40 protein-coding genes, 1 tRNA gene and 1 riboswitch (1 of these 42 running past the window's edge) are annotated in these 57,671 nt (G+C 56.0%); of the genes, 15 read left to right on the top strand and 26 right to left on the bottom strand.

Annotated elements, in window-relative coordinates:
* Positions 1-3,023, top strand: partial view of a pyruvate:ferredoxin (flavodoxin) oxidoreductase gene (gene nifJ / locus DCH402_RS02210; RefSeq protein WP_039999402.1) — the 3' portion only. 487 nt of this gene lie to the left of the window's left edge; the window shows 3,023 of its 3,510 coding nt (coding positions 488-3,510); its start codon lies off the left edge, out of view; the stop codon is at positions 3,021-3,023.
* Positions 3,024-3,452: 429 nt separating this feature from the next.
* On the top strand, positions 3,453-5,045 hold the full coding sequence (locus tag DCH402_RS02205) for a methyl-accepting chemotaxis protein (protein ID WP_039999400.1): 1,593 nt from the start codon (positions 3,453-3,455) through the stop codon (positions 5,043-5,045).
* 118 nt (positions 5,046-5,163) lie between these two features.
* Here the strand turns inward: DCH402_RS02205 and DCH402_RS02200 are convergent, their stop codons facing one another.
* The 7 genes from DCH402_RS02200 to DCH402_RS02175 all read right to left on the bottom strand — a co-directional run bounded on the left by DCH402_RS02200 (position 5,164) and on the right by DCH402_RS02175 (position 18,617).
* Entirely contained in the window at positions 5,164-6,672 is a 1,509-nt protein-coding gene (locus DCH402_RS02200) for a TolC family protein (protein WP_039999399.1), read from the bottom strand.
* A 57-nt stretch (positions 6,673-6,729) separates the two neighbouring features.
* Complete coding sequence (locus tag DCH402_RS02195; RefSeq protein WP_039999397.1) at positions 6,730-12,243, bottom strand: putative Ig domain-containing protein; 5,514 nt, start codon at positions 12,241-12,243, stop codon at positions 6,730-6,732.
* 134 nt (positions 12,244-12,377) lie between these two features.
* A complete protein-coding gene (locus DCH402_RS20965; RefSeq protein WP_071604656.1) occupies positions 12,378-13,196 on the bottom strand; it encodes a phage tail protein in 819 nt (272 codons plus the stop codon).
* 277 nt (positions 13,197-13,473) lie between these two features.
* On the bottom strand, positions 13,474-15,597 hold the full coding sequence (locus DCH402_RS02190; protein WP_039999395.1) for an HlyD family efflux transporter periplasmic adaptor subunit: 2,124 nt from the start codon (positions 15,595-15,597) through the stop codon (positions 13,474-13,476).
* The gene (locus DCH402_RS02185; protein WP_039999394.1) at positions 15,594-16,913 is read right to left on the bottom strand and encodes an efflux RND transporter periplasmic adaptor subunit; all 1,320 of its coding nucleotides are present in this window, start codon (positions 16,911-16,913) and stop codon (positions 15,594-15,596) included. The genes DCH402_RS02190 and DCH402_RS02185 overlap by 4 nt, the downstream gene beginning before the upstream one ends.
* A complete protein-coding gene (locus DCH402_RS02180; RefSeq protein ID WP_039999393.1) occupies positions 16,910-17,713 on the bottom strand; it encodes an efflux RND transporter periplasmic adaptor subunit in 804 nt (267 codons plus the stop codon). Before DCH402_RS02180 ends, DCH402_RS02185 begins: the two co-directional genes overlap by 4 nt.
* 304 nt (positions 17,714-18,017) lie before the next feature.
* Positions 18,018-18,617 (bottom strand): LysE family translocator, encoded by a 600-nt coding sequence (locus tag DCH402_RS02175; protein WP_039999391.1) that lies wholly within the window; start codon positions 18,615-18,617, stop codon positions 18,018-18,020.
* A gap of 154 nt (positions 18,618-18,771) precedes the next feature.
* On the opposite strand from DCH402_RS02175, the gene DCH402_RS02170 reads away from it, so the two are divergent.
* Positions 18,772-19,344 carry a helix-turn-helix domain-containing protein gene (locus tag DCH402_RS02170; protein ID WP_039999389.1) on the top strand — a complete coding sequence of 191 codons (573 nt, stop codon included), beginning with the start codon at positions 18,772-18,774 and terminating at the stop codon, positions 19,342-19,344.
* 57 nt (positions 19,345-19,401) lie between these two features.
* Here DCH402_RS02170 and DCH402_RS02165 read toward each other — a convergent pair whose 3' ends face one another.
* The 8 genes from DCH402_RS02165 to orn all read right to left on the bottom strand — a co-directional run bounded on the left by DCH402_RS02165 (position 19,402) and on the right by orn (position 25,654).
* Positions 19,402-20,112, bottom strand: a complete 711-nt coding sequence (locus tag DCH402_RS02165) for a thioesterase II family protein (protein WP_039999388.1) — start codon at positions 20,110-20,112, stop codon at positions 19,402-19,404.
* Positions 20,105-21,025, bottom strand: a complete 921-nt coding sequence (locus DCH402_RS02160) for a DMT family transporter (RefSeq protein ID WP_039999386.1) — start codon at positions 21,023-21,025, stop codon at positions 20,105-20,107. The genes DCH402_RS02165 and DCH402_RS02160 overlap by 8 nt, the downstream gene beginning before the upstream one ends.
* Positions 21,025-21,699 carry an alanyl-tRNA editing protein gene (locus tag DCH402_RS02155; protein WP_039999384.1) on the bottom strand — a complete coding sequence of 225 codons (675 nt, stop codon included), beginning with the start codon at positions 21,697-21,699 and terminating at the stop codon, positions 21,025-21,027. The genes DCH402_RS02160 and DCH402_RS02155 overlap by 1 nt, the downstream gene beginning before the upstream one ends.
* 13 nt (positions 21,700-21,712) lie before the next feature.
* Positions 21,713-22,660 (bottom strand): chlorinating enzyme, encoded by a 948-nt coding sequence (locus DCH402_RS02150; RefSeq protein WP_039999382.1) that lies wholly within the window; start codon positions 22,658-22,660, stop codon positions 21,713-21,715.
* A gap of 23 nt (positions 22,661-22,683) precedes the next feature.
* Positions 22,684-22,935 carry an acyl carrier protein gene (locus DCH402_RS02145; protein WP_039999381.1) on the bottom strand — a complete coding sequence of 84 codons (252 nt, stop codon included), beginning with the start codon at positions 22,933-22,935 and terminating at the stop codon, positions 22,684-22,686.
* A 3-nt stretch (positions 22,936-22,938) separates the two neighbouring features.
* Positions 22,939-24,474: an amino acid adenylation domain-containing protein gene (locus DCH402_RS02140; RefSeq protein WP_161624062.1), complete on the bottom strand. Its 1,536-nt coding sequence runs from the start codon at positions 24,472-24,474 to the stop codon at positions 22,939-22,941.
* 339 nt (positions 24,475-24,813) lie between these two features.
* Positions 24,814-24,889 (bottom strand) — tRNA-Gly (locus DCH402_RS02135).
* Positions 24,890-25,111: 222 nt separating this feature from the next.
* Positions 25,112-25,654, bottom strand: coding sequence for an oligoribonuclease (gene orn / locus DCH402_RS02130; protein WP_039999378.1), 543 nt, complete (start codon positions 25,652-25,654; stop codon positions 25,112-25,114).
* A gap of 147 nt (positions 25,655-25,801) precedes the next feature.
* Here orn and rsgA point away from each other — a divergent pair, with 147 nt between their 5' ends.
* From rsgA to mscM, 3 genes are all read left to right on the top strand, one after another.
* Positions 25,802-26,851: a small ribosomal subunit biogenesis GTPase RsgA gene (gene rsgA, locus DCH402_RS02125; protein WP_039999376.1), complete on the top strand. Its 1,050-nt coding sequence runs from the start codon at positions 25,802-25,804 to the stop codon at positions 26,849-26,851.
* 71 nt (positions 26,852-26,922) lie between these two features.
* Positions 26,923-27,837 (top strand): archaetidylserine decarboxylase, encoded by a 915-nt coding sequence (gene asd, locus DCH402_RS02120; protein WP_039999374.1) that lies wholly within the window; start codon positions 26,923-26,925, stop codon positions 27,835-27,837.
* 29 nt (positions 27,838-27,866) lie between these two features.
* Complete coding sequence (gene mscM / locus DCH402_RS02115) at positions 27,867-31,184, top strand: miniconductance mechanosensitive channel MscM (protein ID WP_039999373.1); 3,318 nt, start codon at positions 27,867-27,869, stop codon at positions 31,182-31,184.
* Between the two features lie 118 nt (positions 31,185-31,302).
* Here the strand turns inward: mscM and epmA are convergent, their stop codons facing one another.
* Positions 31,303-32,280, bottom strand: a complete 978-nt coding sequence (epmA, locus tag DCH402_RS02110; RefSeq protein ID WP_033576778.1) for an elongation factor P--(R)-beta-lysine ligase — start codon at positions 32,278-32,280, stop codon at positions 31,303-31,305.
* A gap of 408 nt (positions 32,281-32,688) precedes the next feature.
* Between epmA and frdA the strand changes: the two genes are divergently transcribed.
* The 5 genes from frdA (at position 32,689) to blc (ending at position 36,643) form a co-directional block, all read left to right on the top strand.
* Complete coding sequence (frdA, locus tag DCH402_RS02105; protein ID WP_039999371.1) at positions 32,689-34,485, top strand: fumarate reductase (quinol) flavoprotein subunit; 1,797 nt, start codon at positions 32,689-32,691, stop codon at positions 34,483-34,485.
* Positions 34,478-35,212 carry a succinate dehydrogenase/fumarate reductase iron-sulfur subunit gene (locus DCH402_RS02100; protein WP_039999369.1) on the top strand — a complete coding sequence of 245 codons (735 nt, stop codon included), beginning with the start codon at positions 34,478-34,480 and terminating at the stop codon, positions 35,210-35,212. Before frdA ends, DCH402_RS02100 begins: the two co-directional genes overlap by 8 nt.
* Before the next feature lie 12 nt (positions 35,213-35,224).
* Positions 35,225-35,620 (top strand): fumarate reductase subunit FrdC, encoded by a 396-nt coding sequence (gene frdC / locus DCH402_RS02095; protein WP_027710780.1) that lies wholly within the window; start codon positions 35,225-35,227, stop codon positions 35,618-35,620.
* A 14-nt stretch (positions 35,621-35,634) separates the two neighbouring features.
* Entirely contained in the window at positions 35,635-35,991 is a 357-nt protein-coding gene (gene frdD / locus DCH402_RS02090; RefSeq protein WP_012768152.1) for a fumarate reductase subunit FrdD, read from the top strand.
* A gap of 112 nt (positions 35,992-36,103) precedes the next feature.
* Entirely contained in the window at positions 36,104-36,643 is a 540-nt protein-coding gene (blc, locus tag DCH402_RS02085; RefSeq protein WP_039999366.1) for an outer membrane lipoprotein Blc, read from the top strand.
* Positions 36,644-36,784: 141 nt separating this feature from the next.
* Here blc and DCH402_RS02080 read toward each other — a convergent pair whose 3' ends face one another.
* Positions 36,785-37,138, bottom strand: a complete 354-nt coding sequence (locus DCH402_RS02080; RefSeq protein ID WP_039999364.1) for a DMT family protein — start codon at positions 37,136-37,138, stop codon at positions 36,785-36,787.
* A gap of 155 nt (positions 37,139-37,293) precedes the next feature.
* The gene (gene efp / locus DCH402_RS02075; protein ID WP_039999362.1) at positions 37,294-37,860 is read right to left on the bottom strand and encodes an elongation factor P; all 567 of its coding nucleotides are present in this window, start codon (positions 37,858-37,860) and stop codon (positions 37,294-37,296) included.
* A gap of 39 nt (positions 37,861-37,899) precedes the next feature.
* Here efp and epmB point away from each other — a divergent pair, with 39 nt between their 5' ends.
* Positions 37,900-38,943 carry an EF-P beta-lysylation protein EpmB gene (epmB, locus tag DCH402_RS02070; protein ID WP_039999360.1) on the top strand — a complete coding sequence of 348 codons (1,044 nt, stop codon included), beginning with the start codon at positions 37,900-37,902 and terminating at the stop codon, positions 38,941-38,943.
* Between the two features lie 51 nt (positions 38,944-38,994).
* Here epmB and DCH402_RS02065 read toward each other — a convergent pair whose 3' ends face one another.
* On the bottom strand, positions 38,995-39,339 hold the full coding sequence (locus DCH402_RS02065) for a DUF4156 domain-containing protein (protein ID WP_039999359.1): 345 nt from the start codon (positions 39,337-39,339) through the stop codon (positions 38,995-38,997).
* Positions 39,340-39,626: 287 nt separating this feature from the next.
* Positions 39,627-41,276: a glucose-6-phosphate isomerase gene (pgi, locus tag DCH402_RS02060; protein ID WP_039999357.1), complete on the bottom strand. Its 1,650-nt coding sequence runs from the start codon at positions 41,274-41,276 to the stop codon at positions 39,627-39,629.
* A 222-nt stretch (positions 41,277-41,498) separates the two neighbouring features.
* Positions 41,499-41,696: riboswitch (Lysine riboswitch) on the top strand.
* Positions 41,697-41,813: 117 nt separating this feature from the next.
* Here pgi and lysC point away from each other — a divergent pair.
* Entirely contained in the window at positions 41,814-43,178 is a 1,365-nt protein-coding gene (gene lysC, locus DCH402_RS02055; RefSeq protein WP_039999356.1) for a lysine-sensitive aspartokinase 3, read from the top strand.
* Between the two features lie 78 nt (positions 43,179-43,256).
* Here the strand turns inward: lysC and DCH402_RS02050 are convergent, their stop codons facing one another.
* Positions 43,257-44,903: a Na/Pi cotransporter family protein gene (locus DCH402_RS02050; protein WP_039999354.1), complete on the bottom strand. Its 1,647-nt coding sequence runs from the start codon at positions 44,901-44,903 to the stop codon at positions 43,257-43,259.
* A 318-nt stretch (positions 44,904-45,221) separates the two neighbouring features.
* Between DCH402_RS02050 and DCH402_RS02045 the strand changes: the two genes are divergently transcribed.
* The gene (locus DCH402_RS02045) at positions 45,222-46,661 is read left to right on the top strand and encodes a DASS family sodium-coupled anion symporter (RefSeq protein ID WP_039999353.1); all 1,440 of its coding nucleotides are present in this window, start codon (positions 45,222-45,224) and stop codon (positions 46,659-46,661) included.
* Positions 46,662-46,738: 77 nt separating this feature from the next.
* Here DCH402_RS02045 and metH read toward each other — a convergent pair whose 3' ends face one another.
* Entirely contained in the window at positions 46,739-50,422 is a 3,684-nt protein-coding gene (metH, locus tag DCH402_RS02040) for a methionine synthase (protein WP_039999351.1), read from the bottom strand.
* A gap of 164 nt (positions 50,423-50,586) precedes the next feature.
* Here metH and iclR point away from each other — a divergent pair, with 164 nt between their 5' ends.
* Complete coding sequence (iclR, locus tag DCH402_RS02035) at positions 50,587-51,417, top strand: glyoxylate bypass operon transcriptional repressor IclR (protein WP_039999349.1); 831 nt, start codon at positions 50,587-50,589, stop codon at positions 51,415-51,417.
* A 6-nt stretch (positions 51,418-51,423) separates the two neighbouring features.
* Here iclR and aceK read toward each other — a convergent pair whose 3' ends face one another.
* From aceK to metA, 4 genes are all read right to left on the bottom strand, one after another.
* On the bottom strand, positions 51,424-53,181 hold the full coding sequence (aceK, locus tag DCH402_RS02030; RefSeq protein ID WP_039999348.1) for a bifunctional isocitrate dehydrogenase kinase/phosphatase: 1,758 nt from the start codon (positions 53,179-53,181) through the stop codon (positions 51,424-51,426).
* Between the two features lie 78 nt (positions 53,182-53,259).
* Complete coding sequence (aceA, locus tag DCH402_RS02025) at positions 53,260-54,567, bottom strand: isocitrate lyase (RefSeq protein ID WP_039999347.1); 1,308 nt, start codon at positions 54,565-54,567, stop codon at positions 53,260-53,262.
* A gap of 23 nt (positions 54,568-54,590) precedes the next feature.
* A complete protein-coding gene (gene aceB / locus DCH402_RS02020) occupies positions 54,591-56,189 on the bottom strand; it encodes a malate synthase A (RefSeq protein WP_039999346.1) in 1,599 nt (532 codons plus the stop codon).
* Positions 56,190-56,492: 303 nt separating this feature from the next.
* On the bottom strand, positions 56,493-57,422 hold the full coding sequence (metA, locus tag DCH402_RS02015) for a homoserine O-acetyltransferase MetA (protein ID WP_039999345.1): 930 nt from the start codon (positions 57,420-57,422) through the stop codon (positions 56,493-56,495).
* Positions 57,423-57,671 lie beyond the last annotated feature (249 nt).

Here is a 57,671-nt window from a genome sequence, read left to right as displayed (position 1 = left end):
GCCGGGTGCCGTTCATCAACTTTTTCGACGGTTTTCGCACCTCCCACGAGATCCAGAAGATCGAACTGCTGGAATACGACGAACTGGCCACGCTGCTGGACCGGCAGGCGGTGGACCGTTTTCGCCGCCACGCCCTGCATCCCGACCACCCGGTGGCGCGCGGCACCGCGCAAAACCCGGATATCTACTTTCAGGAGCGGGAATCGGTTAACCGTTTCTATCAGGCGCTGCCGGAACTGGTGGAAGAGACGATGGCGCACATCAGCCGACTCACCGGCCGCGAATACCATCTGTTTAACTATTACGGCACGCCGGATGCCGAGCGCCTGATTATCGCGATGGGCTCGGTATGCGAAACCATCGCGGAAACCGTCGATTACCTCAACCAGCGCGGAGAAAAGGTCGGGCTACTGACCGTGCACCTGTACCGCCCGTTCTCGCTGACACATTTTTTCGCCGCCATTCCGCCCACGGTGCAGCGCATCGCCGTGCTGGACCGCACCAAGGAGCCGGGCGCGCAGGCTGAACCGCTGTATCTGGATGTCAAAAACGCCTTCTATAACCATGACGCCCGGCCGTTGATCGTCGGCGGCCGTTATGCGTTGGGTGGCAAGGACATCGCGCCGGTGCATATCGCCGCGGTGTTCGCTAACCTGCTGCATCCGATGCCGCAAGACGGCTTTACCGTCGGCATCGTGGACGACATTACCCACAGCTCGCTGCCGTTGCCGCTCGACGATATCGACACCGCGCCAGAAGGCACCACCGCCTGCAAGTTCTGGGGATTGGGCTCCGATGGCACGGTGGGCGCCAACAAAAGCGCCATTAAGATCATCGGCGACCAGACGCCGATGTACGCGCAAGCCTATTTCTCCTACGACTCGAAAAAATCCGGCGGCATTACCGTCTCGCACCTGCGTTTCGGCACCCGGCCGATTACCTCGCCATACCTGATTCGCAATGCCGATTTTATTGCCTGCTCGCAGCAATCCTACGTGGAAAAGTACGATTTGCTGGCAGGGCTGAAACCCGGCGGCACGTTTCTGTTGAACTGCACCTGGAGTCCGGCGGCGCTGGAAGAGGCGCTGCCGGTGGCGATGAAACGCTATCTGGCGCACAACCAGATCCGCTTCTACGTAGTCAACGCGGTGGATATCGCCCAACAGCTCGGGCTTGGCGGGCGCTTCAATATGATCATGCAAGCGGCGTTCTTCAAGCTGACCGGGATCATTCCCGTCGAGAACGCCGCCGACTACCTGAAAAGCGCCGTCGCCCTGTCCTACGGTAAGAAAGGCCAGAGCGTGGTGACGATGAATCAGGCCGCCATCGATCAGGGCATGTTAGCGCCGGTTCAGGTCACGATCCCGGCGCACTGGGCCGACCTGCCGGAACCGGCCGCCGCCGCCGCCGCGCTGCCCGACTTTATCCGCCGCATTCTGACGCCGATGAACCGGCAGGAAGGCGATAGCTTACCGGTCAGCGCCTTTGCCGGTATGGAAGACGGCACCTTTCCGCTCGGCACCGCGGCGTTTGAAAAACGCGGCATCGCCATCAGCGTGCCCGCCTGGCAACCGGAAGGCTGCACCCAATGCAACCAGTGCGCGTTCATCTGCCCGCACGCCGCCATCCGTCCGGCGTTGTTGACCGACGAGGAGCGCGCGCAGGCACCTGATGCTCTGCTCAGCAAACCGGCCACCGGTGCCAAAACCCTGCACTATCATCTGGCGGTATCGCCGCTGGATTGCTCCGGCTGCGGTAACTGTGTGGACATCTGCCCGTCGCGCGGTAAATCGCTGACCATGCAGCCGCTGACGTCGCAGCACCCCAAAATCGCGCTGTGGGAACAGGTGCTCGGCCTGCCGCCCAAGCCCAACCCGTTCAATAAAACCACCGTCAAGGGCAGCCAGTTCGAAACGCCGCTGCTGGAGTTCTCCGGCGCCTGCGCCGGGTGCGGCGAAACCCCGTACGCCCGGCTGGTAACTCAGTTGTTTGGCGACCGCATGTTGATCGCCAACGCCACCGGCTGCTCCTCCATCTGGGGTGCCAGCGCGCCGTCCATCCCCTATACCGCCAACCATCGCGGACACGGCCCCGCCTGGGCCAATTCGCTGTTTGAGGACAACGCCGAATTCGGGCTGGGGATGTTGCTTGGCGGCAACGCCATCCGCGAACAGCTGGCCGGCGACGCCGCTACGGCGCTGATGCAGCCGCTCAGCCCGGCACTGACCGACGCGCTCAATCTGTGGCTGGAATTGAAAGAGCGCGGCGACGGCACCCGCGAGCGGGCCGACCAGGTCATCGCCCTGCTTGAGCGTGAAAAAGGCGACGACCCGTTGCTCAATCGCCTCTATCAGAACCGGGATTACCTCGCCAAACGGTCGCAATGGATTTTCGGCGGCGACGGCTGGGCTTACGACATCGGCTTCGGCGGGCTGGACCACGTGTTGGCTTCCGGTGAGGACATTAACGTGCTGGTGTTCGACACCGAAGTGTATTCCAACACCGGCGGTCAGTCGTCCAAATCCACCCCGGCGGCAGCAATGGCGAAATTCGCCGCTGAAGGCAAGCGCACGCGCAAGAAAGACCTCGGCCTGATGGCGATGAGCTACGGCTACGTGTACGTGGCGCAGGTGGCGATGGGCGCGGACAAAGCGCAAACGCTGCGCGCCATCGCCGAAGCGGAAGCCCACCCCGGCCCGTCGCTGATCATCGCCTACGCCGCCTGCATCAACCACGGCCTGAAAGCCGGCATGGGGTGCAGCCAGCGGGAAACCCAAAAGGCGGTGGAGTCGGGATACTGGAATCTGTACCGCTTCAACCCGCAATTACAGGCGGCAGGCAAAAACCCGTTCACGCTGGACTCCGACGAACCGGAAGCCGACTTCCAGGACTTCCTGATGGGCGAAGTGCGCTACAGCGCGCTGCAACGCCAGTACCCGGAGCTGGCAAGCCAGCTTTTCGCCAAAACCGAGCAGGACGCCAGAGCACGCTTCGAGCACTATAAACGTCTGGCGAAAGGGTAACTGCGCCACAGCCGCCGGGAAAGCGCAGTAACCAGGAGCCGGTTAAACAGGGATGTTTTTCCCGGAGACGGGTGATAGTGTGCCTCCGGCGATTTTCCGCATCATGCCGCCATGCCTCTGCATAACCGAATGTTGGGCCGGTAGCAATACGGCGAGACAGAATGGAAAATCGACATGCGGTTTATGCCAAAGCAGACAAGAGTCGGAGACTCTCCGCACAGGGGAACGATCGTCCAATTGCGGAACACTGTCTGACCTACATCAACAACCCTTTGTTATAAAAGCATTAGTCTGTTAACCCTATCGGGCAGGTACGCCGCGTCTGATGAAAACACAGTCACTGCCTTACCGATATTGGTTTCATATCTGCAAGACAGCAGGCACCATAACGGCGGGCAGGGAAAATCTGGAGTTCAAAGGAGATAGGGGATGTTAGAAAAAATCAAAATAAAAAATGGGCTTTACTGTGTTATCGCTGTATTTGTGCTGCTATTGCTGGCTGTGTGTTCGTTCAGTCTGCATTCCTCGATACAAAGCAATCAGTCTATTCGCAAAGTGAATGGCATTGAGGGCGAGCAGCTCGTCCCCCTTTATTCCGCTTACTCGGAAATGCTGAACGCCAGGCTGGCCGGCATCAACGTGGCACTGGCCATTGAAGATAAAAAAGACGACGCCACGATTCAGGCGGGTCTGGAACGACTCGGCGGTTATATCGCTGCGGCCAACAACACGATGGCGGAACTGCGTCGCGTTCAGGCGCAGACGGCGCAAGGGCAGGCGCTGCGCAACGACATCGATGCGGTATTTAACGATTATATGAACAATGCCGTCGCGCCGATGCAGGCTTCACTGCGCGACCGAAACCTTGACCGCTTCTATACGACGCTGGTGCCGATTGCACTGGAAAAAGGCGCGGTTTTCCGCGAGAAGCTGGCGCGGTTCGTGACCTTAGCCGAAGGTATCGGGAATGAAGAGATCGCGCAGGCGGATAACTTCTATCAACATACCCTCACTATCCTGATCGCTACGCTTATCGTGGTGATTCTGCTCAGCCTGTTCACCCTGAGGTTCGTCCGCACCGTGGTACTGAGCCCGATGCAAAAAGTCAGAACCTATTTCGGCATGATGGAGCAAGGCGTCCTGACGCTGGATATTCCCCCCCAGCACAATACCGAGATGGGAGCGTTGATGCTGTCGCTCAAAGATATGCAGCAGGCATTCCGCAAAATCGTACTGGATGTGCGAGAGTCGGCCAGCTCCGTCGCCGCGGGTGCCGAGCAGATTTCCGCCGCCAACCGGGATTTCGCCGCCCGTACCGAAGCGCAAGCGTCCTCCGTCGAGCAAACGGCCGCCAGCATGGAGCAAATCACTGCGTCCGTGCAGGAAAACACCGCCAACACCAGTAAAGCCATGACGCTAACCAGCTCGGTGGCGACGCTGGCGGAAAAAAACTCCAGCAACTTTAGCCAGATGATCGAACGGATCCAGCATATCGCCGACAGCTCCAACAAGATCAACGATATTATCAGCATCATGGATGGCATCGCCTTCCAGACCAACATTCTGGCGCTGAATGCCGCGGTGGAAGCCGCTCGCGCCGGTGAGGCCGGTAAAGGCTTTGCCGTTGTCGCCGCCGAAGTGCGCAGCCTGGCGCAGCGTAGCGCCGGCTCGGCAAGAGAAATCAAAGAGTTGATCGAAAAAACCGCCGATGAAATCGCTCATGGCGAAAAAGTGGCGTCGCTCTCCACGCAGGATATGGCACAACTGATGGATGAGATTAAACGCGTGAATGAATTTATGGCGGATATCTCGATGGCGTCATCAGAACAAGCTAAAGGCATCGAGCAGGTTAATACGGCGATCACGCTGCTGGAACAATCGTCTCAGCAAAATGCGGCGTTGGTCGAAGAGTCCGCCTCCGCCAGCGCCTCATTGCATGAACAGGCAAGAAATCTGGACGACACCATGACCTTTTTCAACCTGAACGACAATCCCCCGGTGACCATCGCCGCGCTGCGTTGAGGTTTTCAGGCTGGAACCCCCCGTTACGCTGTTCATCCTGCCATTACCCGCACGCAGGATGAACACTCGCGGCTTCTCTGGTGCCTGCGCCACAGGCACCAGAAATAGCCTCAGAGCATCAGAATGATTGCAATGCGCTTATCTTACCTTGTTGCCAGTTCGCTTCCGACTGACGTAACGCCTGGCTGATATCCGCCAGACGGTCGGACGGCAGCGTTTTCGGCAATAAATCCAACCCGACGGTCGAGAGGATTTGGCCGTAGCTATTACGCAATTCCGCGTAAGCCAGATCCTGACGCAGATTGGCGTTCAGGGCATTCAGTTCCCCCTGAATCAGTTGCAATTCACCAATGCTGTTCGCCTGATAACGGTTTCTCAGTTGCTCGGCAATCTGGCCGTCAAGGTCGCGCAGCTCGGCACTGGTTTTATACTGACGCAGCGCCTCGTTGAAATTGGCCCGGGCGATATACAGCTGTGCCATGATCGCCAGCGACATCGCCTGACGTTGTACTTCCGATACGCTTTCATTCACTTGCGCGGTTTTATACGCCGTCGGCCCTGACAACAGGTTGAACAGGTTCCAGGTCACTTTGACGCCGACATCCGCCCAACTTTGATTCGCCATGAAGGAGTTGCTGTCGTAATGGCCGCCTGCGCTCACCTCCAGCCCCGGCAACATACGCAGCAATGACTTGCGGGTTTCCGCAGCGTGGATGCGTACCTGATAATCCTGTTCCTTCAGTTCCGGACGGCTGAGCAATGCCGTTTGCTCCAGCGTACCGAAATCGACGTTTAGCTGCGGCACCGCCATCTCGCGGCTGTCCGGCAGGGCCAGCGTATAGGGGGTATCCAACGGCAGGTTCATCAAGGTCGCCAGTTCGGTCTTCGCCAGCGATAGCGCCCGGCGCTGCTCTTCCAACTGGCGCACCGCATCAATCAACGCGCGGCGATAACTCAGCGCTTCGACTGGATCGCCCACCTGCTGTTTACTCATGTGTTCGCTGGCTTCACGCGCCTGATTCACCCGGTCAATCAGGCTATCAATCCGCCCCAGCAGACGCTCCGCCGCCACCGCCCGCCAGTACGCCGAGCGCACATCCTGAATGATGGTGTGGACGACCTTGCGCTTGCGTTCATCGGCTATCCAGCGCTGGTCGGCTTTTTGCTTAGCGCTGACATAGCTGACGCCGAAATCCAGCACGTTCCAGACCATCGTCAGGTCGGCAACGTCACGGTTTTGATCCAGCGAGGTAGAGGGCTCCAGTGATTGTCTGCCGGTTTGAATACTGCGGCTGCTGGACGCGCTGGTGTTGCTGCGCCCGACATAGCCTGCCGACATCGCCATCTGGGGCAGCATGTCATAGCGCGCCAGCTCCAGTTGCTGTTGCGACAACGCCTGCTCCATCACTTTAAGCCGGGCTTCCAGGTTGTATTTGAGTGCTCGCGCCATCGCATCGTACAGCGTAATCGGCGCCGTCACCGGCTCCTGCTGGCTGAACATGGCGACTTTATCTTGCTGAAGACGCTGCTCGCTTTGCTGTTTCGATATTGGCTGGCTGGTAACGGCACAACCACTCATTGCCACCACAATCAGGCTGAGACTGAACAGTTTCCGACCCTTTAACACGATTCCACTCCTGACCCTTGTTGTTATTGTCATAAACACCGTTCCCCGAGGCTCTGTTTACCCTTGTTGTCTATCGCGGGTGATCTGGCCGATATCATTCAACGCCTGCTCCATCGCCGCCAACCGCTGCTGTGTATCATCCCCAAGATGTTGTAGCTGCTGTTCCAGATCCGGGGCGAATTGCATCGCTCCCAGGCCGGTAGTTAACCGGCTGGTAGTTAACCGGCCGGTATTCGTATTCGCACCGTTAGCGTTGATGTCGCGCCAACTGCCGCCGGAGAACACCGCCATCGGCGACAAAGAAGGCAGAGTGATGCCCGAAAACAGCCCCGCCAGTGAAGAACTGCCGCCCAACGCACCGCCAGTGTTAAAGCTGGGGAATGACCCCAGCGAACTTTCAAACAGAGTGGCGCCGCCGGAAACGGCACCCTGTACAAAAGCGCCGGCTATCTGGCTGACCGGTGCGCCATTATTGACTTGTGGCGCACGTTGGGCAGCCTGAAAGATGGTTGACGCCGCCGTTGCGTTATCTGCGGTGGCGCCAGTATTCATCGCGCCAAGCGACGTAGATGAGAACAACGCCCCTAACGTCACCGGTGCCGCCGGCGCCACCGTCACAACCGGCACGGGCGTAGCCGTCGGCTGCACGCTCGTGCCGCCATTGATCCTGAATTCCGGATCGCCGCCGTCCACCGTACCGGCGGCCACGACCAACCCGAAGGTAGTACTGACCGACGCGTTGCCGCCGTCGGTCGCCGTCACCCGAATAGTCAGGTTGCCCACATCGCCGTTGCCCGGCGTGCCCGAGAAGGTGCGGGTTGACGGGTTGAAACTCAGCCAACCCGGCAGTGCCGAGCCATCCGACTGTGTCGCGCTCAGCGTCAGCGTGTCGCCGGTATCCGGATCGGTGAAAATGCCGCCCGGCACGGTCAGGCTAAAGTTACCGTTCTGCGCCACCGTCTGCGCAGCCAGTGAACCGGATACCACCGGCGCATCGTTGACGTTGGTGACGTTCAACCCGAAGGTAGTACTGACCGAGGCGTTGCTGCCGTCGGTCGCCGTCACCCGGATGGTCAGGTTACCCACATCGTTGCTGCCCGGCGTGCCCGAGAAGGTGCGGGTTGCCGGGTTAAAGCTCAGCCAGCCCGGCAGCGCCGAGCCATCCGACTGTGTCGCGCTCAGCGTCAGCGTGTCGCCGGTATCCGGATCGGTAAAGGTGCCGGCCGGTACGGTAAAACTGAAACCGCCGTTCTGTGCAATAGCCTGGTCCGCTACCGGTACGGAAACGACCGGCGGAAGATTACTGTTGTTGACTGTCAGCCCGAACGTGGTACTGACCGAGGCGTTGCTGCCGTCGGTCGCCGTCACCCGGATGGTCAGGTTGCCCACATCGCCGTTACCCGGTGTACCCGAGAAGGTGCGGGTTGACGGGTTAAAACTCAGCCAGCCCGGCAGCGCCGAGCCATCCGACTGTGTCGCGCTCAGCGTCAGCGTGTCGCCGGTATCCACATCGACAAAAGCACCGCCAGGCACGGTGAAACTGAACGCCGTATCTTTGGTGGCGCTTTGGGTACTGACCGAACTTCCCACAGTGGGCGCATCATTCACGCTGGTTACCACCAGCGACGCTTGTGCGCTGTTGGTCGAAAACGCACTGCTGCCGCCAGTAGTCGAGGTATCCGCCAGGCCCTTGCTGGCACCCGCCGTGGCGGTACCGCTGGTTTGATCCCAGGCTCTGAAACCCAGTGTTGCGGTTTCGCCATTGGCGCTGTCCGGCACATAGCGAACCTGTGCCGTCGAGCTCAGCAACAGTGCCGATGAGCCGGAGACCGTCCCGATAGAAAACCAGTTGGCCCCGCTGTCGGTGGAGTATTGCCAGCCGCCGTTCCCTGCCGTCGTGGTAATAGCGATGCCGCTGGATGCTCCGCTGTCGACATCGCCATAGCCCGCGTTGCTGAGCAACGACGATACCGTGGTGGCGGACGACGTCACGTCTTCTGTCGTCGATGTCAACGTTACGGTCGTGCCGTTTGACAAGGTAGGCGCATCGTTAACCGCGGTGACATTCAGCGTCATGGTGCCGGTATTAGCGGAGGAGGCGGTGCCGTCGCTGACCGTCCAGTTGAAGGTGGCATAACCCGCGCCGTTGGCATTCGCCGCCGGGCGGAAGGTCAGTTTGCCGATGTTGGCCGCGCTGACCACCGCCCCGTCGCCAAGCAACGTATCGCCGACGCCGCGCACACCGTCGCTGTTGGCGTCAATAAACAGCTCGCCCGCCGTCGGCGCGATGACGATGGTGATGGATTGCAGCGTATTGCCGCTGTCTACGTCACTGAAACCGAAATCCGCGGCGCTGAAGGTTTGGGCGCTATCCTCATTGAAGGTTTTGTTGACCGATGTATTGCTGATGACCGGCGCGTCGTTAACCGCCGTCACGTTGAGGGTCATCGTCCCCATATTTGCGGACGACGCCGTGCCGTCGTTGACCGTCCAGTTGAAGGTGGCATAACCCGCGCCGTTGGCATTCGCCGCCGGGCGGAAGGTCAGTTTGCCGATGTTGGCCGAACCGACCACCGCCCCGTCGCCAAGCAACGTATCGCCGACGCCGCGCACACCGTCGCTGTTGGCGTCAATAAACAGCTCGCCGGCGGTCGGCGCGGTGACGATGGTGATAGATTGCAGCGTGTCGCCGCTGTCCACATCGCTGAAACCGAAATCCGCGGCGCTGAAAGTCTGCGCACTATCCTCATTGAAGGTTTTGCTGACCGACGTGTTGCTGATGACCGGCGCATCATTGACCGGCGTGATGCTCAGTACCGCCTGATTGCTGCCGCTACTGTTGAGCGAGCCGTCGTTAAAGGTCCAGTTCAGGGTGGCGCTGGCCGGTGGATCGTCAGAACTGTTGGCATAGGTCAGGGATTGCAGCACGGCATCGACCATCGCCGAGGTGGCATTGCTGTTAAACGTCAGCGTCAGCGTACCGCCCGAATTGGTCGTGACGCTGCCCACGGCAGTACCGTTGTACGTGAAGTTTTGCCCTTGCGTCAGCGACCCCAACAGCCCGCTATTGCCGAAGGTATCGTTACTGCTGGCCCCACCATTGCGGGCGATGGTGATCGACGCGCCGTTATAGTTGCCCTGTCCGCTGTTAAGCGCGCCGAGTTCGGTATCGGCGACGGTGACATTATTATCCATCACCACCGCGCTGCCATTTTCGGTATAGGTCGCGCCGCCGTTAAGGTTGCTGAATACGGGGGCAGTGTTGGACGATGTGGTGACATCGACCTTGGTTGCACTGAGTATCTGGTTGTTGGCGCTGTCTTTTGCCACCACATACACGTCGTAGCTACTTGCACCGTTTAATCCCGTGACACTAAAGGAATAGGTATAGGGTGCGCTGCCGACGACATGGCTGCCGGAACCGACTGCCGTCGCCCCTGAGGCATTCTGCCCGGCGATAATCTGACTCACGCTGGGTGCTGAAGCCCCGTCAGCGACAATCACGTAATAAATCGTACCCGCTTCATCTATGCTGGCGGAAAGGTCAAAACCGCTCGCGCTGATGTTGGTCGCCGCAGGCGCTACGTCAAATGTCGGCCTGACATCATCACTTACCGTGACTGAAAAGACTTTTTGATAGGTGTCGGTACCGTCACTCACCTGTATCCGCACAGAATAGGTGCCGGCCGTCATCGTGGCGGCGTTATTCACTTTCAGCGTGTTGCCGGTAATCGAAAACAAACTGTTATCGGTGCTGCCGGTGCCGGATACCAGCGTATAGGTAAAGGAATTGGAATCGACATCCGTCGCACTGAGCGTGCCGACCGTGCCATTGCTGCCCAACGATTGCCCGATGCTACTTGACGTGAGCGAGATATCCGTTGGGGCATCATTGACGGCATGAACCGTCACCTGACTACTGAGACTGGGCGAAGTCGTGTTATTGGTACTGCCGTTATCGGTTAGCTGGCTGAGCGTCACCGTGCGCGAGGTGACGGAAGGGTTTTCACTGCTATTGCGGTAAGTCATACCCGACAATAACGTGTTCATACTGGCGTCACTCATAACCGCGCCAGATAAGGTCACCGTTGCCGTGCCGCCACTCTTGCTGACGCTGGCGGTGCCGTAACCACTGCCCAGAGAGAGGCTATTACCGTTGGTGAGTGCAACATCCACCCCGTTAATCGTCAGGTATTCCGTGCTGTCGGCCACATTGCTGACGGTAAAAACCACACCGCTAAACGTCTGCCCGCTGTCATTGGTAGAAGCCGTCACACCTGAAAACAGGCTAACGCCAGAGCCATTTTCCGTGTAGGTAGGATTGGTCGCGCTACCGGTAACCGTGGGCGCGGTATCCGTCGATACATTGACCGATGTGAACGTGAAGACTATTGTCCCATTAGTAAACCCGCCGTTCCCTACATCAATATGGATGGTTTTACCGGAAACGGTAGCGGTCACATCGTTGGTGTTTACCCCTGAACTGGAGGTCTTGTTAATACCGGTAAAATGGTCGAGACTGCCGCCCTGAAACACCAGGTCAAACCCTGTGTCCAGCGATGCGCCACTGCTATAAGTAATCGTAATCGTGTTATTCGTCGGGTCGATATCAATAGGATTGCCATTGTTATCAAATTCAACACTGCTACCTACCGACGTCGAGGGATAGTACTCCGTGTTCGGATCATTAAGCGCGGTCACCGTGACCGAGGTGCTATTCACCGACAACAGATTGGTATAACTGCTGATAACCAAATCCTGTACGCCAATCTCTCCGGTATGAAATTCTGTTACCCAATCACCACCGAGCGCCGATGCCCCTGTAGGATTGGTTGACGCCGCCACGTCTGCCGAGGTCAACTGCGCCAGCAGAGAAGCAAACTGTTGCCCGGACGCCTGCGCCACATCACAGCCATATAGCAGGAAATCACCATCGGCATTCAGAGCTGCACCGAGCGTCGCCAGATCATTGGCACGGGCAAGAGCGGTGGCGCTGTTTAGCGTCAGGGTACCGAGTTGTGCGGTTCCCTCACTGCCATGACTGAGTACATGAATGGCGTCGTAACCGCTGTGCGTTTGCGCCCATACGGCCATCTGCGTCAAACCATCTTTGCTGCCGTCCAGCAATACCACTTCCATCCCGGCCGGAACGTTGGCAGCCAGCGTCTGATAACCGGCCACCGAGGTATCGATAAACACCGCTTCTTTGTGTACGGTTGCTGCCGCAACATCACTGCTATCTGCAGCGGTACTCGTCGTTGAGTGATTGTCAGTTGAATTACCGTCAGTTGAGGTACTCTTGGCGGCTACACTCTGATTGGCATCCTGGCCTGCATGACTACTGTTATCAGACTGGGATGCCGTCTCAGTCGACGTCGTGTGGGTAGCCGTGCTGGCCGTTTGGGTCTCGGTAGTGTGTGTCTCTGTCGTCTGCTCGACTGTGGCTGCAATTGCGCCGTCAAACAGCATACGGGCTTCCAGTACATAACCGCAGACAAAAGGTTGTACAGCCGTTTCAGCGACAGCGGTTGGTTGGCTAGCCTGCTTTTTAAAAAATTGACGCCACAGCATAAAAAACTCCGATGTTTATCGGTAATTAACGACAGATACATTCAGCCTGATTAACCGGTTTATACGCACGTTTACCTTTACCGGCTCGAATAATCCGGCAAGGAAGCCAGGCAACCTTGCCAGATACATCAGACTCAATCTCTTGGTGGATAGAGCCCCAATACAGCAATACACGGCAACAAGGTCAGTGACTGCGGCCGAATATCCACAGGCGCTGCCGCAGGAAGATTAGGCTGCACGCTAACAGACCCGCCGGTCGGCACTTTAAACGTGAAAGCAGCGGTTCCCGCCGAACCCGACACGGTGGTGTCGACAGGGGCTGATGCCGTTACCGGACTCGGTTTCGTCTGTGAGAACAATCCGGTAAAACTGACGTTATAACTTGATAAGCCATTAATCGCTTTGGCCGTCAGGGCACCAAGATAGTTACTGGTTCCTGTCGGTACGGGGGTTGTCGTCGCCGTACCGCTGGCGGTCGTGACAAGCGGTAGTGAGGCTGCCACACTTAAGGTGCTCGGCTGTGCCGGAACCGTAACATCAACTGACGACCCACCGGGTGTAAAGGTGGCTGGATGGATATGCGGCGCAATCTGGTTGTTCGATAATGTCACGGAGGCCTTACCGGCTTTTGCCCCTATATTATTGGAGTCGGCGCTACCAGAACCTTGACCAAGAGGAAAACGGCCACGTAAGTCAGGCACGTTAAACGTTGTTTTGCCATCACCACCGTAGGTGGTGCTTAATAAGGAATAAAGCGCGCTATTTTGCTGAATAGTCAGTGCACGTCCATCCGCCGGAACAAAACCGGAAGGACAAAATTGCGCTGCGGTATAACAGACAGAGCCAATGTATTCTTCCGAACCACAGGCTGAAGCAATCTGAGGCCATAAAATACCTCCAACCATGGCTACAGTTATCGCTGTTTGGGTAAAAACCTTCTTAGCATGCATCATGGATATCTCTCCTCACCATCGTAAAAGTGTTATCTATGCGATTTATTGGATGATTATTGGTATGACCCCAAAAATACTGGAGAAATACATAGAATATGAAATAGTTTCAAATTGAAACAAAATATATTTTATCAATCACAATAAAAACATAGTTGAAGCAGGAGAGATTGTCCGCCGGCTGAATAAAATTATTTCCCGAACCATCACACAAACAACAATTCAGTAAAATTAATTATATGACGCGTTTTATCGTCATTAAAAAATCGCATTAGCCACATCAAAATCCGCTTTCCCGGATCCCGAGCGCGGCAATTCGACGCCATACCGCGCCAAGAATGGATTCCGTTTCGCCTTCCAGCATCACGCTGCCTCGTAACGGCTGTTGCGGCGGCGGGAACTGCCCCTGCTGAACCGCGAAACGCACACGGTACTGCGCCTGGACGGGCTGAGGGTTATGATCCCTGTCGCGACGCACGGCGATCGGGCCGTGGCGATCGGACGCCAGCATTTCCTGCTGTAACCAGGCGGTGCCGGTGGGCGCAATGTCTTTCAGTTGTACCGCCAGACGGGGATAAGCCGGATCATCGGCGATAAAAGCGCCCGTCATGCCCGCTTTTGCGCGCGTCAGGGAGTCTTCGGGCAAATACCCCTGCACTTTCCCGGCGCCTTGCTCAACAACGCGTAACAAGGGCATGTCGGTGGTCAGCCAGCGACCTTCCGTCATATCCCGCGCCATATCTCTCACCTGCCCCGCTTGCGGCGCGGTGAGAGACAACCGCTGGCGTTGCGCATCCAGCCCCCGATAGCGAGCCAACGATTCCGCCAGTTGACGGTCAAGTACCTGGGTTTCGCCGGCGGTTTCCTGACGCCCGGCTCCCCGCTGCCGTTGCTGTTGCAAAACGGCAATCTGCTGACGTTCGATATTGATGCGGTAGTCCAAATCGGACGATGTCAGCTCCAGCAGTTTCTCACCGGCTTGCACCTGCTGGCCGTCGGCGACGTATAACGCTTTTACCTGTGCAGGAATCGGCGCATACAGCGCACTGACGTTTTCCGCTTCCAGTACGGCGGGAATACGGATGCTGCCGCGCCAGGGAAACAGCAGCAACACCAGTACCGCCGCCAACATCAGCCCCGAACGCAACAGGCTGACGGGATGAGCAATTTTACGCATGGACCACCAGATACGGGCCTCCTTAACGATCGGCAACGCGATGAACCAGCCAATTTCCACCGACATCAGCACAATGCCGACCACCTTAATGAAAAAGTGATACACCATCAGCGCAATACCGAAAAACAGAAAAAAGCGCCATACCCATGAGGCATAACCCCATATCAACAGCTTGCGCCGCATCGGCGGCGACCAGGTCTGCGGTGCCGGATGACCATAACCAAACAACACCTCGCGCAGCCGCCATCGGCACAGGGCATACGCGCGTTCCTGCAGGTTTTCCACCCGCCAGAAATCGCTCAGTAAAAAGTACCCGTCAAAACGCATCAGAGGGTTGAGGTTAACCACCAGCGTCGTTATCCAGGTGGCGCTGGAGAGCATGAAGGCGGCGGTACGCACCGGGCCATCAGGCAACAGCGCCCAGGCCAGTAACGCAACGCAAGCCAGCATCAGTTCCGCCAGAATACCGCCGGCGCTTACCAATAACCGGGCGCGCTGATCCTTCAGTTTCCAGGCATCGCTGACATCGGTATAAAACAACGGGAACAGCACGATAAACGCCACGCCCATGGTCTGCACCCGGCAACCGGCACGCTTAGCCATAAAAGCATGCCCCAGTTCGTGGATAAATTTGGCGAAGACCAGTGCGATGCCGAAAGCCGCCATTCCTTGCAGGCTGAACAGGTGAGGAAACGAGTGGGTATAGCGCACCCAGTCACGGCTCACCAGAAAGCCCCCCAACAGCAGTATTAACGGTAACGCCAGCCGTAGGAATAGCAGGCCGTAACGTTGCAGCCAGGGCCAGCAACGGTTGAGCAATGGGTCCGGTCGCCATAGCGGAATGCGAAAAAACAGATACTGGTGTAGCAGGGTTTTCCACAGGCTGACACGCAATGCCGCCGCCTTGATGGCATACCCTTGTCGTTGCACCGGGTCGCTGGCGGCTATCAGATCGTGATTGCGCAGAAACCGCAATAACTGCTCCAACTCGCGGCCCTGCAACGGCAGACCCGGCTCACGGTTAGCCGCCTCCAGCACCGATTGCGGATGACGCAGCGACCAGTGGCGTAACAGGCGAATCGCCGAAGGCGTCAGCGTGAAATAGCGTCCGGTAACCGGGTCGGCCAGCAACCATTGCGGCGCACCGTCGAGGCCGGTCGCCGACTCCACCAGTTGCAGATCCGTTCTCAGTGCGGGCAAAAAATGCCCCGTTCCGCCATTGGTCATAATCCAACCGACTGACGTAACACGGCGAGCGGCCGTCGGAACAGATACACCGCCAGCGGCACGTATTCACCCGAGATTTTCGCCGTACCACGCAGCCCGATGCGCGGCGGTTCGCCGTTAAAACGGGCATCCAGCCGATAGGCCAGATTGCCCGCCGGGGTTTGTTCCGATTCATACGCAATACGATCCAGCAGCGCGCCATGCGGCGTTATCGGGTCGCTATCAAGAAACAAGGTGATCGGCGCATCCGGCTCCAGCCGAATCGCATCGCCGACATCCAGCTCGATACGCAGCGACACGGAAGCCGGATCAGCCAGATCCATCAGTCGTTCGCCGGTACGGACCGGTTTTCCGGTCCAGCGTTCGGCATCGGCAAACACCGCAATGCCATCCCGCTCCGCCCGAATCTCGGTACGGCTCAGCAAAGCGTTGGCATAATCGCGCTCGGCACGCTTCTGCGCCACCTGCGCGGCAAGAAAATCCAGCCTGGCCTTGGAATCGGCATCCTGAAAGGCACGTTGCGAGCTGGCGCGGTACTCCGCCTCCGCCACGTTCAACGACCTTTCAGCCACATCCGCCTGGGCTTTCAGCGTGGTATCGTCGATACGCACCAGCAGGTCTCCCTTGCGTACCCCCTGATTCGGCTGAACGGCAAACGCCTGAATCACGCCGTCCAACGGTGCCGCCACTACACGCCCGTTGAGCGGAATCACCTCGGCCGGCGCCAGCACCGACTGTCGCACCGGAATAAACAGGCACCCAACGACCACCAGCAGCGGGACAGCCAGTTTCCAGCGTCGGCGCGTGCGCCGCCAGACCGGTTGCGGCTCCAGCGCCAGCCAGGCATGGCTGAACGTATGCGCCAGTTGTTCCACCAGTAATTGCTCGGCGGGCTGCCAGGGCTGTTCACGGGCATACCAGATGCCGCCGAACAGACGTCCTTGCCTATCTTTCAACGGTGCCCACAGCACTTCAGGCGCCGATAACGCTAGCCAGTCATTGCGGCTTTGTTGATCCAGCCATGCCGCATCCACCACCGCGCACTGCTCATGCTGTTGAGCACGCTGCAACTGCACACAGGCCCGTTCGATAAACGCCACAAAAGGAGCATGGGGAGCCGGCTGGGTGACGCCGGTCACCGCCCGTACCGTCCCATTAATCACCAAGGCGGCATGACGGAAACCGAACAGCGTCTGGCTGTCGTTGACGATGCAATACGCCAGTGCTTCGGCGGTATCTGCCGAACGCGCCTGACGCTCAATGTCTAAAAAACGGGCGAAGATACGCTCGCCGGCAACAGGGGGCGTAGTACTCACGGTTTCTCCGGGAAATGGGCCGTACCGCTCATACCGGCCATCAGCGCGGCGTCTTTGGTTTCGATAACACCGGTCAGACCGAGGGTCTGGCTGCTTTCGTCGATACGCGCCCCCAGACGGGAAACACGGGCTTGTAACGGCGTGCCGGTTTCATCCGGCGTAAACGTGAAGACCAGACCGGACTTGAGTATGGTCAACCAACGGGATGGCACCAGTAGGTTAATTTCCAGATGGCGATTGTTGACGATATCCAGCACCGGCGCCCCTGGCGCTACGCTTTCATACGCTTGTGCACGCCGCCTGACCACCTGCCCGTCAAACGGCGCCGCAATACGGCAACGGTTAACCTGAATCTGATAGACCTGGCTTTCCGCCTGTGCCTGCGCCAGACGCGCGGCAGACAAAGACACGGCATGCTTACCCACCGATTTCAACTGCGCCAGTTGCTGATTCTGATCCAGCTCCGCCTGCGCTGCCCGCATCGCCGCCTGCGAAGCCGCTAACTGCGCCTGATAGATGCTGCAGTCAAAACGCGCCAACAGGTCACCTTTTTTGAACGACTCCCCTTCCCGGAACGGCATTTCTACGATACGCCCGGCCAGATCACTGGAAATCGTCGCCTGCTCCACCGCTACCAATATCCCACGCGCCTGATTGTCCGACGATGCCGTCAACTGACCAGGATGAGTCGGATTAATCAATAACGGGTCGTCAGCCTGCGCCTGTGCGTGATAAACCCAGACGCAAAACGTCAGCAGCCCCAGAGCCCGACAGAAAACGGAGTGATTGAAATTGTTCACACTAACCTGCCTTGATTGCGCGAAGGTGTGTGCAAAATCAGAAGGTATAAAGACCAACCATCTGAATTTCCACCGATTAACTATGCTTATTTTTGCAATTATAGTAGACCAGCAACGGCGGAAAGGCGATGTAAGTCCAGTACCCGATTGCGGAATTTGTGGTCATGGTCAGTGATAACAGCGCTCAGTGACAACAACGCCCAATGATGGCACATCAACCGGCAAGTGATTGAAGATGACACAGTGACGGGCTGGCACGGCAATAACGGTTCCCGTGCCGCGTTCAGACAACTCGCATGTTTCATTACAATATCATTGACGCCGATTGATAAAACATCGACGCGGCAAAAAGCGAGATGATGAGCGACGCACCGCGGTAGAACAGCATCGGTTTTACCCTACGCTGTGATGTATTGCTAAGACGCATCAGCGTGCCGAAATAGAGCCATATAAAAGAAACAGGGAATAAGGCTAATAACAAGCTCACCATCGCGTGAATATAGCTCGCCTGATAAATGAAGGCAGAGGGTGGAATAATAGAGTCGGCAAATAAAAATGCCTTAGGATTGAGCAATGTCGTGATAAACACCGTACCCGATGTTATAGTTCCATTTATTTGATGAAATGAGAACCGCCAGACTTTCACCGCCAGATAAATGACATAAAAAGCCGAAAGCAGTTTAATCACACCCAGCATTAAACCGCCGTACCGTACCAGATAGGTAAATAATAACCCCCATGCTGTTACCGCCAATAAGTATCCGGCCCACTCGGATAGAACAAGTCTGGCGCTTTTAATAACTCCTTGGGTATAACTGGCACAAAGAAGTAATGTGTTAGTCGGCCCGGGTATAATCAAAAATAATGCGATATACAAGATCACTTTCAGGTATTCATAACTCATACTGATATTCCTTCAATGAAGCGTCATCACCGCTGAGCGAGTATTATTCTGAGATCGGCATCGCAACCTAATTCGCCGTCTCAACAAAACCGTCACCTTTTTATCGGGATCTGCTAAACTGGGTTCCTTGTCTGATAACGTATTTGGTTTGTTGATGAACACCTCCCACCCCCACCATGAAGCAGAGACAACATCCATTAATATTGGAAATAAAATCAAACAATTAAGAATGACCAGAAATATCTCGCTTAATGATCTTTCCAGGTTATCAGGCGTGTCGAAAGCCGCATTATCCAAACTGGAATCGGGTAACTCAAACCCACGTGTCGATACCTTAGACGCCATTGCCGGTGCTTTACGTGTTCCTTTAAGCGACTTACTCGCAGTTAACACCAGCACCTATCCTTACATGGAAAGAAATACGCCTATGCAAGGAGAGTATTCCCAAAAGATGAAATTTCGCATCGGTTTGGGTAATATTTCAGAAATATGGCATTTGCAAATGAATCCTGGCGTTATTATCAATAGCCCTCCGCACGCATCGGGAACCCATGAGCATATTCTGGTGCATTCTGGTTCACTCACGCTTAAACTTGCCGATGACGAAAGCATCGTACTTAAGACCGGTGATTTTTATTGTTTCTCTGGCAGTATCTTTCACTCATATATCTGTACTGACCATGCCGTCAGTGCGACAGTCGTGATGTCCAATTCCATTCAGGTTTAATCAAACGGGGCACAGAAGCCCCGCTGTGCAATAGCACACCCATTCATTAATACATTATTATTCCATGTCGACATCTGAAATAAAGCGGAAAATAATGTCGCCGACATCTGACCCGGATTGAATAAAATGCCCACCCGGCACGCTCTCCATTCGGTATATACCGCTGGTACATTCGCACCAGCGGGCGGGAGCATCGGGCAGATACGGGTCATCTTCTCCATAGAGCAATAATACCGGCACGCCGTTCAGCGGCTCCGTATCTTCGGTACGAATAGAATTGGCAACAGCTAAATCGGCGGCCAGCACCTGAATAAACTGTTGGCGTAGTACATCATCCTGCGTTAACCAATCAGGCAGCTCTCCCAGTCGGGTTGCAAAATGCCAGATCGCTTGTTGTGACTCCGGGTTCAACTCCCGCCACGGGAAGCGTCTGCGGCAATGGATGGGATCGTTAGACATCACCACCAGTACGATGTCTCTTTCTGGTGTTATACGTCGACAATGCCCGGCCAGCAGATAGGCCATATAAGCCCCCAGACTATGCCCAACCAGAATAAGCCGGCCCTGCTCAGGGATACGCGCGGCAAAGTCGTCTACGATGGCGCTCACATCATACATCAGTGCTTCCTGTCGGCGTCGGCCACGCCCCGGCATCTCCATCAGCATGGTAGAAAAGGCAGAGGAAAAGCGCCGGGCTATCGTCTGCATCGATGAGGCGTTACCACCGGCATGATGAAACAATACCATGTGAGACGGGGGCTCATTCATAGCGCTTCCCCTCAAGCATACGCCCAGCCAATGCCGCCGAGACAATGATCGCTCCACCGATGCCCTGCCAAATGCCAATCACCTCGCCCATGAGCGTGACGGCAAAACCGGCGGCAAAAGCGGGTTCCATCGATAAAATGAGCCCAACCCGTGTCGGGCTGGTCAGTTTTGCCGCATAAAGTTGCATCAGAAAGGCAAATGCCGTCGCCAACAAGCTTAAAAAGAGAATATAGCCCCACACATCAAGGGGAATAGCCGGAATAGCCTGCATGGATGCCGGGTCGGAAACGCAAATAAATAGCAGGCCAAGCGCAGCAACCGTGAGCAACTCGACCAGTGTAATATTGATAAGCGAATAGGATTTACCCGCTGTCTGCTGGCCAAACATGAAGATTTGGAATCCGCGAATTAATGCCGCCAGCAGCACCAGCCAGTCGCCAAAATTAAAGCCTATGGGCCCGCTATGAGAAAAACTGATCAAACCGCCGCCGGCCAGTGAAAGAACACAGGTTACATAGATGAGTTTGCTCTGCCGCCGTTTGCCCAGAACACGCTCATAAAAAGGCACCAACACCACGGATAGCGCGATCAGAAAGCCGGCATTCGCCGCTGTTGTGTATTTCACGCCCAGGGTTTCGAGCGTCAAAATGGCATAGAGCAACGCACCGAAAATTACCCCATTCAGGACTTCGCCACGTGTAAAATCACGCAGGCGAATTCGGGTGCCCAGGAACATAAAGGGAACCGCCAACGCAAAACGCAACATCAGAAACAGAGGAACCGCCACGCCGGCATGGATGATCATCTGCATCAATGAATAACTCGCCCCCCACGACAAGGCGACGGTCAGTAATCCTAAATCCACCAGATACAGCCGTGAACGAGAAAGGTACAGCGTCGTCTCATTAGACATTAATCATTCCTCTGGGCCGAATGTTCTGCGTCATAGCTGATTCGCAGTTGATCTTTCTTAAATTTGGCTGATTTTATTGAAAAATTAATAATTTGACTGATGTCATTCACATGCGTCCCCGCACAGGGCATCGCTTCCGTATCGGGTATCAGGGAGTAGCGGTTCTCTCCTTCCCGCCATGTTTTGACCTCTCCCCCCGCAAGCAAACGTAAACTGATGCCCGCAGCTATATCCTGGAGCGGCAAACGATCCACCAATACCGCGCTGGACCCCATCGGAGAAAAGACAACTCGAGATTCTCCCGGGAAATGATGCCCGGACGTCGCCCGCCATCCATACCGGCGCATTTCCCAATTCAGCAAATGCCCGGCGGTATGCAATGCGGCATGTCGCATACGTTCCGGTGCCGACAACCGACACTGCAACCGCGTTTCCACGTCAAACTCGAGTGAAGATTGGGGATAGACGACCACCAAACCAGACTCATCTTTACGGATGCTAACGGGAATATCATTAATCCACCCGGTATCGGCGGGTTGCCCCCCGCCTTGTGGGTGAAAGATGTTCTCCCGCAGAGCCAGCCATGACCCATACGAGTCAGTGCCGGTAGCGATGACCTCGCTGGTAGCAGAAAAACAGTAGGTATCATCCAGATAGCGTTGAATTTGCATCATTTCAGGCTCCTGTTTACCGGCTTTCAGCCAGGGGTGTGAAAGGTTGACCAAGCAGATTGTTCGACGCGATACGGTTTCTCGCGTTGAGGCTCTGGCCGGAAACAATCACGCACCCAAACTTATCAAGCGGAATACTACCGCCGTATTCCTCCACAACGTCGGTATCGGGGTAGATATCGACGATGCTTGGCGCATAGCGCGTGGCGAATCCCATACGGAAATCTTTTTTAGACGAGTTGGGATAAGAGGCGTGCATCAGCGTGGACCAAAAGATCACACATTGACCGGCCTTCATGACCAATGGAAATGCTTTGCTTTCGTCTGGTTTCCAGTCTGGCTCTATCTGTAGTTCACGGTAGTCATACCCGAAGAATCCCCGTTTTTTCCCCTCTTTCGCCCGGCTGTTAATAATCTCGGTCTGATATGCCATTGCTTTCGTTTCGTCGTAGTTCATTTTGAGGTGCGTGCCGGGCATAATTTCAAGACAGCCATTTTCAATGGTGGCATCGGTAAATGCCGTCCAGACGGTCAGCGTCCCTTTGCCAAAGCGATCTTCTGTTTCGCCTGGCCATAGAATCTGAGGCTTACCGCTGGCATTCGCGAAGGTGTCGGCCTGATGCCAGTCAGTCCCTTCATCACCCGGATATTTCGGGAAAAACTCTGTACGCCAGCACAACACATCTTGACCCAGAATATCGGCAACCGGTGCAACGATACGTGGATTAGTTATGTGTTTACTCAGCAACTCGATATCCAGGTGACGGTCATAATTAGAAATGTTAGTGGCCGCGCCGTAGGAATCCGCCGGGTAAGCGGCATTGCTTCGATCCGGCAATTGTCGACGTACTTTATTCCAGATATCGCTCATTTCATCTGGTGAATAAATCGTTAACGGGCCTATATAACCATTGCGATGAAAGCTATCTAATTGTTCTTCTGTCAGGTGCAGTGCCTTACTCATTTTACACATCCTCTTTTAGAGAGTTATTTCGCTGAGAAGAAAACGTTTCTTAATGTTGTGTTGTATAACCGCTCCATGGATAGCGTCAGTCCAAACTCTTTTTTTACTTTTTCATTTAATGAAATGGCTATCATCGAATGGCCACCCGCATCAAGGAAATTATCATCAGGTTCAACTGGCTGCTCTAAAATATCCTCCAGCCACAGCAAATATTGCGCCAGCGCCTTTTCTTTATGGATATCTTCTTTCAGATTTAAAGTGTCATTGACAGTCATGGTTTACTCCATTGAATGCAGAATTAATTTCTTATCAATCTTTCCATTTACCGTTTTCGGCATGACATCGATTCGCCTGTAGCGCAGAGGGCGCATATATACCGGTAAAGCGAGCCGGGCCTGAGACTTCAACTTCTCTTTTATCTCCTCTTCATCCTGCGCCGATGAAGACGTGAAGAAACCGATCAGGTGATAACCATGTATATCCGTCTTTGCCGCCAGCACAGAGATATCGTCAATTTCTTCCAGCTGTGCCAGGACAGATTCGATCTCACCCGTTTCGATTCTGAACCCATTAATTTTCACCTGCTCATCACATCGCCCGAGATAGATGAGCTCCCCTTTGGGGTTGTGTTTTACGACATCGCCGGAACAGTAATACCTTTGGGATACGCCCTCTGTTTCCAGCCATATAAATTTATTGCCATTATCGTTTTCTGTATTCAGATAACCGATCGTCACCTGTGGACCGGATAAAAGAAGCTCTCCCCCGTTCTCAATCGAGAGCTCATTACCGAGTGGGCGAATCATGTAATGAAAATGAGGTAAAACCCAGCCGATGTTTGATTCCGGATTCATCAAGTCTGCCGCATTGACAATATGCCAGCTGGCATGAACCGTCGTCTCCGTAATACCATACATATTAACCAGTATGGGTGAATGTAATCCGAAGTGTTTGCTCCAAACTTTTAGTGTCTGGAAATTCAATCGCTCACCGCCAAAAATAATACAACGTAGCGATAGTTCCTCCGGTTGAAATTGACAAAGCTTTTCCGCATTCACTGAGAATGCAGTGGGTGTCTGATTAAGTAAGGTAATATTTTCTTCTTTAATAAGTTCGGCAAGGGCATGAGGAACTATTTTTATTTCTTCATCGGGTATCACCAATTTCCCGCCATACCCCAACACAGACCATATTTCCCATACTGAAAAGTCAAACGCGTAAGAGTGGTAGAGCAGCGTTGCATCTTGATTACTGAAATGAAATAAGCTCTCAGTAACGCAAAATAAAGCCGCCAGGTTGCCATGGGTAATCGGCACCCCCTTAGGTTTTCCTGTCGTACCCGAGGTGTAGATAATATAAGCCGTATTATCAAGCCGGGAGTGATCACCAAAGTCGGTTGAGGCCGCCGCCGATTTCAGCGTCTGTATCGATACGTGATCGATGCAATAAAGAGAAGACATGTCGCTATCGGAAATCGTCAAAACCGGTTTAGCGTCATCCACAATCAACCGATTTCTTTCCAGAGGCGCTTTTTTATCCAGAGGGACATAAGCCGCACCAGCATATTGTACGGCAAGCAACGCAGTGATCAGATCTACAGAAGGCGTCAATTCCACCGCCACGCGATGACCAGGTTCAACCCCCTGGTTTCGTAATGCGCCAGCAATAGAGAGAACCTTCGCCTTCAATACATGATAAGTCGTACTGGTTTCGCCATCTTTGACCGCAATACGTTCCGGGTATCTGTCCGCTACGTCTAAAAAGCATCCCAGCAACGTTTTTGACGGTATGGATGAGGGTGTATCAGTGTTCACATCATCCTCCATTTTGGACAAAATAAGCCACATCCGTTCTTTTAAAGACTATATATAGACATTAAAACGAACAAGCGTTTTGTATATTCTTATTTGGAATTAATTAATTATTTTTATGATTTATAATCATATCTCAGATTTACTGCAGTCTGGCCTGTCGCCAGAGCATTTCAGGAAGGAGTTGGCGCACCTATTACGTGGGACAAACAGCATGAAGCTATGTGAGAAAAGTGAGCAAAAATCGGCTGATGTTATTCGCTATAACGAACGGCAGAAACAAAAAAACCACCTTTCGGTGGTTTTCTGCATTGTGTAGACATTCGTCTGCACAATTGAATTTGGAGCGGGAAACGAGACTCGAACTCGCGACCCCGACCTTGGCAAGGTCGTGCTCTACCAACTGAGCTATTCCCGCAGAGGTGTGGCGTAACGTCGCATAAATTTGCTGTCGTTACGGGGAGCGGATTATACGAGAAACTTTCTCTCCCGCAACCCCTCTGACAAAAAATAGTGTTCAAGTGCCGACAAAATCAACAATACGCTGAAAATCCCCGCAACAGCGAGGGCCGGGGCACATTTTTACACTGTCATGCCAACGGCTCATACCCTCGTTACGGCTAACAGCGACAACCAACCGTTACAACTGAATAAAGTGTTCGCGGTAGTACGCCAGTTCCGCCACCGATTCACGGATATCATCCAGCGCCTGATGGGTATTACGCTTCTTAAAGCCCGTCAGCATTTCCGGTTTCCAGCGGCGCGCCAGTTCCTTGAGCGTACTGACGTCCAGATAACGATAGTGGAAGTAAGCCTCCAATTCCGGCATGTAGCGGAACAGGAAACGGCGATCCTGCCCGATGCTGTTGCCGCAAATCGGCGACTTGCCTGCCGGCACCCACTGTTGCAGAAAACGCAACGTTTCCAGCTCGGCGGCACGGTCGTCATAAGCGCTGGCTTTCACCCGCTCGACCAATCCGCTGGCGGTATGAGTACGGACATTCCATTCATCCATCAGCGCCAGTTGGCTATCTGACTGATGTACCGCCAACGTCGGGCCTTCCGCCAGAATGTTCAGGTTGGCATCGGTCACCAACGTTGCGATCTCGATGATACGATCCCGTTCAGGATCCAGCCCCGTCATTTCCAAATCGATCCAGATCAGGTTGTTTTCATTTACCATCGTCGCTATTCCCGTGTCGCCATTGCTATTGAAAGTTTCTCCACCGGCAGGCTGACAGGCCCGGCGGCGGTTAATTAAAATAAAATAGCGTGTATTATAGTCGCTTCCATCGCCACCGGCGATAAGCGTCGAACCAAGAGAGACTGCGTGAGTAAAAAGAAACTGTCAAAAGGTCAGCAACGGCGAGTCAGCGCCAACCATCAGCGCCGCCTGAAGCATGCCGACAGCAAGGTCGAGTGGGATGACAACCAGTTAGGCGAACCGCAGGAAGGCATCATTATCAGCCGTTTCGGCATGCATGCCGATGTGGAAGCGCCGGATGGCGAACTGCACCGCTGTAATCTTCGCCGTACCATCCCCTCGCTGGTCACCGGTGACCGGGTCGTCTGGCGCGCCGGTAATGAAACGCTGGCCGGCATCAGCGGTATTGTCGAAGCGGTACACCCACGTCAGTCGGTGTTGACCCGGCCGGATTACTATGACGGTATCAAACCGATCGCCGCTAACATCGACCAGATTGTGATTGTCTCCGCCATCTTGCCGGAGCTATCGCTCAATATTATCGACCGCTATCTGGTGGCCTGTGAAACGCTGGAAGTCGAGCCGCTGATCGTGCTCAACAAAACCGATCTGCTGGATGACGAAGGTCGGGCGTTCGTAGAAGAGGTGATGGATATTTATCGCAACCTGCACTATCGGGTGCTGATGGTATCCAGCCACACTCAGCAGGGCGTCGCCGAGCTGGAAGCCGCGCTTACCGGCCGCGTCAGTATCTTTGCCGGGCAGTCCGGCGTCGGTAAGTCGAGTTTGCTCAACGCGTTGCTCTATCCTGACGACGCCAAAATTCTGGTCAACGACGTGTCCGATGCGTCCGGACTCGGCCAGCACACCACCACCGCTGCACGTTTGTATCACTTCCCCCACGGCGGCGATGTCATCGATTCGCCGGGCGTGCGGGAATTCGGCCTGTGGCATCTGGAGCCGGAACAGGTAACGCGCGGTTTTGTCGAGTTCCGCGACTACCTGGGCAGTTGTAAATTCCGCGACTGTAAGCACGATACCGATCCCGGCTGCGCTATCCGCGCCGCACTGGAACGCGGGGAGATAGCCGCAGAGCGTTTCGACAATTACCACCGCATCCTTGAGAGCATGGCGCAGGTAAAAACGCGTAAATCCTTTTCAACTCCGGATAACTGACATTTATCGTATCCACCGCTACAATGCGCCCCTTTTTACGGCGTACCCTTAAAAAAACGACGAGGCTCACTGTGCTGGACAGAATCAAGATTGCTCTACAACATCTGCTCCCGAAGGTCTGGCTGACGCAACTGGCCGGCTGGGGAGCTGACCGCCAGGCCGGCATGCTCACCAAACTGGTGATTGACCTGTTTGCCCGCATCTATAAGGTCAACATGCAGGAAGCGCAGCAACCGAATACGGCGTCCTATCGTACTTTCAACGATTTCTTTGTACGCCCGCTGAAACCGGGAATTCGCCCGGTCGACCCGCTGGCGAACCGGCTGGTTTTCCCTGCCGACGGCGCTATTTCTCAGTTGGGCACCATTGACGATCTTCAGGTCTTGCAAGCCAAACAGCACAACTATTCGCTGGAAGCGCTGTTGGCCGGTAATGTCATTCTCGCTGACCTGTTTCGCGACGGCGTGTTCGTCACGACTTATCTCTCGCCGCGCGATTACCACCGCGTGCACATGCCGTGCGACGGTATTTTGCGCGATATGATCTATGTACCGGGCGACCTGTTTTCCGTTAACCCGCTGACCGCCGCCAACGTGCCGAACCTGTTCGCCCGTAACGAACGGGTGATTTGCCTGTTTGATACGCCATTCGGCCCGATGGTGCAGATTCTGGTCGGCGCTACCATCGTCGGCAGCATCGAAACCGTTTGGGCTGGCGTGGTTACGCCGCCGCGTGAAGGCATCATCAAACGCTGGGCCTACCCGATGGGAGGCGAAGGTGCCGTCATTCTGGAAAAAGGCGATGAAATGGGCCGTTTCAAACTCGGCTCTACGGTGATTAATCTGTTCGCGAAAGACCGTATACGGTTCATGCCCGGTTTGGCTAGCCAGAGCGTGACCCGCATGGGTGAAGCGATGGCCGAAGCGCTGGATGAAGACATTCAGACACGCATGAGCGCCAACGACGATACCGACACCACCCCCTGACCCCATCGCCACACCTGAGGAGGCCAGCCGTGCGTCTGATTCTGATTTTCCTGATGGGATGCCTGTTATCAACCACGTCGCCGGCCGCCCAGTTGCCTGACGAAACGCAACTGAAACAGGATCTCCAGCAAGCCGAAACCAACAAGAACGCCCCGGCGCAAGCCGACATCGTCAAAGAGCTGCAATCGGCGTTGCGGTTGCTGGATGAACGCCGGGAGACCCGCCAGCGGGCCGACCAGTATCAGCGGGCGATCGATGATTTCCCCAAACTGACCCGCTACCTGCGCCAGCAGTTGGAGGCGGAAGACGCGAAACCCGCCGCGCCGCCTAAAACCACCTCGGTTAACGACCTGGAACAGCAGATTGTCCAGATCAGCAGTCAGTTACTGGAGCAAACTCGCCAGTTACAACAAGAACAGGACCACCAGCGGGAAATCAGCGACTCGCTGGCCCAATTGCCGCAGCAACAAACTGAAGCCAACCGCGCGCTGAGCGACGTCGAACGGCGCATACAGGCATTGGGCAACCCCACGACACCACTCGCTCAGGCGCAACTGGCCGCCTTGCAGGCCGAAGCCGCGTTGCGCAAAAGCCGGCTGGAAGAGCTGGAACTGGCGCAGCTTTCCGCCAGTAACCGTCAGGAACTGTCGCGTCTGCAGGCGGATGTCTACAAAAAGCGACGTGACCGGCTGGATAATCAGCTCCAGTTGCTGCGCAGCACGCTGAACACCTTGCGTCAGCGCGAGGCGGAACAAGCACTGGAACGAACCGAGCAACTGGCGGAGCAGGAAGGTCAGCTACCTGCGGCGGTCGCCAGCTTGCTGCAAACCAACCGCGATCTTTCCATGGCGCTGAACCAACAGGCGCAGCGCATGGATCAAATAGCCGCCCGCCAGCGCCAGACCGCCGCCCAAACGCTACAGGTACGCCAGGCGTTGAGCACGCTGCGTGAACAAGCGCAGTGGCTCGGCTCCTCACCAGCGCTGGGTGAAACCCTGCGCGCGCAGGTAGCGCGACTGCCGGAAATGCCCAAGCCACAGCAGTTAGACGGCGACATGGCGCAGTTGCGCGCCCAACGCCTGCATTATGAAGACCAACTCAACAAACTGCCGGCAACCAGCGAGCCCGCCCGACAAGACAACGGCGCGCCATTGACCAGCGCCCAGCAAAAGATCGTCAACGATCAACTGCGAACCCAGCGTGATCTGCTCACGTCATTGATCTCCGGCTGTGATACCCAGATTCTGGAGCTGACCAAACTCAAGGTCGCCAGCAACCAACTCGAAGACGCGTTGATCGAGATCCGCGACGCGGCGCACCGCTACCTGTTCTGGGTAGCGGATGTCGATCCGATTGGTTTTGCTTACCCACTGAACCTGTTGCGCGATCTGTCGCGCCTGCTCTCGCTGGATACCCTCACCCAGCTCAGCGGCGCGATGCTGATGATGGCCACCAGCCAGGGTACCTTATTGCCGCTGTTAGGCGCGTTGCTGCTGGTTGGGCTGAGTATCAGCTCGCGCCGCCATTACCACGCCTTTCTTGAGCGCGCCAGCAGCCGGGTCGGTAAAGTGACGCTCGATTACTTCATGCTCACGCTGCGTACCGTGTTCTGGTCGGTGATGGTGGCCATGCCGTTGCCGGTGCTGTGGGCCGCCCTCGGCTACGGCCTGCAAAGTGCCTGGCCTTACCCGGTCGCCGTCGCGATCGGCGACAGCGTCACCGCCACGGTGCCGTTGATGTGGGTGGTGATGGTCTGCGCCGCCTTTTCGCATCGTCAGGGGCTGTTCATCGTACATTTTGGCTGGTCGCCGAAGCAGGTGGCGCGTGCTATGCGCTACTACCGCCTCTCCATCGGCTTTATCGTGCCGCTGGTGATGGCGTTGATCACTTTCGATAACCTCAACGAGCGGGAGTTTTCTAGTACGCTCGGGCGGCTATGTTTTATCTTGCTGTGTATGGCGCTCAGTCTGGTGACTACCAGCCTGAAACGTGCGGGTATTCCGCTGTATCTGGATAAAGAAGGATCCGGTGAAAACCCGGTGAACCGCGCGATGTGGAATCTGATGATCTGCATTCCGCTGATTGCCGCGCTGGCGTCCTGCCTGGGCTACCTCACTACCTCGCAGGCGTTGCTGGCACGATTGGAAACCTCGGTCGCCATCTGGTTCTTCCTGCTGGTGATTTACCACATCATCCGCCGTTGGATGCTGATACAACGCCGCCGCATCGCTTTTGACCGCGCCAGACAGCGCCGGGCGGATATGCTGGCGCAACGCGCACGCGGCGAGGAAGAGGCCAACCCGTCGTCACACGAAACCAACGGGGACGTGGTGGAAGAGCCGGTGGTGGATCTGGATGCCATCAGCGCCCGCTCGCTGAAACTGGTGCGATCGATCCTGACGTTGATCGCGCTGGTGTCGGTTATCGCCCTGTGGTCGGAAATCCATTCTGCGTTTGCGTTTATGGAAAACATCAGCCTGTGGGATGTCACCAGTACGGTGAAAGGCGTGGAGAGCGTGCAGCCGATTACCCTCGGCTCGGTACTGATCGCGCTGCTGGTGTTTGTCATCACCACGCAGTTGGTGCGAAACCTGCCCGCACTGCTGGAGCTGGCGGTGTTGCAGCATATTGAGCTGTCGCCCGGTACCGGCTACGCCATTATTACCATCAGCAAGTACCTGATGATGCTGGTGGGTGGGCTGATGGGGTTCTCGTTGATCGGTATCGAATGGTCGAAATTACAGTGGCTGGTGGCGGCGCTCGGCGTAGGGCTGGGGTTTGGCTTACAGGAGATCTTCGCCAACTTCATCTCCGGCCTGATCATTTTGTTCGAAAAACCGATCCGCATCGGCGATACCGTGACCATTCGCGATCTGACCGGCAGCGTGATGCGCATCAATACCCGCGCCACCACCATCTCCGACTGGGATCGCAAAGAGATCATCGTGCCCAACAAGGCTTTTATCACCGAACAGTTCATCAACTGGTCGCTGTCTGATTCGGTCACCCGTGTGGTACTGACTATTCCGGCGCCTGCCGACGCCAATTCACAAGAGGTCACCACGCTGTTGCTGGATGCGGTGAAACGCTGCTCGCTGGTGTTGGATAACCCGCCGCCGGAAGTGTTTTTGGTGGATCTGCGTCAGGGCATCCAGATTTTCGAACTGCGTATTTTCGCCGCCGAGATGGGTCACCGTATGCCGTTGCGCCACGAACTGCACCAGTTGATTCTGGAAAGCTACCGCGAACACAATCTGGTGATGCCGTTCCCGCCGTTCCAGGTGCGGATGGACTCGGTGCAGGTAGCCGGGCGCAACGCCGCCACCCGCACTACGGGTGGGTTGTAATGACACATAAGTTTTCATGATATTTAAACTGTTATTACGCTGAATAAAGAAAACCACGGCAAGCAATAGCTTCCGTGGTTTTCTGTCAACCTGAGTCATTAAGAATGAAAAAACGGCGTCAGGCGCGATCCACCGTAAACGCCATCACTTCGCCGATAGACTCGGCATTCAGCGCCAGCATCACCAGACGATCCACACCTACCGCTACGCCGGAACACGGCGGGATGCCGGCTTCCAATGCTGCCAGCAGGTTTTCGTCGATCGGTTGTACCGGCAAACCACGCGCGGCGCGCTTGCGGTTATCCTGTTCGAAACGCTGACGCTGCTCTTTGCCGTCGGTCAGTTCGCAAAAACCGTTGGCCAGCTCGACGCCTTTGTAATACACCTCGAATCGCTCCGCCACCCGGTGATCCTCGGTGCTGATTTCCGCCAGCGCCGCCTGCGTTGCCGGGAAATGATAGACGAACGCCGGCTTATCGCGACCGATTTGCGGCTCCACGCCAAACGCGAACAGCAACTGCAACAGCGTGTCGCGGTCCTCTTCCCGGTTCGCCACATCGCCTACGCCGATTTTTTCCGCCGCTTCACGTAATTGCGCTTTGTCCGCCGACAACGGGTCCACTTCCAGATGACGCTGGAACGCCTGCTGATAAGACAGCATTTCCGCGCCGTCGCACTCCAGCACCTGTTGCAGCAGGTCATCCATTTCGTTCATCAGGCGGTACATATCGTAGTGCGGGCGATACCACTCCAGCATGGTGAATTCAGGATTATGGTAACGGCCGGACTCTTCATTGCGAAAACTGCGGCACAGTTGGTAAATCGGCCCGCTGCCTGCCGCCAGCAGGCGTTTCATGTGATATTCCGGGCTGGTCATCAGGTACAGCGGCATACCATCGGCGACGCCGGGGCCGACAAAACGGGTCTGGAATGGAAACAGATGCACGTCCGTTACCGTCGCCTGACTCATGGCCGGCGTTTCCACCTCCAACACGCCGCGATCTGAGAAGAAACGCCGGATTTCTTTCATTATCGACGCTCGTTTCAACAGATTGGCGACAGGGGCGCTAGGCTGCCAACTGACCGTTTCGCTCATGATTTCCACTCCACACTCAAACTGGAGGAGCAGTCTACCCGCATCCTTCTGGCCAGACAAATTTATCCAGCGGGAGATTTTCTTCAATTTGATTTGTCGAGATTATTGAAGAAATAAAAGTGATAATTATGAATAAATCACCTTTCCCGTCACGTTTTCCGGAATATGTCCGTGCAGATATTAAAAAACAGCAAAATACTGGATCACATCAAATTTAAGGCATCTTCAAATCGCTATAATCATTCCCATACAAAAAAAGAGTGATTGACTCTCTCTTTATAGGTAGTTCAGATATTTTTTCACTCGATTTAATGTCCTGGAAATTAAAACGGAAAATAAGTGACGACGTTGGATTTCATATTATTTTCTTAATTTAATTTATTTAACTTAAGTAATTGGAGGCATGCAGTGCAAACCTTTAATGCCGATTTGGCCATTATCGGGGCCGGGGGAGCAGGTTTACGGGCCGCGATTGCTGCGGCACAAGCAAATCCCCAACTCAAGATTGCGCTGATTTCCAAAGTCTACCCGATGCGTAGCCACACCGTGGCCGCAGAAGGGGGATCGGCGGCGGTCACACAGGATCATGATAGCTTCGACTTCCACTTCCACGACACCGTGGCCGGTGGCGACTGGCTTTGTGAACAGGATGTGGTGGATCACTTCGTGCAGCAGTGCCCGCGGGAGATGACCCAGCTTGAGCAGTGGGGTTGCCCGTGGAGCCGTAAGCCGGATGGTTCAGTCAACGTGCGTCGTTTCGGCGGAATGAAGATCGAACGAACCTGGTTTGCTGCGGATAAGACCGGTTTCCACATGCTGCACACCCTGTTCCAGACTTCTCTGAAATACCCACAGATTCAGCGTTTCGACGAGCATTTCGTACTGGACATCCTGGTGGATGACGGGCATGCCCGTGGGGTCGTTGCTATCAACATGATGGAAGGGTCGCTGATTCAGATTCGTGCCAACGCTATCGTGATGGCAACAGGCGGCGCCGGGCGCGTCTATCGCTACAACACCAACGGCGGCATCGTCACCGGTGACGGCATGGGCATGGCCTTCCGCCACGGCGTACCGTTGCGCGACATGGAATTCGTCCAGTATCACCCCACCGGCCTGCCGGGCTCCGGTATCCTGATGACCGAAGGTTGCCGTGGCGAAGGCGGCATCATGGTCAACAAAGACGGCTACCGCTATCTGCAAGACTACGGCCTCGGGCCGGAAACGCCGCTGGGCGAGCCGAAAAACAAATACATGGAGCTGGGGCCGCGCGATAAAGTGTCGCAAGCTTTCTGGCACGAATGGCGCGCCGGGCGCACCGTATCCACCCCATTGGGCGACGTGGTCTACCTCGACCTGCGTCATCTGGGCGAGAAGAAACTCAAAGAACGTCTGCCGTTCATTTGCGAACTGGCGAAAGCTTACGTCGGCGTCGACCCGGTCAAAGAGCCGATTCCGATTCGCCCCACCGCGCACTACACCATGGGCGGCATCGAAACCGACCAGCAGTGTGAAACCCGTATTCAGGGCCTGTTCGCCGTCGGCGAATGTTCGTCCGTCGGTCTGCACGGCGCCAACCGTCTCGGCTCCAACTCGCTGGCAGAATTGGTGGTGTTCGGTCGCGTAGCCGGTGAAAAAGCCGTAGAACGTTCGCAGTCAGCAGCACCGGCCAACGCCAGCGCACTGGATGCGCAAGCGAAAGACGTGGAACAACGCCTGCACGCACTGATGAAGCAGGAAGGGACCGAAAGCTGGTCTAAAATCCGCGACGAAATGGGGCTGTCGATGGAAGAAGGCTGTGGTATCTACCGTACCACCGACCTGATGCAGAAAACCGTCGACAAACTGGCGGAGCTGAAAGAACGCTTCAAACGCGTGAAAATCACCGACCGCTCCAGCGTGTTCAACACCGATCTGCTCTATACCATCGAACTGGGTCACAGCCTGGACGTTGCCGAATGTATGGCGCACTCCGCCATCAACCGCAAAGAGTCGCGCGGCGCGCATCAGCGTCTGGATGAAGGCTGCACCGAGCGTGATGACGTCAATTTCCTGAAGCACACGCTGGCGTTCTATAACCCGGAAGGCGCACCTCGCCTGGAATACAGCGATGTGAAGATCACCAAGCTGCCGCCGGCGAAACGTGTTTATGGCGCCGAAGCGGAAGCTCAGGAGAAAAACAAGAAGGAGCAAGCGAATGGCTGATATGAAAACCCTGAAAATGGAAGTCATGCGCTATAACCCGGAGCAGGATAACGCCCCGCACGTCGAAACTTACGACGTGCCCTATACCCGCGAAACCTCGCTGCTGGATGCGCTCGGCTACATCAAGGACAACCTGGCGCCGGACCTGTCTTATCGCTGGTCCTGCCGTATGGCGATTTGCGGTTCCTGCGGCATGATGGTCAACAACGTACCGAAGCTGGCCTGTAAAACCTTCCTGCGCGACTACACCGGCGGCATGAAGATCGAAGCGCTGGGTAACTTCCCGATCGAACGCGATCTGGTAGTGGACATGACCCACTTCATCGAAAGTCTGGAAGCCATCAAGCCGTATATCATCGGCAACGGCCGCACGCCGGACCAAGGCCCGAACAAACAGACCCCGGCAGAGATGGCGAAATACCATCAGTTCTCCGGCTGCATCAACTGCGGGCTGTGCTACGCCGCCTGTCCGCAATTCGGCCTGAATCCGGAGTTCATCGGTCCCGCCGCGATTACGCTGGCGCACCGTTACAATCTGGACAATCGCGACCACGGCAAGAAAGAGCGTATGCCGCAACTGAACGGCGACAACGGCGTCTGGTCCTGTACCTTCGTGGGTTACTGCTCTGAAGTGTGTCCGAAGCACGTCGATCCGGCGGCCGCTATCCAGCAAAGCAAGGTGGAAAGCGCCAAAGACTTCATGATCGCCATGCTGAGACCACAATAAGGGAGGCAACAAATGATCACCAAACGTAAAGCGTATGTCCGCGGTATGACGCCCACCTGGTGGCAGAAGCTCGGTTTCTACCGTTTCTATATGCTGCGCGAAGGTACTGCGGTGCCTGCGGTCTGGTTCAGCATCGTGCTGCTGCATGGCGTATTTTCGCTTAAAGCCGGCCCGGAAGGCTGGAGCCATTTCGTCGGCTTCCTGCAAAACCCGCTGGTATTGCTGCTCAACATCGTCGCCTTGCTGGCAGCGGTGTTGCATACCAAAACCTGGTTCGATCTGGCGCCTAAAGCCACCATCATCATCGTGAAAGAGGAAAAGATGGGGCCTGAGCCGGTCGTTAAAGCACTGTGGGCGGCCACTGTGGTCATCACGCTGGCGGTGCTGGCCATCGCCTTGCTGTTCTGAACAGGAGGAATCTCGTGAATAATCAACAACCCAAACGCTCCGACGAACCACCGTTCTGGGGCCTGTTCGGCGCAGGCGGTATGTGGAGCGCAATGTTCGCGCCGGTTATCATCCTGCTGATCGGGGTTCTGCTGCCGCTCGGCATGTTTCCGCAAGCGCTGAGCTATGATCGTATCGCGGCGTTTAGTCATAGCCTGATTGGCCGTGCGTTTCTGCTGCTGATGATCGTGCTGCCGCTGTGGTGTGGCCTACACCGTATCCATCACGCCATGCATGACCTGAAAATCCATGTACCGGCCGGTAAATGGGTGTTTTACGGCCTGGCGGCGATCCTCTCGGTCGTCACTATCATTGGTGTAGTCACGCTGTAAAACAACGCTCATCCATGCTCTACGGCCCGCACTGTGCGGGCCTTTTTTATTGCATCTTCACGCTGCGCTTCCTACCTTTAAACCCAAGATAAACCAACACAGGAAGCTGTAAATGAAGCATTGGCGCGTATTGCTGACCTCATTGATTACCTTGTTCACGACGGCTTGCAGCACCACGCCGCCGCAAGGCGTGCAGGTGGTGGATAACTTCGAACCTGCCCGCTATATGGGAACCTGGTATGAAATCGCCCGGCTGGACAACCGCTTCGAGCGAGGTCTGGAGCAGGTCACCGCCACCTACCGCCCACGGGAGGATGGCGGCATCACCGTGGTGAACCGGGGTTTCGACCCGGTGAAACGCGTCTGGCGCGAAAGTACCGGCAAAGCTTATTTCACCGGCTCACCGCAACGCGCCGCACTGAAAGTGTCGTTCTTCGGGCCATTTTACGGCGGCTACAACGTGATTGCGCTGGACAGCGACTATCGTTACGCGTTGGTATGCGGGCCAAACCGCGATTATCTCTGGATTCTGTCCCGGACTCCTGAGCTTCCTGCGCTTGTCAGGCAGGCGTTATTGGCAGCGGCACAACGCAATGGTTTTCAGGCGGACAAATTAATCTGGATTAACACCAACGCGGGTGCAGGGAAATAATTCGCTGGGATCAACCTACAGAGAGAAATAAATAAAACACTGTTTTGATATTCTTATTTCCCGTCATGACAAGTCAGTCGGTCAGTGTATTTTCAGCCGGTTATTCTACCGGCTGTTTTTACGGGAAATCGTTATAGCAGGTCAGCCCATAATTTTGTCGCGGAACATAAAGAACACCGCGCCCAGCAGACACAAGCCGGCCCATATATAGTCCGTGCGGAAAGGTTCTTTGAGAATAATCATCGAGAAAGGAATAAACACCGACAGGCTGATCACTTCCTGCAAGATTTTCAGTTGCCCGGCTGAGGCGACCTGATAACCAATACGGTTAGCCGGCACTTGCAACAGGTATTCAAACAGCGCAATCCCCCAACTGACCAGCGCCGCCGCCATCCAGGTACGGCCACTGAAATAACGAAGATGCCCATACCAGGCAAAGGTCATAAATACATTGCTGAGAGTCAGCATGAATACCGTAATGATGAGTGGGGACATCGCTCTCTCCTTAACCAAGACGCGGCATTATTACGTCAGGCGGGAGAAAATACCATCAAGCTTCGCTCAGCATGTGTGAGAGAATTTTTCAGACGGGATGATAGCCGTGCGGCAACGCGTAAACCGCCCGACGGACAGTTTACGCGTCGGGAAGATTACTTCACGCGGGAGACGTATTCGCCGGAGCGGGTGTCAACCTTGATCACTTCGCCAATCTGCACGAACAACGGCACTTTCACCACCGCACCGGTAGACAGGGTGGCCGGCTTGCCGCCAGTACCCGCGGTATCGCCTTTCAGGCCCGGATCGGTTTCGGTGATTTCAGCTTCGATAAAGTTCGGCGGCTGAACAGCGATCGGACGACCGTCCCACAGGGTAACGATACATTCGGCGTTATCCTGCAGCCACTTGGCGGAATCACCCACCGTCTTCGCTTCAACCTGGTGCTGTTCAAAGGTTTCTGGGTGCATGAAATGGTAGAACTCGCCGTCGTTATACAGGTAGTTCATGTTGGTATCCATCACGTCAGCACCTTCAGCCGAATCGGTAGACTTGAAGGTTTTCTCAACGCGGGACCCCGTCAACAGACGACGCATTTTGACACGGGCGAATGCCTGGCCTTTACCCGGCTTAACAAACTCACTGGATTCGATAGCATAAGGCTCGCCCTCGAACATGATTTTAAGACCGGAACGGAAATCGTTGCTAAAATAAGTCGCCATAATGGCCCTCTACATTGATACTGGTACTTAGCCAAAAAAATGGCACACATTGTAACCCTAAATATACCCTCCCGAGAAGATTGGTTGCAGCAACTCGCCGATGTTATTACCGATCCTGATGAATTGCTGAGACTTCTGGCGCTGGATAACCACCCGCAACTGACCGCCGGACGCGAAGCGCGCAGATTGTTTCCATTGCGGGTGCCGCGAGCCTTTGCCGCCCGTATGCGCCCAGGCGATGCGCGGGATCCGTTGTTATTGCAGGTATTGACCGCACAGGACGAGTTCATCGCCACCCCCGGCTTTAGCTATGATCCGCTGGACGAGCAGCACAGCGTCGTACCTGGGTTACTGCATAAATACCACAATCGTGCCCTGTTGCTGGTGAAAGGCGGCTGTGCGGTTAATTGCCGTTACTGCTTCCGCCGCCATTTTCCCTATCAGGATAATCAGGGCAACAAAGCTAACTGGCGTCAGGCGCTGGATTATATCCGTCAGCATCCGCAGTTGGACGAAATCATCTTTTCCGGCGGCGACCCGTTGATGGCCAAAGATCACGAGCTGGCCTGGCTACTGACCGAACTGGAACAGATCCCTCATCTGAAGCGGTTGCGCATTCACACCCGCTTGCCGGTGGTGATCCCTGCGCGTATTACCGCTGAACTCTGCCAGCGGCTGGCGCAGTCGCCGCTACGGGTGGTGCTGGTCACCCACATCAACCACGCCAATGAAATCGATACGGAACTCGCCGACGGCATGGCGCGCCTGCGTCAGGCCGGGGTGACGTTACTCAACCAAAGCGTCTTGCTGCGTGGGGTCAACGATAACGCCAATACGCTGGCGGCGCTCAGCAATGCTTTGTTCGACGCCGGCATTCTGCCCTATTACCTGCATGTGCTGGATAAAGTACAAGGCGCTGCGCACTTTTTGGTGCCGGATGATGACGCTCGCACATTGGTCAGGGAATTGATGACGCAGGTATCGGGTTATCTGGTGCCAAGTCTGGCGCGGGAAATCGGCGGCGAGGCCAGCAAAACGCTGCTGGATATCGGTATGCGGCAATTACAGGAAAATCAGGACTGAGACGCCAACTGCGTCACCGGCGTTCGCCGGCAACGCTGATTGCCTTCGGCATCAGGGGCACTTATAAACCTGACCCTGCATTTTGCTGTCCAACGGCGCGAAACTGGACAGGAACGTCTGACTCGGCGTGTTCGCCCCATAAATCACGTTACCGCCCATCGCCGCCGCTTTATTGCGCAGATCGTTGGCGGCACCGCGCATTGAACTGCCTTCACTGTTGCCGCCGGACAACCAGTTGGATTGCGTACCGGTCACGCTACCCAATAACTGGCATTGTGCCGACGGTTTACTGTCGGTAAAACGCACTGCCTGACCAGCCGCACTGAGTTCGTTATTGGTGCTGCACCCTGCCAGTAACGTGACGGCAGCCAATCCCATCAGTATACGAGTCCGCATGTTTCTCTCCGTGATGATCAATACACCGGCCGAACCGGGCTAGCCCGACCCGACAACCGAAAACTTATGCTGAAACAATTCCATGTTACCACCATCAGCATGGCAGTCATTGTTCACGGAACAACTATTTCCGTCGTCATGACGGCGATCACGTCCGCCCACAAATCAACAGGCCCCAAAATCGGGGCCTGTCGTTATAGCAACGCGATGTAGTTATAACAACGCAATATAGTTATAACAACGCAATGTAGTTATAACAACGCGATAGCGTTATGACACGGTTGTTATTACGCGCGCCACTGTTTGAAGCGGTTGATAAGCCCATTGGTGGAGCTGTCATGGCTGCTAACCGCGCTGTCATCCTGCAATTCCGGCAGAATACGGTTAGCCAGCTGTTTGCCCAACTCCACGCCCCACTGGTCGAAGGTGAAGATGTTCAGAATGGCACCCTGAGTAAAGATCTTGTGCTCGTAAAGCGCGATCAACGCCCCCAGGCTGTACGGCGTGATTTCCCGCAGCAGGATGGAGTTGGTCGGGCGGTTGCCTTCGAATACTTTGAACGGCGCCACGTGCTCGACCTCTTTGGCTGATTTACCGGCCGCCGCGAACTCGGCTTCCACCACCTCGCGGGATTTACCGAACGCCAGCGCCTCGGTCTGCGCGAAGAAGTTCGACAGCAACTTGCTATGGTGGTCGCTCAGCGGGTTGTGGGTCATCGCTGGTGCAATGAAGTCGCACGGCACCAGCTTGGTCCCCTGATGGATCAGTTGATAGAACGCATGCTGGCCGTTGGTGCCCGGTTCGCCCCAGATGATCGGGCCGGTCTGGTAATCCACCGGATTGCCGTTGCGGTCAACGTACTTACCGTTGGATTCCATGTTGCCTTGCTGGAAGTAAGCCGCAAAGCGGTGCATGTACTGGTCGTACGGCAGAATCGCTTCAGTTTCCGCGCCAAAAAAGTTGTTGTACCAAATGCCGATCAGCGCCAGCAGCACCGGCAGGTTTTTCTCAGCCGGGGTGGTGGCGAAATGCTGGTCCATGGCGTGCGCACCGCTCAACAATTGCTCGAAATTATCGAAACCGACCGACAACACAATCGACAAGCCGATAGCTGACCACAGTGAGTAACGGCCGCCGACCCAGTCCCAAAATTCAAACATGTTGTCGGTGTCGATACCGAATTCGCCAACGGCTTTGGCATTGGTAGACAGCGCCGCAAAGTGTTTGGCGACATGTTTTTCATCACCGGCCGCTTTCAGGAACCAGTCACGCGCGCTGTGGGCGTTGGTCATGGTTTCCTGGGTGGTAAAGGTCTTGGAAGCGACCAGGAACAGCGTGGTTTCCGGGTTGACGCGCTTTAATATTTCAGCGATGTGGGTGCCGTCAACGTTGGACACGAAGTGCATGGTCAGATGGTTTTTATACGGACGCAGCGCTTCCGTCACCATGTACGGCCCCAGGTCGGACCCGCCGATACCGATGTTCACCACGTCGGTAATCGCCTTGCCGGTATAGCCTTTCCACTCGCCGCCAATCACGCGTTCGCTGAACTGCTTCATCTTTTGCAGCACCGCGTTCACGTCCGGCATCACATCTTTGCCGTCAACCACAATCGGCGTATTGCTGCGGTTGCGCAACGCGACATGCAACACGGCGCGATCTTCAGTGCGGTTAATCTTCTCGCCGGAAAACATCGACTGGATGGCAGCGGACAGATCGGTTTCACGCGCCAGCGCCTGCAGTTTTTCCAACGTCTCGGCAGTGATGCGGTTTTTGGAGTAATCCACCAGCATCAGATCGCCGAACGTGGCGGAAAAATGCGAGAAACGCTCGGGATCCTGCGCGAACAGGTCGCTGATCTGCACCTCTTTCATCGCAGCGAAATGCTGCTGCAATGCCTGCCAGGCGGCAGTCTGCGTCGGGTTGATATTTTTCATCACACTACTCTTTGGTTTGAGAACAAGTCGGTTTGAGAACAAGTCGGTTTGAGAATAAATCAGTCGCCGGGCGACGAATCCCGCCCGTTTTTTCCCGATTGTATCCCTTAACGCCGTGCTGGGAAGCCCTTTTCTTGCGAAATACCGCGCGCCGGTCCAATGTTGATTGACAGCCGCCGCGTTACCCGCTATTTGTAAAAGCCTACTTGCGCACGCGTTGCGCAAGCCAGAAGAGGAGCGCCGCCCAGGCAAGGTATCGGAGGAACCGTATCCGATGACGATACCGGAGGGGGAGCGGCGCCGAGGCAGACGTAACCTACGGTGTTTACGCTGTCGACTGCAGGGGCTGAATCCCCTGGGTTGTCACCCGCATCGCTCCGCAAGGCGGAACGATCAGCAAGGTGGAGCGCTTCTGGGTGTGCCGTAGCCAGTTCCTACGCCTGCCCCCCGTTTACCGCTCTTCCCTTGTGCCAAGGCTTAACGATGGAATGCTGTTGTCGATAACGACGATGACGCCCCTGACACGAGGTTTTTTGAATGTCTGCTAACACGAATAACTCACTGATTATCGCCAAATTCGGCGGCACCAGCGTCGCTGATTTCGACGCCATGAACCGCAGCGCCGACATCGTACTGTCGGATTCTCAGGTACGGGTGGTGGTGTTGTCCGCCTCCGCCGGCGTCACCAATCTGCTGGTCGCGCTGGCTGAAGGTTTGCCGCCGGAGGAACGTGCGGCGCAACTGGAAAAACTGCGCCAGATTCAATACGCCATCATCAATCGCCTCAACCAGCCTGCCGTTATCCGCGAGGAAATTGAACGTATGCTGGATAACGTAGCCCGCCTGTCGGAAGCCGCGTCGCTGGCTACCTCCAACGCGCTGACCGACGAGCTGGTCAGCCACGGCGAACTGATGTCCACCCTGCTGTTTGTGGAAATCCTGCGCGAGCGCAACGTCGCCGCGGAATGGTTCGATGTACGTAAAATCATGCGTACCAACGATCGTTTCGGCCGCGCCGAACCGGACTGCGACATGCTGGGCGAGCTGACCCGCAGCCAGCTGGTGCCACGTCTGGCGCAGGGCCTGGTCATTACCCAGGGCTTTATCGGCAGCGAAGCCAAAGGCCGTACCACCACGCTGGGCCGCGGCGGCAGCGACTACACCGCCGCGCTGCTGGGCGAAGCGCTGAACGTCGGCCGCATCGACATCTGGACCGATGTGCCCGGTATCTACACCACCGACCCGCGCGTGGTGCCGTCCGCCCACCGTATCGACCAGATTACCTTTGAAGAAGCCGCCGAAATGGCGACCTTCGGCGCCAAAGTGCTGCACCCAGCGACCCTGCTGCCGGCCGTACGCAGCGATATCCCGGTATTTGTCGGCTCCAGTAAAGACCCGGCGGCGGGCGGTACGCTGGTGTGCAACAACACCGAGAACCCGCCACTGTTCCGCGCGCTGGCACTGCGTCGCAAACAGACGCTGCTGACCCTGCACAGCCTCAACATGCTGCACGCGCGTGGTTTCCTGGCGGAAGTGTTCAGTATTCTGGCCCGCCACAACATCTCGGTGGATTTGATCACCACTTCCGAGGTTAACGTGGCGCTAACGCTGGATACCACCGGCTCCACCTCGACCGGCGACAGCCTGCTGTCCAGCGCGCTGCTGACCGAACTGTCTTCGCTGTGCCGGGTGGAAGTGGAAGAAAATATGTCGCTGGTGGCGCTGATCGGCAACAAGCTGTCGCAGGCCTGCGGCGTCGGCAAAGAGGTGTTCGGCGTGCTGGAGCCGTTCAACATTCGTCTTATCTGTTATGGCGCCAGCAGTCATAACCTGTGCTTCCTGGTGCCGTCCAGCGATGCGGAACAGGTCGTGCAGACGCTGCACCACAACCTGTTTGAATAAGCCTTAGGTTGCCGTAGCGACAAAAAAAACCGAATCCGTGCAGGGTTTCGGTTTTTTTAGCTTTGCCGTTATCAGGCGCTACGCCGACGCCGAGGACTCTTCCCGCCCTTCGTCCTCGTCTTCCGTCATCAGCAGCACGTTGTAAGCCACCGCGCAGAACAGCGAATTCAGCCGGTTCATATCCCCCAACAAACCAAGGTGTAGCGAGCTGGTTTCCAGGCTCTGGATGTTCTGCTGGTGCAATCGGTCAACATGTGCATGGGAATAACGACGGTTCAGAATACGGAAACGGTGTTTAGCGCGACGCAGGCGTCTGGCGCTGGTGACATCCGCCGAGAGGAACACCGACATCCCCAATCGCAGGTTGCTCATCAGTTGTTCGTACAAGGTGTTGAGTTCGTCCCGTCCGGCGGTCGAAAAACCGCGCAACCCGTCAGGCGCATGGGCATCCAGATCGCAGACCACCCGCTCAATAATATCACCGGCCTGTTCCAGATTGAGAGCCATTTCAATCACTTCCGCCCAACGCCGTGAATCCCGCTCATGCAATCCGGCTTTTTCTATCTGCGCCAGATAGAGCTTGATGGCGTTGTAGAGCACATCCACGTCGTCATCCAGTTTGCGGATTTCACGCGCCTGCGGGTTGTTGCCCTGCAGCGTATCCTGAAACATTTTCAGCATCTGTTCGATCACGTCGCCAATGCGCAGCGTTTCCCGCGCCGCGTTAGCCAGCGCCAGCGTCGGCGTATCCAACGCGCTGACATCCAAATGGCGAGGGCGCAACCGAGGGTCGAGCTCCGGCTCAACCCGCACCAGATTGCTGCACAACTCCGCCATCCGCTCGGCAAAGGGCAACAACAGCAGACAGCGCGCCAGGTTGTAAAACAGGTGGAAATAAATCACACGTTCCGCATCCGGCAAGGGCACCGTTTCTATCAAATCAGCCAGATAACCGATGGCCGGCAACACCGGCAGGCTGCCGATCAGTTTGAAGAACATGCTCCCCAGCGCTACCTGTCGCGCCGCCGGCCCCTGCGCACTGGCATTTGCCAGCGCCACAATGCCGCTGCCCAAATTCGCGCCGATCACCAGACACAGCGCCGCATCCAGCGAAATCACATGACTGGCCGTCAGCGTGGCGGTTAATAGCACCGCGGCCAGGCTGGAATAACTCACAATGGCGAATATCGCGCCAATCAGCGCATCCAGCATCACATCGCCGGTCAGCGAGGAAAACACCACCTTCACCCCGGCGGTCTGGGTGATCGGCGTTGCCGACTGCACAATCAGCTCCAGCGCCAGCAAAATCAATCCCAACCCGATGGCAACGCGCCCTAACTGCCCGGCGCGCGTCTGCTTACGGCTGAGGAAAAACACCACGCCAAGGAAAATCAGCAATGGCGACAGCCAACTGAGATCAAACGTCAGCACCCGCACCATCAATGCGGTGCCGACATCCGCCCCCAGAATAATCACCAACGCCGGCGCCAGCGCAATTAACCCTTGCGAGACAAAAGAGATAGCGAGCAGCGCGGTGGCGTTGCTGCTCTGCACCAGCGCAGTCACACCGATGCCGGCGAGAAAAGCCAGCGGCTTACGGCTCACGCTATCGCTGATGGTACGGCGCAAACGGGCGCCGTATACCCGCATAATCCCGGTACGAACAATATGCGTCCCCCAGACCAGCAGCGCGATGGCAGACAGCAAGTTCAACAGCGTCAACACAGAACCGGGCCTCCTTCAGTTAAAACCATTACGATAGTTAAAACCATTACGATAAAAAAATAGGCTTCCTGCCCCAAAACCAAGTGAACGCCCTAACTTGCGTCCGGCCTTGAGTCTGACATCTTACCGATATCTTATCTGTTCTTATGTGGATTGACGGGCGTAAATAAGCGTAAATTTTTTAAAATCACGGCCTAAATCAAGAACAGAGCGTATTTCCCGCACGCTGTGAATTTCCGGCGTTATGCTTCTTCCATCAGCCGCTTCGCCCGACACCGGCGACGGCATCCGCTTCAGACCTGAGCCAAGGAAATACGGATGAAGACTAAAACCGCATATGGCCTGAACTGGCTGGCACTGATCGTCATTGTGATTGTGGCTGCCTTCTTCTGGCAACTGACGCCCCCCAGCGGGCTGAAACCCGCCGCCTGGCATTCTGCCGTACTGTTTGTCGCCACGATTGTCAGCATTGTGGCGAATGTATTGCCGATCGGCGCCATCGGCATCATCAGTATTACCTTGTTCGCGCTGACTTACGCCGCCAGCGCCTCCATTCAAACCGCATTGAGCGACTTAAACAGTTCACTGATTTGGTTGATTGTGGTGGCGTTCATGATTGCCCGTGGTTTTATCAAAACCGGTCTGGGCCGTCGTATCGCCTTGCAGATGATCCGCCTGTTAGGCAAACGCACGCTTGGGCTGGCTTACGGCCTGGCGTTCGCCGACCTGGTGCTGTCGCCCGCTATGCCCAGCAACACCGCCCGTTGCGGCGGGGTAATTTATCCGATTGCCGACTCGCTGGCCCGCAGCTTCGATTCCAGACCGGATGACGCCTCCCGCAGCAAGATCGGTACTTTTCTGGTGACCTGTATCGGCAACGTTAACGATGTCACCGCCGCGCTGTTCATGACCGGTTATACCGGTAACTTGTTGGCGGTGAAACTGGCGGCCAACGCCGGCGTCACCATTACCTGGGGGAGTTGGTTTGTCGCGGCTATCGTTCCCTGCGTGATTTCTCTGTTGCTGGTGCCGCTGTGCGTCTATGTGCTGGCGAAACCGGAAATCCGCCATACGCCGGACGCGCCGAAACTGGCGGTCAGCGAACTGGAAAAAATGGGAAGCATGTCGCGCGGCGAGTGGCTGATGGCCGCCACGGTGGTGATTCTGCTGGTGCTGTGGATTTTCGGCGATCTGCTGGGCGTCGACGCGACTACCGCCTCTTTTGTCGGCCTCTCCTTCCTGCTGCTGACCGGTGTATTAAGCTGGGAAGACATTAAGAGCGAGAAAGGCGCGTGGGATACGCTGATTTGGTTCGCCGCGCTGCTGATGATGGCCAACCAGTTAAAAAAGCTGGGCTTCACCACCTGGTTCGGCGACCTGATCGGCAACAGCATCGGCCACCTGATGCAAGACACCAGTTGGGTGCTGGTGCTGCTGTTGCTCAACGCCGCCTACTTCTATACCCACTATTTCTTCGCCAGCGGCAACGCGCAAATCGCGGCGTTGTACGCGGTGTTCCTCGGCGTGGGCATTAACCTGCACATCCCGGCGGCACCGATGGCGCTGATGCTGGCGTTCACCAGCAGCCTGTACTGCTCGCTGACGCAGTACACCCACGCCCGCGGCCCGATTCTGTTCGGCGCCGGTTACGTGCCTACCGCCGTCTGGTGGCGCACCGGCTTTGTCATCAGCCTAATCAATCAGGCGATCTTCATGTCCGTTGGCTTGCTGTGGTGGAAAACCATCGGCCTTTATTGAGCCGATTGAGTATCAGAAAAACCAAACGATACAGGCCGGGGAAAACCGGCCTGTTTTTTGTTGTCGATCCGGCTTAATCAGTCTGCGTCATACCCCAGATTCGGCGCCAGCCAGCGCTCGATCTCCTCTATCGGCATCTGCTTGCGAACCGCGTAGTCTTCCACCTGGTCGCGCTGGATTTGCGCCACGGCGAAATACTTGCTGTCCGGGTGGCTGAAGTACCAGCCGGACACCGACGCACCCGGCCACATCGCGTAAGACTCGGTGAGTTTCATGCCGACGGTGTTGTCCACATCCAGCAGTTGCCAGATGGTCGCTTTCTCGGTGTGATCCGGGCAAGCCGGGTAGCCCGGTGCCGGGCGGATGCCCTGATAATTTTCGCGGATCAGTTCGTCGTTACCGAGGTTTTCATTCGGCGCATACCCCCAGTAGACCTTGCGCACCCGCTCGTGCAGGTACTCGGCGAATGCTTCCGCCAGCCGGTCCGCCAGCGCTTTGAGCATGATCTTGTTGTAGTCGTCGTGCTGCGCTTCCCATTGTGCCGCCAGTTCGTCCTCTTCCAGACCACCGGTGACCGCGAAAGCGCCGAGATAATCCGGCTTGCCGCTGGCTTTCGGCGCCACCACATCCGCCAGACAGTAGTTAGGGAAATCCGTCTTTTCGGTTTGCTGACGCAGGTGATGGCTGACGGTCAGTACCTCAGTGCGGCGCTCATCGGTATAGATTTCAACGTCATCGCCTACCCGGTTAGCCGGGAACAGCCCTACCACCCCGCGCGGGTTTAGCATACCGCTGGCAGACAGGGTATCCAACATGGCATTCGCATCGGCAAACAACCGTTTGGCCTCTTCGCCCACCACCTCGTCTTCCAGAATGTTGGGGTATTTGCCCGCCAACGACCAGGTCATAAAGAACGGCGTCCAGTCGATATAATTGCGCAAGGTCTCGATACTGGCGGTCACCGGTTGTACCCCAAGGCGATGTGCTACCGGCGGCGTATAGCTTTCCCAGTCGATCGGCATGGCGTTATCGCGCGCCACCTCCAGTGAGACCGGCGGTGTGCGCGGCTTTTTACGGCCGTGCTGGATGCGCACCGTTTCATACTCTTTGCGGATGCGCGCCACAAAGTCGTCGTGTTGCGTATCCGAGAGCAGCGCCGACACCACGCCCACCGAGCGCGACGCATTCTGCACGTATACCGTCGGGCCGCTGTAATTCTGCTCGATCTTCACCGCGGTGTGCGCCTTCGAGGTGGTGGCCCCGCCAATCAGCAGCGGCAACGTAAAGCCCTGGCGCTCCATCTCTTTGGCGACGTTGACCATTTCATCCAGCGACGGGGTAATCAACCCCGACAGGCCGACGATATCGACGTTTTCTTCACGCGCCGTCTTGAGGATCTTGTCGGTCGGCACCATCACGCCTAAATCGATAATTTCGTAGTTGTTGCATTGCAACACCACGCCGACGATGTTCTTACCGATGTCATGCACGTCACCCTTCACCGTCGCCAGCAAAATCTTACCGGCGCTGGAGCTCTGCTCTTTGCTGGCCTGAATAAACGGTTCCAAGTACGCCACCGCCTGTTTCATGACTCGCGCCGACTTCACCACCTGCGGCAGGAACATCTTACCGGCACCAAACAGGTCGCCGACCACGTTCATGCCGTCCATCAACGGCCCTTCGATCACTTCGATGGGACGTGCTGACTGGGCTCGCGCCTCTTCGGTATCCTGCTCGATAAATTCGGTAATGCCTTTAACCAGCGCGTATTCCAGCCGTTTTCTCACCGGCCAGCCGCGCCATTCCGCCGCGCCTTTGTTGCCGTCGTCGTCGGATTTACTGCCCCGGTATTTCTCGGCAATCTCCAGCAACCGTTCGGTGCCGTCGTCGCGCCGGTTGAGAATCACGTCTTCCACCGCGTCACGCAACTCGGCGGGCAGATCATCGTAGATGGCCAACTGACCGGCGTTGACGATACCCATGTCCATGCCGTTGCGAATAGCGTAATACAGGAACACCGCGTGAATCGCTTCGCGCACCGGCTCGTTGCCGCGAAACGAGAACGACACGTTAGACACGCCGCCGGAAATCAGCGCGTGCGGCAACTGGGCTTTGATATCGGCGCACGCCTCGATAAAGTCCACCGCATAATTGTTGTGTTCTTCAATGCCGGTAGCGACGGCAAAAATGTTCGGGTCGAAAATGATATCTTCCGGCGGGAAACCGACCTCTTCGGTCAGGATGTGGTAAGCACGGCGGCAAATTTCAATTTTGCGCGCGCGGGTATCCGCCTGCCCCACTTCGTCAAACGCCATCACCACCACAGCGGCACCGTAACGGCGCACCAGCCGGGCGTGATGGACAAAGGCGTCTACGCCTTCTTTCATCGAAATCGAGTTAACGATGCCTTTGCCCTGAATGCACTTCAGCCCGGCCTCCACCACGTCCCACTTGGAGGAGTCGATCATGATCGGCACGCGGGCGATATCCGGCTCGCCGGCGATAAGATTCAGGAAACGCACCATCGCCGCTTCGGCGTTGAGCATGCCCTCGTCCATGTTGATGTCGATGATTTGTGCGCCGCTTTCCACCTGCTGACGCGCCACGTCCAGCGCTTCGTTGTACTTTTCTTCTTTAATCAGGCGTTTGAATTTAGCGGAACCGGTAACGTTGGTACGCTCGCCAACGTTGACGAATAGCGTGTCGTCACCGATATTCAGCGGTTCCAGCCCGGACAAGCGGCAGGCCACCGGCAACGTCGGCAAGGCACGCGGCGCGACACCCTCAACGGCTTTGACCATCGCGGCGATGTGTTCAGGCGTGGTGCCGCAGCATCCGCCGATAATATTCAGGAAACCGGATTGCGCCCATTCGCCGATCTGACGCGCCATTTCGTCCGCATCCAGATCGTATTCGCCGAAAGCATTCGGCAAGCCGGCGTTGGGGTGAGCGGTGACGTAGCATTCGGCAATGCGCGACAGCTCCGCCACATACTGGCGCAGTTCGTCCGGCCCCAACGCGCAGTTAAGCCCGAACGACAGCGGCCGGGCATGGCGCAGCGAATTGTAAAACGCTTCGGTCGTCTGCCCGGACAGGGTACGGCCGGAAGCATCGGTAATGGTGCCGGAGATCATCACCGGCAGCGTGACGCCCAGCGCCTCGAATTCGGTTTCTACCGCAAAAATGGCGGCTTTAGCGTTCAGGGTGTCAAAAATGGTTTCGATCAGGATGATGTCAACGCCGCCTTCAACCAGCGCGCGGGTCGATTCACGGTACGCGTCCACCAGTTGGTCGAAACTGACATTACGGTACGCCGGGTCGTTCACGTCAGGCGAGATAGACGCGGTGCGGTTAGTCGGCCCCAGCACCCCGGCGACATAGCGCGGGCGCTCCGGCGTACGTGCCGTCCACTCGTCAGCGCAGGCGCGCGCCAGCCGGGCGGCGACGGTATTGATTTCCGCCGACAGCGCCTCCATCTCGTAGTCGGCCATGGCGATGCGGGTGGCGTTGAAGGTGTTGGTTTCCAGAATATCCGCGCCCGCCGCCAGATAATCGTGATGAATGGCGGTGATCACCTCCGGCTTACTCAGCACCAGCAAGTCGTTATTGCCTTTCAGGTCGCAGTGCCAGTCGGCAAAGCGCTCGCCGCGGTAATCCTCTTCCTGCAGACGGTAACTCTGGATCATGGTCCCCATGCCGCCGTCCAGGATCATAATGCGCTGCGCCAGTTGCTGTTGTAATGCCTGTAAACGATTTGCCATCATCTTATTCTCGTTATCACCCTCGTCTGTGCGAATTCTTATCCTAGCACAAGAGTACGTTGCGCCAGCGCAGCTCACGGTTGATAAAACAGCCTGATAAGACGGTTGCATTCTGCGCTAAAAAAACGAAAATCGATTCCATGATATGAAAAAGGAAACCGATGATGACGCCCCCCGAACCCGCCAAACGTGGTAAAAAACCTCGCGCTGCCGCCGCCAGCCCTGCGCAACCGGCCGGACAGGTGCAGTCGCTGACCCGCGGGCTGACCTTGCTGGAATACATCGCTAAAGCCAACGGCAGCATCGCGCTGACCGACCTGGCCCAGCAGGCGGGTTTGCCCAACTCCACCACTCACCGGCTGTTGACCACCATGCAACAACAAGGCTTTGTACGTCAGGTCGGTGATTTGGGATTATGGACCATCGGCACCCATGCGTTTATTGTCGGCAGCAGCTTTCTGCAAAGCCGCAATCTGCTCAGCCTGGTACACCCGATGCTGCGCCAGTTGATGGAGAGTTCCGGTGAAACGGTGAATCTGGCCGTGCTGGACCAAACCGACTATCAGGCCATCATCATCGATCAGGTGCAGTGTACCGCGCTGATGCGCATGTCCGCGCCGATCGGCGGCAAACTGCCGATGCACGCATCCGGCGCCGGCAAAGCGTTCCTCGCCATGCTGCCGGACGAGAAAGTCACCCAGTTGTTGCACCGCAAAGGGCTGCACAGCTACACCCCACAGACCTTGAATGCCCAAACGCTGAAAGAAAATCTGACGGCGATTCGCCGTCAGGGTTACGCGCTGGACGATGAGGAGCACGCACTAGGCTTGCGTTGTGTCGCCGCCTGCATTCTGGACGAGCACCACGAAGCGTTTGCCGCCATCTCCATCTCCGGGCCGATATCCCGCATCACCGATAATCGCATCACCGAACTGGGGGCGCTGGTGATTAAGGCGGCGAAAGAGATCACCTACCAGTACGGCGGCGCGCGCTAAGCGGCGTCATGACGTCAGCGCATCGGCTGGCGTCACCGGGTCGGCATAACGCAAACTAAAGCGTTTTCTGCGCCGATAAGCGTAGACATCCTCGATATGACCGCTGCGGATCCGTTGCTGCAACGCCCGCCAATATTCAGCCCGAAACAGGTCGGCGTGCAGTTCTTCGAACAACGGCAGCAAACGGCGATCGCTACACAGAAACCGGCGGAACTCCTCGGGAAAGACATCATTCGGCCCGACGCTGTACCAGGGTTCCGCCGCCAGTTCATCCGCCGGATCGCGCGGCGGCGGAATATCGCGAAAATTCACCTCGGTCATGTAGCAGATTTCGTCGTAGTCATAAAACACCACCCGGCCGTGGCGGGTAACGCCGAAGTTTTTGAACAGCATATCGCCGGGAAAGATATTGGCTGCCGCCAGTTGCCGGATAGCGTTGCCGTACTCCTCAATGACGTCGCGCAGCGCCTGCCCGCTGGCCTGCTCCAGATAGAGATTCAGCGGTGTCATGCGCCGTTCCATGTACAGATGGCGTATCACCAGCCGATCGCCAAGGTCTTCCAGTTTGTCCGGCACTTCCCGCCACAGCTCCGCCAGCAGTTCCGGACTGATGCGTGCTTTCTCCAGCACGAAATTTTCATACTCCTGGGTATCCGCCATACGTCCGACACGGTCATGCTCTTTCACCAACCGATAGCACTCCCGCACCCGCACCTCGCTGACTTCTTTTTGCGGCGCAAACCGATCCTTGATCACTTTGAATACCCGATCGAAGGTCGGTAGCGTGAACACCAGCATCACCATCCCTTTCACGCCCGGTGCGATAATAAACGGCTCCTGCGTACTGGCGATGAAATCGAGGTACTCCCGGTAGTACTCGGTCTTGCTATGCTTCTGACAACCGATCGCCAGATACAGCTCGGCGGTGGTTTTACCCGGCAAAATCTCACGCAGCCAGGCCACCAACGCCGACGGCAACGGGGCGTAAACCATAAAGTAGGAACGGGCGAAACCAAATACGATGCTGGCATCCGCGTGGCGCGTCAGGCAGGTGTCGATAAACAACGCGCCGCGCTCGTTGTGGTGAATCGGCAGCAAAAACGGGAACACGCCGCCCGGTAAACGCAGCTTGCCCACCAGCCAGGCCGCTTTGTTGCGGTAAAACAGTTCGTTGGCGACCTGCAGCGAGGCGTTGGCTAACGATGCCATCGGGAAGATTTCCCGCAAAGACCTCACGATATAATCGATGTCCCGCGCCAAATCTTCCCATGGCAACCGCAGCGGCAAGGCGGTCAGCACCGCTTCCAACATCGCTGGCCAGCCGTTGTCGGGCTGGTAGGTGCGCGCCAGCGGACGCGGAATTTCCTGAAAGCGCTGCGCCGGTTGCGAACTGAACACGAACAGTTTATCCGGCGTCAGTTCCCGGTGATGAAACAGCCGGCAATACACCGAATTAAAAAAGCTTTCCGCGATTTCGAAGCGCGGATAATCCGGCAACAGCGCGGTATAAATCTGTTTGACCCGCGCGACAAACGCCGCATCGTAGCACTGCCGGTCGGTAATGCAGCCCAGTTGCTCCACCACCAGCCCGACATGATGGTCGTAAAGCTGGATACGCTGCTTCATCGCCTGCTGCACCGCATGCCAGTCCGCCTGTTCGAAACGCTGCTGCGCGCCGGCCGTCACTTCCAGAAACCGGCCATACTGCGCATCGAACCCTTGCAGAATGGTCTGTGCCACCAGTTTTTCCCGTCCCCGACTCATCCAACGCTCCTCTCAGGCCATCGACATGACGACACGCGGCCAGCACCAGGCTGGCCGCGATAGTGCGGATACCCCGCGTCAGAACTGTTGTTCTTCAGTCGATCCGGTCAACGCGGTCACAGACGACGCGCCTCCCTGAATCAGGGTGGTTACCTTGTCGAAATAGCCGGTGCCCACTTCCTGCTGATGAGAGGAGAAGGTGTAGCCTTGCCCAATAGCCGCAAACTCCGGCTGTTGCACTTTCTCCACATAGTGCTTCATGCCTTCGCCCTGCGCATAGGCATGTGCCAGGTCGAACATGTTGAACCACATGCTGTGGATCCCCGCCAACGTGATGAACTGGTATTTGTAACCCATTGCCGACAGTTCATCCTGAAAACGAGCGATGGTGTGATCATCCAGATTCTTCTTCCAGTTGAACGACGGCGAACAGTTATAGGCCAGCAATTTACCGGGGAAACGGGCGTGAATCGCCTCGGCGAAACGTCGTGCCAGCGCCAGATCCGGCGTTGAGGTTTCACACCACACCAGGTCGGCGTAAGGGGCGTAGGCCAGCCCGCGACTGATCGCTTGCTCCACCCCGGCGCGAGTGCGATAAAACCCCTCCACCGTACGTTCACCGGTAACAAAGTCCCGATCGTAATCATCACAATCCGAGGTCAGTAAATCGGCTGCATCGGCGTCGGTACGCGCCACCAGCAACGTCGGCACGCCCAGCACGTCCGCCGCCAGCCGGGCCGCCACCAGTTTCTGCACCGCTTCCTGCGTCGGCACCAGCACTTTGCCGCCCATATGCCCGCATTTCTTCACCGACGCCAGTTGATCTTCAAAGTGGACGGCGGCGGCACCCGCCTCAATCATCGATTTCATCAACTCGAACGCATTCAACACCCCGCCAAAACCGGCTTCAGCATCCGCGACGATCGGCAAAAAATAGTCGGTATAACGCGGGTCATCCTGCCCGATGCCGTTAGCCCACTGGATTTGATCCGCACGTCGGAAGGTATTGTTGATACGCTGCACCACCGCCGGCACCGAGTTAGACGGATAGAGCGACTGGTCCGGGTACATGCTGGCGGCCAGGTTGGCGTCCGCCGCCACCTGCCAGCCGGACAAATACACCGCCTCCAGCCCGGCTTTCGCCTGCTGCAACGCCTGCCCGCCGGTGAGTGCGCCAAGGCAGTTGACATAACCTTTGCGCGACTTACCATTCAACAGCTTCCACAGCTTTTCCGCCCCCAGTTGTGCCAGTGTGCAGGCAGGGTTCACCGACCCGCGCAGATTGACTACGTCCTCAGCGCGATACGGGCGGGTGATGCCTTCCCAGCGCGGGGTTGTCCACTCTTGTTCCAGTTGCTCGATTTGTTGGGTACGAGAGGTGCTCATAGCGATTCCTTTTTTAAACAGGATTAATCAAGTAAGTCGTAACCGGGTAAGGTGAGAAAATCGATTAACGCGTCCTGCGTGGTGATGCGTTCCATCAATCGGGCGGCCTCCTCAAAACGACCGCCGTCGAAGCGGGTATCGCCCAGTTCACCGCGGATAACTTGCATCTCTTCGGCCAGCATCTGGCGGAACAGCGCTTTGGTCACCACGCGGCCATCGCTGAGGGTTTTGCCATGGTGGATCCACTGCCAGATTGAGGTACGGGAGATTTCCGCGGTGGCGGCGTCTTCCATCAACCCGTAAATCGGTACGCAGCCATTGCCGGAAATCCAGGCTTCGATGTATTGCACCGCCACGCGGATATTGGCGCGCATACCGGCTTCGGTACGTTCTCCCGGACAAGGTGCCAGCAGTTCGTCGGCGGTCACCGGCGCATCGTCTTCGCGCAACACATCCAGTTGATTGGAACGCCCGCCCAGCAGGCGATCGAACACCGGCATCACCGTATCAGCCAGGCCGGGATGGGCGATCCAGGTGCCGTCATGACCATTGCGAGCCTCCAGTTCCTTGTCCTGCCTGACTTTCTCCTGCACCCAGGCGTTGCGTTCCACCTCTTTGCTGGGAATGAAGGCGGCCATTCCGCCCATCGCCAACGCGCCGCGTCGGTGACAGGTTTTGATCAGCAAACGCGAATAAGCGCTCAGGAACGGCTTGTCCATGGTTACCGACTGCCGGTCTGGCAATACCCGATCCGGATGATTTTTCAACGTTTTGATATAACTGAAGATGTAATCCCAACGCCCACAGTTCAGCCCGACGATGTGGTCGCGCAGGTGGTACAGGATCTCGTCCATCTGGAACACAGCCGGCAGGGTTTCAATCAGCACGGTGGCTTTGATGGTGCCGCGCGTCAGGCCAAAGTGATCTTCGGTATAACTGAACACGTCACTCCACCAGGCGGCCTCCTGCCAGGATTGGGTTTTCGGCAAATAAAAATAAGGGCCGCTGCCTTTTGCCAACAATAGGCGGTAGTTGTGGAAAAAATAGAGCGCGAAATCAAACAGACTGCCGGGGATGGGCTCATCATTCCACAGCACGTGTTTTTCCGGCAGGTGCAAGCCGCGCACCCGGCAAATCAACACCGCCGGGTTGGGTTTGAGCTGATAAATCTTTCCCGCCTCACGGGTATAGGTAATGGTGCCGCGCACGGCATCCCGCAAGTTAATTTGCCCTTCAATCACCTTTGACCAACTGGGCGCCAGCGAGTCTTCAAAGTCCGCCATAAAGACTTTGACATTGGCATTCAAGGCATTAATCACCATTTTGCGTTCCACCGGGCCGGTAATCTCTACCCGGCGATCCAACAGGTCAGATGGAATACCTCGAATTTTCCAGTCTGAATTTTTTATGGAATCCATTTCCGAAATAAAACTCGGTAACTCACCGCTATCGATCCGGCCTTGTACCTCCTGACGCTCCGCCAGCAAGTGATTGCGTTGCGATGTAAAGCGGCTAACCAGCGCCGTAAGGAAATTCACCGCATCCGCCGTCAGAATCTGCTGTTCTGCATCACCCAATGTATGGGTGAATACCAGTTCCCTGCTTATCGTCTGTTGTGTCATGTCGTCGTTCCTTTTTTGCCCCGCTACCTTCGTCTCATCGACTGCTCAATCTGTGAACTTAATCCGAGCGTTTTTCAGCCAACAGCACTAAGCCTAATCCAACAAAATTAAAAATCAAAAACAATTTCCATTTTTAATTTAAATTAAAAACAACCATATGATTAGTTTGAAATTAAAGTTATTTGAAATAGAGAAATGCATTCCATGCATTAGCAAAGGTCAGAATGGGAGATGTCGCCGCAATAGCAACAGGAAAAAGAAAAGGCGCCGTGAGGCGCCTGACGGGAGAGAATGGAGCGGAAATCAATCCAACGTCGGATTCATATGACGCAAATCGAATGGCGTGATCTGGTAAACGTAATAATTCAGCCAGTTGGCAAACAGCAAATGCCCGTGACTACGCCAGGTCGCTCTCGGCGTTTTCTGGGGGTCATCATCCGGGAAGTAATTTACCGGGATCACCGGATTAAGGCCGGCATCGCAATCGCGAAAGTACTCGCCAGACAACGTCAGCACATCATACTCGGGGTGCCCAGTCACGAATGCCAGGCGCTTATCCTTGCTGGCAAACAAATAAGCACCCGCTGCCTCAGATTCCACCAGAATATCCAGATCGGTGTATTGCCGGATGACATCGGAAGGGAAATCCGCATAGCGCGAATGCGGAGCCAGAAACGTTTCATCAAAACCACGCGTCAGCAAAGCATGGGGTTGCAGCGTATGGTGTGAATACACACCGGACAACTTCATGTCACGAGTCAGCTTGGGAATACCGTACAACACATTTAACGCGGCCTGGACCGCCCAACACACAAACAGAGTGGAAGTGACGTGCTCTTTAGCCCAGTTGACGACTCGTTCAATCTGCGGCCAGTACACCACATCGCAAAAATCGACCAATCCCAATGGCGCACCGGTGACGATCAGCCCGTCAAAATTTTCATGCTCAATATCTTCAAAGTCACAATAGAAGTTGTCGAGATGCTCAGTCGGCGTGTTCTTCGACTCTCTGCTATCAATCCGCAACAGTTGAATATCTATCTGTAGGGGGGAATTCGACAGCAACCGCAAGAACTGGTTTTCCGTTTCGATCTTCTTTGGCATCAGGTTAAGCACCAGCACCTTCAACGGACGAATTTCCTGTGTTTTCGCTCGGGAAGACGTCATCACAAAGACGTTTTCATTGCGCAAGAAACTGACAGCTGGTAACTCATCAGGAACCCGGATTGGCATAACCTTACACCTCACTGCATACGTTTATACGTTTATACGTTTAGCCTTCTAGGCTGCTGAAGATAGCGACTTTCTGCAGTAATGTCGAGTACATAACCCTCTGGTTGAAAATCTTTCATAAGAAATTAGATTTGTATATCCATCTTTAGCATAACAATGACATCACAAAAATAAATTATTGATTTAAATAAATTTATTGCCAGGCATGGCGACAAGGGGGGAAACAAATAAACGAAGGAAAAACGAGTA

Origin of the sequence: Dickeya chrysanthemi NCPPB 402 (assembly GCF_000406105.1) — a bacterium.
Classification (GTDB): domain Bacteria; phylum Pseudomonadota; class Gammaproteobacteria; order Enterobacterales; family Enterobacteriaceae; genus Dickeya; species Dickeya chrysanthemi.
This window is presented reverse-complemented; position numbering and strand designations above follow the sequence as displayed.

Coding starts and splice junctions, on each gene's coding strand:
- frdC (WP_027710780.1), top strand. CDS start 35,225: ATGATCACCAAACGTAAAGCGTATGTCCGCGGTATGACGCCCACCTGG.
- metA (WP_039999345.1), bottom strand. CDS start 57,422: ATGCCAATCCGGGTTCCTGATGAGTTACCAGCTGTCAGTTTCTTGCGC.
- DCH402_RS02100 (WP_039999369.1), top strand. CDS start 34,478: ATGGCTGATATGAAAACCCTGAAAATGGAAGTCATGCGCTATAACCCG.
- DCH402_RS02165 (WP_039999388.1), bottom strand. CDS start 20,112: ATGAATGAGCCCCCGTCTCACATGGTATTGTTTCATCATGCCGGTGGT.
- metH (WP_039999351.1), bottom strand. CDS start 50,422: ATGGCAAATCGTTTACAGGCATTACAACAGCAACTGGCGCAGCGCATT.
- pgi (WP_039999357.1), bottom strand. CDS start 41,276: ATGAAAAATATCAACCCGACGCAGACTGCCGCCTGGCAGGCATTGCAG.
- orn (WP_039999378.1), bottom strand. CDS start 25,654: ATGGTAAATGAAAACAACCTGATCTGGATCGATTTGGAAATGACGGGG.
- aceK (WP_039999348.1), bottom strand. CDS start 53,181: ATGAGTCGGGGACGGGAAAAACTGGTGGCACAGACCATTCTGCAAGGG.
- DCH402_RS02065 (WP_039999359.1), bottom strand. CDS start 39,339: ATGCGGACTCGTATACTGATGGGATTGGCTGCCGTCACGTTACTGGCA.
- DCH402_RS02045 (WP_039999353.1), top strand. CDS start 45,222: ATGAAGACTAAAACCGCATATGGCCTGAACTGGCTGGCACTGATCGTC.
- DCH402_RS02205 (WP_039999400.1), top strand. CDS start 3,453: ATGTTAGAAAAAATCAAAATAAAAAATGGGCTTTACTGTGTTATCGCT.
- DCH402_RS02190 (WP_039999395.1), bottom strand. CDS start 15,597: ATGACCAATGGCGGAACGGGGCATTTTTTGCCCGCACTGAGAACGGAT.
- epmA (WP_033576778.1), bottom strand. CDS start 32,280: ATGAGCGAAACGGTCAGTTGGCAGCCTAGCGCCCCTGTCGCCAATCTG.
- DCH402_RS02155 (WP_039999384.1), bottom strand. CDS start 21,699: ATGATGCAAATTCAACGCTATCTGGATGATACCTACTGTTTTTCTGCT.
- aceA (WP_039999347.1), bottom strand. CDS start 54,567: ATGAGCACCTCTCGTACCCAACAAATCGAGCAACTGGAACAAGAGTGG.
- aceB (WP_039999346.1), bottom strand. CDS start 56,189: ATGACACAACAGACGATAAGCAGGGAACTGGTATTCACCCATACATTG.
- DCH402_RS02160 (WP_039999386.1), bottom strand. CDS start 21,025: ATGTCTAATGAGACGACGCTGTACCTTTCTCGTTCACGGCTGTATCTG.
- DCH402_RS02175 (WP_039999391.1), bottom strand. CDS start 18,617: ATGAGTTATGAATACCTGAAAGTGATCTTGTATATCGCATTATTTTTG.
- DCH402_RS02170 (WP_039999389.1), top strand. CDS start 18,772: ATGAACACCTCCCACCCCCACCATGAAGCAGAGACAACATCCATTAAT.
- DCH402_RS02145 (WP_039999381.1), bottom strand. CDS start 22,935: ATGACTGTCAATGACACTTTAAATCTGAAAGAAGATATCCATAAAGAA.
- DCH402_RS02195 (WP_039999397.1), bottom strand. CDS start 12,243: ATGCTGTGGCGTCAATTTTTTAAAAAGCAGGCTAGCCAACCAACCGCT.
- efp (WP_039999362.1), bottom strand. CDS start 37,860: ATGGCGACTTATTTTAGCAACGATTTCCGTTCCGGTCTTAAAATCATG.
- lysC (WP_039999356.1), top strand. CDS start 41,814: ATGTCTGCTAACACGAATAACTCACTGATTATCGCCAAATTCGGCGGC.
- DCH402_RS20965 (WP_071604656.1), bottom strand. CDS start 13,196: ATGATGCATGCTAAGAAGGTTTTTACCCAAACAGCGATAACTGTAGCC.
- DCH402_RS02080 (WP_039999364.1), bottom strand. CDS start 37,138: ATGTCCCCACTCATCATTACGGTATTCATGCTGACTCTCAGCAATGTA.
- iclR (WP_039999349.1), top strand. CDS start 50,587: ATGACGCCCCCCGAACCCGCCAAACGTGGTAAAAAACCTCGCGCTGCC.
- blc (WP_039999366.1), top strand. CDS start 36,104: ATGAAGCATTGGCGCGTATTGCTGACCTCATTGATTACCTTGTTCACG.
- epmB (WP_039999360.1), top strand. CDS start 37,900: ATGGCACACATTGTAACCCTAAATATACCCTCCCGAGAAGATTGGTTG.
- DCH402_RS02150 (WP_039999382.1), bottom strand. CDS start 22,660: ATGAGTAAGGCACTGCACCTGACAGAAGAACAATTAGATAGCTTTCAT.